The following is a 55,289-nucleotide window of genomic DNA, read 5'->3' on the forward strand; positions in this document are numbered from 1 at the left end:
GCACCATCGGCTTGGGCAATCCGCCTAGCGGGAAACGCAGATAGTCGAGCTGCGCCTGAGTCGTGGCGAAGAGAAAATAGCTCTGGTCGCGGGCGGGATCGGCGGCGCGGTGCAGTTCCGCACCATGCGCGCCTTCGACCCGCTGGACATAATGGCCGGTGGCGAGGCAGTCGGCGCCCAGATCGCGGGCGATCTGGAACAGGTCGGTGAACTTCACCCCCATATTGCACTTCACGCAGGGGATGGGCGTGCGCCCGGCCATATATTCATCGGCAAAGTCGGCAATCACCGAATCGCGAAAGGCGGTTTCATAATCAAAGACATAGTGGGCGATGCCGATGCGGTCGGCGACCGCGCGGGCGTCGCGAATATCCTGCCCGGCGCAGCAACTGCCGGTGCGGCCCACCGCCGCGCCATGATCGTAAAGCTGGAGCGTGACGCCGATGACTTCGGCGCCGGTCTTCGCGGCGAGCGCGGCGACGACGCTGCTGTCCACGCCGCCCGACATGGCGACGACGATGCGCCGCTGGGCGAGCGGGCCAGAAAGCTGGAATTGGGGGAGCTGAAACTGAGGCTGCATGGGCGGCCCTATAATGCAGCGACGGCCGCGGCGCAAAAGTTAACAAAAGGTAGCGCCGCTTTGGCCATAATCGGGACGGATCGACGCGAAACGCGGGTCGGACGAGTCACGAAAGCGTCGCCGAGTTTACCGACCCTTATTCATTACCCCCTACACAGGGGCCATGGATCTGAGTTTCCTTCGGGGTGGCGGGCTGAAGCCTGGCTCCCCCAGACCCTTCAGCCGGCCGCGCGTGCCGGCCTGGCCATTCCTGCGGGCCGCTACGGCGGCGGCGCAGGCGGCCAGTCCGACCGCGCAGGCGGTGGCGGGCGTCCTGCGGGGGCAGGGCGGAAGCGACGACTGGGTCCAGGAACTGGCGGGCATTTTCGCGCCACGTTCCGGCGGCAAGATCGAAGCCGTGCGTCTCGCGGGAAGTTTCCACCCGTTGATCGCGAGCCGTTTAGCCAGGGGGCATGAATGATGAAGGCTGTGTTTACCGTTGGGCTTTAGCCGTTCTTCAGGGCTGACGCAGATAAAGGTTTCACGGTTGAATTCGGTAACGCCAGTGCCGCACTTTGAGGGTTAGAATGATCGAGAACCAGAAAATCAAGCCGGCTCAGGTCGTCGGCCCGCTCGGGGAACCCCTTACCCTCGACAGCCTGCCGCCAGCCGACACCACCCGCTGGGTGGTGCGGCGCAAGGCGGAAGTGGTCGCTGCGGTGAATGGCGGCCTGTTGAGCGTGGACGAGGCGTGCGCGCGCTATAATCTGACGCTGGAGGAATTCGCCAGTTGGCAGCGCGCGGTCGACCGATCGGGGATGCACGGCCTGCGCGTGACCCGCATCCAATATTACAAGTCGCTTTACGAGCGGCAGCAGAAATACTGACCGGCCGCCAGGCCGCCAGCCCATGATCGAAAAGGGCCGCCGGATGCCGATCCGGCGGCCCTTTTACTTGCCCCCCGTCCGCGACCGCCGCGGGGGCGCGCAAAACGGCGCAAAGCCAAGATGGTTTCTAGCCCGGAATCATTTTTTGCACCGTGGAACGGGACGCCTTCTCTTCCGTTAAGACAGCACCCAACCCGCTGGGGGCGTGGTCAAGGAGAGTAACATGGGCATTATCTTGTGGCTTATCGTCGGCGGCGTCATTGGCTGGCTCGCCAGCATGGTGATGCGGACCGATGCGCAGCAGGGCATCCTGCTCAACATCGTGGTCGGCATCGTCGGCGCATTCATCGGCGGCCTGATCTTCAGCGGCGGCTCGATCAATGACGGCCTGACGCTGTACAGCTTCCTAGTGTCGCTGGTCGGCGCGATCATCCTGCTGGCGATCGTCAATCTGGTTCGTCGCGGGTCGATGCGGTAACGGCACATACCGCACATACAAAAGGGCCGCGCCATGGCGCGGCCCTTTTTTTGCGCCTTTTCAACGCCGCGCGGCGAAAAAGCGATAGAGCGCCAGCACCGCGATTGCGCCCAAAATAGCGGCGATGAAGCCTGCGCGCTCGCCGGGCGCATAGACACCGGCCAGCCGCCCGACGAAGCCGGCCAGCAACGCGCCGGCTATGCCCAGCAATATGGTGACGATACAGCCGCCCGGATCGCGACCGGGCATGATCAGCTTGGCCAAGGCCCCGGTCAACAGGCCGACGACGATCCACCCCAGCAAATCCATGGCGCGCTCCTCTCCAGCATGGCGTCGCCGCTGCGCCACGACCGGCGGATTCGGCAAGTCAATATGCGTGCTTCAGCATAGACGAACGGCGCGTCGCACTCCACCCTCCATCCGCCCCGCAATATCGCTTTGCCGTTCCGCTTTGAACCATGATATTGGGGGTTGAGAGCGGTGCTATATTCATATAACACAGTTGCCGAAATGGCGATGCGCCGGAGAGACGAGAGCGGCATGAACTACGAAACGCAGCTGGTGGGCGACTCGATGGTCGTCATCGACGAAGATGAGGCGCGCCGACGGCGCAAACGCCTGCTGCTGATCGGCGGCGGCGTCGCCGTGCTGCTCGTCGCCGCAGCCGCCTGGATATCTATGCGCGGCGACACGGCGGCCGCTCCCGCCGCCCCGGCAGCGCAGGCGCCGGTCGTCACCGTCATTCGGCCCGGCCAGTCGGTCGTCGCCCGCACCGTCACGGCGACCGGGTCGCTGGCCGCGAGGATCGACATGCCGGTGGGCGTCGTCGGCGAAGGCGGCATGGTTTCGCGGGTGCTGGTGCAGCCAGGCGACTGGGTGCGCGCCGGCCAGCCGCTGGCGATCATCGAACGGTCGGTCCAGGTCGAACAGGTCCGATCGCTCGCTGCGCAGGTGGAGGTGGCCCGCGCCGACGCGAAGCTCGCCCAGGCCCAGCTCGACCGCGCCAAGGCGCTGGTCGGTCGCGGTTTCATCAGCGCCGCCGACATCGACCAGCGCACCGCGACCCGCGACGCGGCGGCGGCGCGCGTCAATGTCGCCGCCGCGCAGCTTGCCGAACAGCGCGCGCGCACCGGTCGGCTGGACATTCGCGCGCCCGCGTCCGGCCTGGTCCTTACCCGCGCGGTCGAACCGGGCCAGATCGTTCAGGCGGGCGGCGCCGTCCTGTTTCGCCTGGCCAAGGATGGCGAGATGGAATTGCAGGCGCAGGTGGCCGAGGGCGACTTGGCGACGCTGCGTCCAGGTAACAGCGCCATGGTGACGCCGATCGGCCATAGCGACCAGTTCGCCGGCCGCATCTGGCAGGTGTCGCCGGTGGTCGATCCCCAGACCCGCCAGGGCATCGCGCGCATCGCCATCCCCTATAATCCGGCGATTCGGCCGGGCGGCTTCGCTTCCGCGACCATCACCAGCGGATCGGGCAGCGCGCCCCTGCTGCCCGAATCGGCGGTGCAGAGCGACGCCAAAGGCAGCTATGTCTACGTCGTCAACGCCAAGAATCAGGTGGAGCGCCGCGCCGTGACCGTGGGCCAGGTGTCCGACGCCGGGGTCGCCGTGACCAGCGGGATCGACGGCGCGGAAAGCATCGTCACCTCCGCCGGCGCATTCCTGGCGCCGGGGCAGAAGGTGAAACCGGAATTGTTGAAGACCCGTTAGGAGACAGGCGCGGCCGACACCGGCCGCGCGCGTCCCTAAATGGCAGGATGCGCGCCACCGGCGCGGCGAGCAGGTTGAATGGGACGCGATGCTGCGTCCGGCACAGGTTGGACGGACGCGCCAGCGCGTCCGGTGAAGGAAGCCCGTCATGAATTTTCGCAACATTTCCGCATGGGCCATCCGCAACCCGGTGACGCCGCTCGTGCTGTTCGCCGCGCTGATGCTGGCGGGCATCGTCAGTTTCATGCGGATGGACGTCAACAACAACCCCGACGTCAGCTTCCCCATGGTCAGCGTAACCGTGTCGCAGCCGGGGGCCGCGCCGACCGAGTTGGAAACGCAGGTCACCCAACGGGTCGAGGCGGCGGTGCGCGGCATCAGCGGCGTGGACGAAATCACCTCGTTCGCATCCGAAGGCCGGTCGCTGACTAACGTCCAGTTCCAGATCGGCACGCCGGTCGATCGCGCCGTCAACGACGTCAAGAACGCCGTCGACCAGATTCGCAGCGATCTGCCCGACGGCATTTTGGAACCGCAGGTCCAGCGCATCGACATCGATGGCGGCCCGATCGCCTATTTCAGCGCCGAAGCCACCGATATGACGCTGGAGGAACTATCCTGGTATGTCGATAACACGGTCGCCAAGCGGCTGCTGTCGATCAGCGGCATGGCCGCGGTCAATCGCGGCGGCGGCGTCAGCCGGGAAATCCGCGTCATTCTGGACCCCGCCAAGCTGCAAGCCTTCGGCATCACCGCCGCGCAGGTCAATCAGCAACTCAACCAGGTCAACCTGAACGCGGCGGGCGGCCGCACCGAAATCGCCGGCGCCGAACAGTCGATCCGCGTGCTGGGCAACGCCCGCAACGCCCGCGATCTGGGCGCGACCCAGATCGCGATCAGCGGCGCCCGCACGGTCAAGCTGGCCGACATCGCGCAAGTGCGCGACATGTATGCCGAACAGCGCAGCCTGGCCCTGATGAACGGCCGGCAGGTCACCAGCTTCAGCCTGGAAAAGGCGAAAGGTTCTTCAGACGTCACTGTCTATGACGAATCGATGAAGGTGCTGGACAAGCTGAAGGCCGAAAATCCCAAGGTCCAGTTCAAGCAGCTCTACACCAGCGTCGAATATACCAAGGAACAATATCATTCGGCCATGGCAGCGATGATCGAAGGCGCGGTGCTGGCGGTCGTCATCGTCTTCCTGTTCCTGCGCGACTGGCGCGCGACGATGATTTCGGCGCTGGCGATCCCGCTGTCGGCGATCCCGACCTTCTGGTTCATGGAGATGATGGGCTTCACGCTGAACGGCATTTCGCTGCTGGCGCTCAGCCTTGTCGCGGGCGTGCTGGTCGATGACGCCATCGTGGAGATCGAAAATATCGTGCGCCATATGCGCATGGGCAAATCCGCTTATCAGGCGTCGATCGATGCGGCGGACGAGATCGGCCTGGCCGTTCTGGCCACCACCATGGCGATCGTCGCGGTGTTCCTGCCGGTCGCCCTGATGCCCGGCATATCGGGCCAGTTCTTCATCCAGTTCGGCATGACCGTCGTCGTGTCGGTGCTGATGAGCCTGGCGGTCGCCCGCCTCATCACGCCGATGATCGCCGCTTATTTCCTCAAAGCCCATGGCGAGGAAAGCCATGGCGAAGGCTGGATGATGGACCGCTATATGAGCGTGCTGCGCTGGTCGCTCGACGAGCGCCGGGCGATCGCCCATCGCGCGCGGGGCGGCTGGCGGCGCTTCACCGCCCTGTTCCTGGACCATCGCATGTGGACCGTGGGCATCGGCGCATTGGCGTTCGTCGCCACGATCATCGCCTTCGCGACGCTGCCGATGACGTTCCAGCCGGTCACCAACACCGATTTCAGCCAGGTGAAGATCGAAACGGTGCCGGGCAGCACGTTGGCGCAGACAACCGCCATCACCCGCAAGGTCGCCGAGATGCTGGCGGCCGACACCGACGTGGTGGAGGCCGCTTTCGCCGATATCGAGCCGACCACGGCCGATATTTTCCTGACCCTCAAAAAGACGCGCCCGATCAGTTCGGTCGATTGGGAGCGCAAGATCGCGCCGCAATTCCAGACCGTCGCCGATGCGCGGGTCAATTTCCAGTCGCAATCGGGCGGCGGTTTCGGCCGCGACATCATCATGATGTTCGGCTCCGATGACCCGGAAAAGCTGGAGCAGACGGCCAATCAGCTGGTGGCGGAAATGGCGCGCATCCCCGAACTGCGCGCGCCGCGCGTGCAGGGCGACATGCAGCGGCCCGAAATCATCATCACCCCGCGTCTGGACCTGGCCGCCAGCCTGGGCGTGACCACGGCCGCGCTCAGCCAGTCGATCCGCATCGCGACGATCGGCGACATCGACCAGAACAGCGCCAAATTCTCGCTGTCCGACCGCCAGATCCCGATCCGCGTGTCGATCGCCGAGGACAGCCGCAAGGATATCGCGACGATCCAGAACATGCCGGTGCCAACCGTCAGCGGCGGATCGGTGCCGCTCAAGGTCGTAGCCGACATCCATTTCGGCGCGGGACCGACGCAGATCCGCCGGTACAACCAGATTCGCCGTATCGTCGTGGGCGCGGACCTGGCGCCCGGCATCGTCACCAGCCAGGCGACGAAAAAGATCGACGCGCTGCCGCTGATGAAGGCGATCAATGACGGGAAGATTCAGGGTCTTCAGAAGATCGAGGCGGGTAACAGCAAGTTCCAGGCGGAAATGCTGGCCAATTTCATGATCGCGGTCGCATCCGGCATCCTGCTGGTGCTGGCGGTGCTGGTGCTGCTCTATAAGCGGATCATGCCGCCCTTCGTCAATTTGGGGTCGCTGCTGCTCGCCCCGTTGGGCGGCGCTCTGGCGCTACATATCGCGGGGCAGCCCATTTCCATGCCGGTGCTGATCGGCCTGCTGATGTTGCTGGGCATCGTCGCCAAAAACTCGATCCTCGTCATCGACTTCGCGCTGGAGGAGATGGAGAAGGGCGTGCCCAAGTTCGACGCGATCGTGGATGCCGGGCACAAGCGCGCCCAGCCGATCGTCATGACTACGGTCGCAATGGTCGCGGGCATGGTGCCGACCGCGCTGGCGCTGTCGGGCGATGGCGCCTGGCGCGCGCCCATGGGCATCACCGTGATCGGCGGCCTGCTGCTGTCGACGGTGCTGACGCTGGTGATCGTGCCGGCGACTTTCAGCCTGGCGGTCGGGATCGAAAGCTGGGTCGGGCCGCGGCTGGGCCGGGGTCTGCTGACCTATAAGGCCGGCGACGACAAGGATAGGCCGGCCCATCCGCACCCCGCCGAGTGAGGCTGGCAAAAGAAGGCTTTGCCTGAACGAAACGGCGGCGTAACCGTTGGACGGCCATGACGCTGTTTCGCATCCCCCGGCCCAGAGGCGAATTCGCCCCGCACCCCGCACGGCGGATGCGGCTGGTGGCGACGGGGATGCTGGTGGCGATGGCGGTGGTGTTCATCACCGCGCGCGCCACCGTCCACCTCCACCCCGCCATCGGCTTCGTCCAGGCCTTTGCCGAGGCGGCGATGGTCGGCGGGCTGGCCGACTGGTTCGCGGTCACCGCGCTGTTCCGGCACCCGATGGGCCTGCCCATCCCGCATACCGCGATCATCCCGCGCAACAAGGACCGGATCGGCGACACGCTCGCGCTGTTCCTGCGCGACAATTTCCTGACCCCCGCCGTCGTCGCGCGGCGGATGCGCGGCATGGATGTCGCCGCCGCCGCCGGCCGCTTCCTGGCGAGTCCGTCCGAGGGCGACGGACGGCTGCGCGAAGGCGCATCGCGCCTGATCGCCGATATATTGGAGGCGCTGGACCAGGAACGGCTGGGCGGCATGGTCAAGGGCGCGATCGGCCAGCGGCTGCGCGCGATCAATATCGGCCCGCTGGCGGGGCAGGCGATCGAGGCGGCGATGCGCGACGGCCGCCACGCTCCGGTGATGGACGGCATCATCCATTGGGCGGACCGCACGCTGGAGGCGAACGAGCATCTGATCCGCCAGATGGTGCAGGAACGGGCGGGCAAGGTGCTGCGCTGGACCGGGCTGGACGAAAATCTGGCCAACGCCATCCTGTCGGGCCTGCGCAAGATGCTGGCGGACATGGCCGCTGATCCCGGCCACAGCCTGCGCCTGAAGGCGGAGGAAGGCATGGCCAAGCTGGCCTTCGACCTGCAATTCGACCTGGAGACGCAGGCCAAGGTCGCCAAGATTCGCGACGAGATCGTCGATAATCCGGCGATGCAGCGGTGGATCGAGGGGATGTGGGAACAGGCGCGCGCCGGGTTGCTGCGCGCGGTGCGCGATCCGGGCAAGGCGATGGCCGGGCGCCTAGGCGAAGCGCTACGCCAACTGGGCGGCACGTTGCAGCAGGAAGCGCGGCTGCGGCTGGTCATTAACCGCTTCGTGCGCCGCGCCGCGGTGGGCGCGACCGCCACCTATGGCGACGCGATCGTGCGGCTGGTCAGCGACACGGTGCGCGGGTGGGATGCAGGCACGGTCACCAGCCGGCTGGAAAATGCCGTAGGGCGCGACCTGCAATATATCCGCGTCAACGGCACGCTGGTCGGCGGTCTGGTCGGCCTCGCGATCCACAGCGTCGATATGCTTTTTCAGGGATAGGGCCGCACCAGCCCTCTCCTCCAAAAAGTTGCCGGGACGTGTCGGGCCAAACGACACGCCCCGGCGGAACCAGCCGCGCAGAGGAGAGAGAGGCGGCCGATCCCTGGCTGGGAAACTCAATTCTGGGGACGCCCCTCACCGCCCGGCGGCAGCGGCAGTTCTTCGGCGGTCAGCACGCCGTCGCCATTGCGGTCCTGATCGGCGAACATGGCGAGCGCGGGGGCAAGAAATTCGGCGCGGTCGATCTGGCCATCGTCATTGCTGTCTTCGGGATAGGGCATGGCGCGGCCGGGCGGCGGCGGAGAGGGCGCAGCGTCGGCGCGATCGCCGCCACGGGGGTGGTCACCGGGCGGCGGACCGCCTGCACCATCGGGGCCACCACCACCACCGGGGCCACCGCCAGAACCGCCCGGACCACCTCGCCCATTGCCAGCGCCGCCTTCTTTCCCGACCCTACCCTCCGCGGTTACGCGCGCCTGCCGCTCATGGCCCAGCATCCGCTGCATCACCTGCACCGGCACCAGCCCGTCGCCGTCCTGATCCATCAGGCCGAAGCGGCGCTCCATATAGGCGCGCATCTCGTCCCGTGTGATACCGCCGTCGCCATCGGCATCCGCCGCCCAGGGACCGTTTTCAGGGTCGGCGGACGGCTGCGCCAGAAGCGGCGCGGAAGCGAGCAGCGCGACAGCGAGTGAGACAGCAGAAAGGCAATGGCGAAAACGCATGAAGGCTCCTGAAAGCGGGATCGCCTCCCTCTCGCACCCGCGCTTTGCCGCCATATGTCGCGATGCAGCCGCAATGTTGCAGGCTCGATAAATTTTATGTTGCAACATATCATAGAATAATGTTGTATCATTTCATCGACGATCAAGGTTCGGGCAAGAAGAACCGGCGTCGGCGAGAGGATGCGACAGACGAGGAGCGAGACGATGCGACTCATGACCCTATCGGCAATGGGACGGACTATAACAAATCGGACGACGGACGCGGGCGGGTCAGCACGCTATGGCGCAGGGCCCAAATCGCCGCTGGGCCTGGGCGGCACGGTGGCGGTGCATGGACTGCTGATCGGCGCCTTCCTGCTGATTCCCAAGGAAGTGATCCAGTTCGTCACGCCAACGCCCCCGATCATCGGCTCCAACATACCAATCGATCCGCCACCCCCGCCCGAACCGACGGAAGATGTTCGGACCGACCCCAAGATTCCGACCCAGCCCCAGCCACAACGGCCCAGCGCTACCGTTCCGGTCATACCCATGCCGACCAGTGACACGATCCTGACCGGCGCGCTCGATTCGGGCGACAGCATCGATCCCGGCCCGTCGATCATCCCGCCCCCGATCGATCCGCCCCGCCCGCCGGTGCTGACCGAACCGGCGATCGATCCCCGCGCGATGGGCGCGTTCCAGCCCGACTATCCCGGCGCGATGATCCGGCAAGGGCTGGAAGGCGCGGTCACGGTGCGCGTGACGATCAGCGCCGAAGGGCGCGTCACCGCTATCGAGAAAGTCTCCGCCACGGACGAGAGCTTCTGGGCGGCGACCCAGCGCCACGCCCTGCGCAAATGGCGCTTCCGCCCCGCAACCCGCGACGGCGTGGCGGTGGTCTCAACCAAAATTCTGACGGTGCGCTTCACCCTGACGGAGCGATAGGGCGAGAGCGCTGCGGGGAAGGAAAGGGAATTTCGCGGAAAGCCATCATGGACCATTTTGCATCTGCGCCCGCCCTGTCCTATAAGGGCGACATGGCGATCTTTCCCCGTCCCGTTTCCCCTAAAAGCGCGCTTGGCGATTTCTGGGGCTATTTCAGGCAGCAGCGGCAGCATAAATGGCCGTTGCTGGGCGTGTCCGTTGCGCTGACCTATGTCATCATCTGGACGTTCGTGGTCGATGCGAACACCAATACGATGCCGACGCGCAACAAGATCATCTATGTCCAGAGCTGGGACGCGAACCGGTCCGACGCCGCGATCATCCTGCAGCAGAAGATCGATTTCGCCAAGCGCGAGGCGGCGTTGCAGAAGAATCAGGCGAAGATGCAGGGCTTCGCCGATGCCTTCGGCATCGAATGGCGCGAGGAAGAAGCCCGCAACACCGCCCGTCGCAAGGAAGCGGTGAAGCAGATCGACGCGCTGCTGGACGAGCGGCTGGCCAAGGCGGAATCAACGACGAAGACGCCGGGCGGGACGCCTGCGGGAGCCGCCCAGCCCTGAGCGACGCGCCTTCGCCCCCAGAGGCGCGATCCGCACAGGATCGACGCTATATGGCGGCCGCCATCGCCCTGTCGGGGCGCGGGCGCGGCCTTTCCACCCCCAATCCCAATGTCGGCTGCCTGATCGTCCGCGATGATCGTGTCGTCGGGCGCGGCTGGACCCAGAAAGGCGGCCGTCCCCATGCCGAGGCGCAGGCGCTGGACCAGGCGATGGACCGGGCCGCAGGCGCTTGCTGCTATGTGACGCTGGAGCCTTGTTTCCATCTGTCCCCGCGCGGGCCGCGCTGCGCCGACCTGATGGCCCGCGCCGGCATCGCACGCATGGTGATCGCCCTGCGCGATCCCGATCCGCGCACCGACGGACAGGGCGCCGCCTGGCTGCGCGATCGCGGCGTGGCGGTGGACATGGGCCTCATGGCGGACGACGCCGCGCGCGCCATGGCAGGATTCGTGCTGCGCCAGACGCTGGGGCGGCCGCATGTGACGCTGAAGCTCGGCCTCTCGCTCGACGGGCGCATCGCACTCAGCGACGGATCGAGCCGCTGGATCACCGGGCCGGATGCGCGCGCCCATGCCCATATGGAGCGGGCGCGGCACGACGCCATATTGGTGGGCGGCGGCACGTTGCGGGCGGACGCACCGTCGCTGGACGTGCGGCTGGCGGGGCTGGCGGACCGATCGCCGCGCCGGGTGCTGCTGAGCCGGGGCGACGCGCCGGCAGGCTGGACGCGGATCGGCGCGCCGGAGGAGATTGCGACGCTGGAGCGCGTCGATCATCTGCTGGTCGAAGGCGGGGCGGAAACGGCCGCCGCCTTCCTGCGCGCCGGGCTGGTCGACCGGCTGCTGCTCTATCGCGCCCCGATCGTCATCGGATCGGGACTGGCCGGGATCGGCGACATCGGCTTGTTCGACCTGGCCGATGCGCATGGCCGCTGGCGCATGATCGACAACCGTGCGCTGGGGGTCGATCGGCTGGAGGTTTACGAGGCGGTTCGGAGCGCTTAGATCAGCCCCAAACTCACCCGTTCGGGCTGAGCGAAGTCGAAGCCTATCACTGAGCGAAGCGAAATGGCCTCCCATGGTCGGCCGCACCTTCGATTTCGCTCAGGACGAACGGAAGATTGGATTGGGGCAACATGTTCACCGGCATCATCACCGACATCGGGACCATCCGCAGCCATGAACAGCGCGGCGACCTGCGCCTCGTCATCGGCAGCGCCTATGATATGGACGGCGTCGCCATCGGCGCGTCGATCGCCTGTTCGGGCGCCTGCCTGACGGTGGTGGAAAAGGGCGACGACTGGTTCGCGGTGGACCTGTCGGCCGAAACGGTCGCGCGCACCGCGCCCGGCCTGTGGCGCGAAGGCGGCCGGCTGAATCTGGAACGAGCGCTCAAGGTCGGTGACGAACTGGGCGGGCATATCGTGACCGGCCATGTCGACGGCATCGGCCATCTGGCGTCGGCGGTGCGCGAAGGCGATTCGACCCGGCTGACGATCAAGGCGCCCGCCGACCTCGCCGCCGCGCTCGCCGCCAAGGGATCGATCACGCTGGACGGCATTTCGCTGACGGTCAACAGCGTCGACGACCAGGCCGACGGCAGCGTGCATTTCGGATTGAACATCATCCCGCACACCGCCACCGCGACCACGCTGGATGCGCTGCCGGAGGGTCGGACCTTCAATCTGGAGATCGACGTGCTGGCGCGGTATCTCGACCGGATGCAAAGCCTTCGCAACCGCAGCATGTGATTATAGCTTGAATTAATCACACTACAGTGTGATATGCGACACCGTCCCGCTTGTGGGAAGGAGTCGTTCCATGTCCTCTGCCCTTATCGATACCGTCCGCAATCTCGTCACCGACGGCGGCATGTCCCGTTCCGGTCTGGCGCGCGCCGCCGGGCTGCACGCCAATTCGCTGCGCAAGCTGGGCGAAAGCGACTGGAACCCGACTGCCGACACGCTGGGCAAGCTGGAATCCTACCTGCTCAAGCGCGAGGGCGGCACCGCGCTCGCCAGCCCGGAAGAAATCATCAACGAAGCCCGCAACGGCCGCATGTTCATCCTGGTCGATGACGAGGATCGCGAAAATGAGGGGGACCTGGTGATCCCGGCGCAGATGGCGACCCCCGACGCGATCAATTTCATGGCCACCCATGGCCGCGGCCTCATCTGCCTGGCGCTGACCAAGAGCCGGACCGAGGAACTGGGCCTGGACCTGATGAGCCGCAACAACGGCACCCGGCATGAAACCGCCTTCACCGTGTCGATCGAGGCGCGCGAGGGCGTGACCACCGGGATCAGCGCGGCCGACCGCGCCCGCACCGTGTCCGTGGCGATCGACGGGTCGAAGGGCAAGGTCGATATCGTCACGCCCGGCCATGTCTTCCCGCTGATCGCCAAGGATGGCGGCGTGCTGGTGCGCACCGGCCATACCGAGGCGGCGGTGGACGTCGCGCGGCTGGCCGGCCTCAACCCGTCGGGCGTCATTTGCGAAGTGATGAAGGACGACGGCACGATGGCGCGCCTGGACGACCTCATCCCCTTCGCCCAGAAACACAAGATGAAGATCGGCACGATCCGCGACCTGATCGCCTATCGCCGCCGCCACGACCATATGATCGAGCGACGCGCCGAAACCACGTTCGACAGCCGCTGGGGCGGCGACTGGAAGGCGATCAGCTTCTACAACAAGGCGACCCAGACCGAGCAGCTGGTGCTACAGAAGGGCCATGTCGATCCCGACAAGCCGACGTTGGTGCGGATGCACCAGATGTCGCCGCTGAGCGACACGTTCGGCAAGCTGGGCGCGCGCACGGGCCTGCTGCCGCGCTGCATGGAGATTATCGGGGACGAAGGCGCCGGCATCATCGTCATCCTGCGCGGCGACGAACCCGACATGCTGACCCGGATGCTGCAATATAATGCCGGCATCGTGCCCGGCGACATGGACGAATTGCGCAATTATGGCGCGGGCGCGCAGATCCTGGCGGACCTGGGCGTGCATGACATGATCCTGCTGACCAACAGCCACCACAGCCTGATCGCGCTTGACGGCTATGACCTGGCCGTGGTTGGGCAACGGCCGATCGAGCTGTAAGGACATATCATCATGGCAAAATTCCTGATCGTCGAAGCCCGCTTTTACGACCATCTGAACGACCTGCTGATCGAAGGCGCCAAGGCCGCGCTGGACGAGGCCGGCCACAAATATGAGGTGGTGACGGTGCCGGGCGCGCTGGAAATCCCCGGCGCGATCGCGCTGGCGGCGGAAAGCGGCCGTTATGACGGCTTCATCGCCATCGGCGTGGTGATCCGCGGCGAAACCTATCATTTCGAAGTCGTATCGAATGAAAGCGCCCGCGGCCTGATGGCGCTGAGCATGGACGCGATCGCGATCGGCAACGGCATATTGACGGTCGAGAATGAAGCCCAGGCGCTGACCCGCGCCAAGCCGACCGAAAAGGACAAGGGCGGCGAGGCGGCCAAGGCGGCCATCGCCATGCTCGCCCTGCGCGATCGATTCGGCATGTGATGAAAAAAGGGGCTGCTTTTTTTGCAGCCCCTTTTCGACTGGATCAGGCGTCCGCCTTTGCCTGCGCCAGCGTCGGATAGTCGGTATAGCCCGTCTCGCCCGGCCCGTACCACGTCGCCATCTCCTGCGTCGGGTTGAGCGGCGCGCCGATGCGGAACCGTTCGACCAGATCGGGATTGGCCATTAACGGGCGGCCGAAGCTGATCGCGTCGGCCAGGCCGCTGGCCAGATCCGCCTGCGCCCGGCCGCAATCATAATCGCTGTTCAGGATCAGCGGCCCCTTGAAATGCTGACGGATCAGCGTCGACTGGCGCGGCACGTCGGTCGAACCGAAAGTGCCATCCGGTCCCGGTTCGCGCAATTCCAGCGATGCGATGCCGATCGCGTCCAGCACGTCGGCGGCATGGGCGAACAGCGGCGCGGGATCGCTGTCATCCACCCCCTGCGAATCGCCATTGGGGGACAGGCGCACCGATACCCGGTCCGCGCCGATCGCATCCACCACCGCCTGCGTCACTTCGCGCAACAGGCGAACGCGATTTTCGACGCTTCCGCCATATTGGTCGGTGCGGAAATTGGCGTTGTCGCGCAAAAACTGGTCGATCAGATAGCCATTGGCGGCGTGGATCTGCACCCCGTCGAACCCGGCTGCAATCGCATTATGCGCGGCGCGAACATAGGTATCGATCAGGCCGGGAATCTCGTCCACGCCCAGCGGCCGGGCGGTTTCGAACGGCGCCTTGCCCTCATAGGTGTGGGCGTCGCCCGCCGTCGCGGTCGCGCTGGACGATACCGGCTGTTCGCCGGTCACGGCGCTGTGCACCTGACGCCCCATATGCCACAACTGGACGATGATCCGCCCGCCAGCGTCATGGACGGCTTGCGTTACGGGCCGCCATGCGGCGACCTGCTCGTCGGACCAGATCCCCGGCGCATAGGGCCAGCCCAGCCCCTGGCGCGAAATGCCGGTCGCTTCGCTGATGATGACGCCGGCCGATGCGCGTTGCCGATAATAATCGACCATGATCGGGGTGGGCACATGGTCGCGGGTGGCCCGGCCGCGGGTCAGCGGGGCCATCAGGATGCGGTTTGGCGCGGTAATGGCGCCGATCTGGACGGGGTCGAACAGGGTCGTCATGGAATCTCCCTCAATCATAGTTGCAATTTGCAACGCGACTTGATGCGTAACGCCAGCTAGGGAGCCGGCATGTCGAGTTCAACCCCCGCTCCGTCCGGCCGGCGCTTGTGCGCCCGCGATCGTGGGCCTAGATATACGACATGAGCGAAACATCGGACCTTACCCTGGACGAAATCCGCGCGCTATTGGCCCCCGTGCTGGCGCGCCATGCCGCGTTCGACGGCTGGCGACCGCAAGCTGTGGCGATGGCCGCGGCGGAAAAGGGCGTGGATGCGGACATCGCAGCGCTCGCTTTCGCCGATGGCCCGATCGCCATGATCGACGCCTGGTTCGCCAGCATCGATGCGCGCATGGTCGCGGCGCTGCCAGCGGACGAACTGGCGGCGCTGTCGATCCGCCGGAAAATCACCGCTCTGGTCGAAGCGCGCTTGACGCTGCTGGCGCCCGATCGGGAGGCGCTGCGCCGCGCGATCGCGATTCTTGCGCTGCCGACCAATGCCGTCCGCGCCGGGAAACTGGGTTGGCGCGCGGCGGACGTCATGTGGCGCGCGGCGGGCGACACCGCCACCGACTTTGCCCATTACAGCAAACGCACCACCCTGACCGCCCTCTACGCCGCCACCCTGTTGGTGTTCGTAGATGACGAGAGCGAAGGCCATGCCGACAGCCGCGCCTTCCTGGCCCGTCGGATCGAGGATGTGATGCGTTTCGAAAAGTTCAAGGCGAAGGTCAAAGGCGCGGGCGGCGGCGAGCGGCTGAGCCTGTCGCGCTTCATCGGCCGCTTGCGCTACCCGGCGATCTGAACAGGCGGCGCGCGATTCGCTCTGGCCTTTCCCAATCGGTATTGATAGTCACTCGCAGAAATAGCCCGCGAGTATCCTCCCTTTGCGTCTCACCGACCTGCCGTTGCGCCAACCCGCCTATGTCGACCTGATCGACTGGTCCGTCCTCACCCCGTCCGAAGGGCAGCGGTTGCGGGAATTTGGCCTGTGCGAAGGCGCGAGCGTCGAAGCGCTGCACCATGGCGGGATTTTCGGCAAGGGGCCGATCGCCTGCAAGATCGGCCGCATGACCGTGGCGATGCGCCGCAACCATGCCGCCGCAGTGACGGTGCGCACCGGACCGGAAGCCATTGGGCCGGAGCAGGACGCATGAGCGCGCTGCCATTGGTCGCGCTGGTGGGCAACCCCAATGCGGGCAAGAGCGCGCTGTTCAACGCGCTGACCGGCGCGCGACAGAAGCTGGGCAATTATCCGGGCGTCACGGTGGAGCGCAAGGCGGGGCGGCTGGCCCTGTCCGACGGCCGCCCGGTCGAACTGGTCGACCTGCCCGGCACCTACAGCCTCGATCCGAACAGCCCCGACGAACAGGTTACCCGCGACGTCGTGATGGGCCAGCAAACCGGCGAAAAGCGGCCCGACGCGCTGGTGATCGTGGTCGATGCCGCCAATCTGGACAATCATCTGCGCTTCGCGCTCGAACTGCTGGCGCTTGGTCTGCCGACCATCGTCGCCTTGAACATGGTCGATCTGGCCACCCGCGACGGGCTGGAACTGGACGCGGCGATACTGTCCCGCGAACTGGGCGTGCCGGTGATATCGACGGTGGCGGTGCGCAAGCGCGGCCTGGACCATCTGCGGCAGGAACTGGAAGGGCTGCTGAACGGCGCGCCGCGGGCCTATCCCACCGGCGCCGCGCAGGATTTCGACGCGGTGCGCAGGGAAGCGGGCCGCATCGCGCGCGCCGCCATCGTGCGCGAAACGCCCTCCCGCCGGCTGACCGCCGCGGTGGATCGGGTGGCGCTGCATCCCGTCTTCGGCCTTATCCTGCTGCTCGGCCTGTTGTTCGTCATGTTCCAGGCGGTCTATGCCTGGTCCGAAGCGCCGATCGCGATGATTGAGGGGTTTGCCGAAGCGATCGCCAATGCCGTGCGCGCCGCCCTGCCCGACGGAATCGTTCGATCCTTCCTGGTCGATGGCGTTATCAACGGCGTCGGATCGGTGGTGGTGTTCCTGCCCCAGATCCTGATTCTCTTCTTCTTCATCCTGATGCTGGAGGCGACCGGCTATATGGTCCGGGCCGCCTTCCTGATGGACGGGCTGATGGCCAAGGTCGGCCTTTCAGGCCGCGCCTTCATCCCGCTCCTGTCCTCTTTCGCCTGCGCCATTCCCGGCATCATGGCGACGCGCACCATCGCTGACCCCCGCGATCGGCTGACCACGATCCTGATCGCGCCGCTGATGACCTGCTCGGCGCGGCTGCCGGTCTATGCCGTCATCATCGGCGCATTCATTCCGGCGCGCGACGTGTTGCCGGGCGTGGGCCTTCAGGGCTTCGTCCTTTTCTGCCTCTATCTGGCCGGCATCGTCGGCGCGATGCTGGTCGCGATGCTGCTGCGGCTGACCGTCACCAAGGGCGCAAGCGGCGGCTTCCTGATGGAAATGCCCAAATATCAGTGGCCCCGGCCGCAGGATATATTGCTCGGCCTGTGGCAGCGCGCGGTCATCTTCCTCAAGCGCGCGGGCACGATCATCTTCACCTCGACCGTGATCCTGTGGCTGCTCCTGAGCTTCCCGCGCGTGCCCGACGGCGATCCCACCAGCCAGGTCGATCATTCGATCGCCGGCCGGATCGCCAGCGGCCTCAACGTCATACTGGAGCCGATCGGCTTCAACCGCGACATCTCGCTGGCGCTGATCCCGGCGATGGCGGCGCGCGAAGTGGCCGTATCGGCGCTCGCCACCGTCTATTCGATCGACGCGGGCGATGATGAGGCGCTGCTGGAACGGAGCCTGGGCGACCGGCTCAAGGACCAGTGGCCGCTGCCCACCGCGCTTGCCTTCCTCGCCTGGTTCATCTTCGCGCCCCAGTGCATATCCACTATCGCCGTGACCCGGCGCGAGACGAACGGCTGGAAATGGCCGTTGTTCATGGTCGGATATCTGTTTGCGCTGGCCTATGTCGCGGCGGGCATCACCTACTGGACCGCCACCGCAGCGGGTCTATAAGAGCGGCTTTAGAGTTTCGGAGGAATCATGGCAGGGTCTGTCAACAAGGTCATTCTGGTGGGCAATCTGGGCGCCGACCCGGAGGTCAAGAGCTTCCAGAATGGCGGCAAGATTTGCAATCTGCGCATCGCGACGTCCGAAAGCTGGAAAGACCGGATGACCGGGGAGAAAAAAGAGCGCACCGAATGGCATAATGTCGTCATCAACGGCGAAGGCCTGGTCGGTGTGGCCGAGCGCTTCCTGCGCAAGGGCAGCAAAATCTATGTTGAGGGCCAGTTGCGTACCCGCAAATGGCAGGACCAGTCGGGCAATGACCGCTACACGACCGAAGTCGCGCTGTCGGGGCCGGGCGCGGTGCTGACCATGCTGGACGGCGCGCCGGGCGGCGGCCAGGGCGGCGGTGGCCGTTCGCAGCAAGGCGTGAGCGACTGGGGCGCATCGTCGGGCGGCTATGATGATTTCGGCGGTGGTTCTTCGGGCGGCGGCGGCTTTGGCGGCGGACGTTCGCAGGGTGGCGGCGCGTCGGGCGGCGGCCGTGCGGGCAGCCCCAATTTCGACAATGATTTGGACGATGAAGTGCCGTTCTGAACGCTTTGCGTCACGGATATGAAAAAGGGCGGCTTCCCATGGGGAGCCGCCCTTTTTCATTCGTTCCGTCGCGCTTTACCTGGCCAGTTCCGCCGTCGCGAAGGCGCGGATATGCGCGCCCAGATCCTCGCGCTCCAGCGCCAGCGCCAGATTGGCCTCGATATAGCCCGCCTTCGACCCGCAGTCGAAGCGGCGGCCGTCGAAGGTCACGCCGTGGAAGGGCTGGCTGCCGATCAGCGACGCCATCGCATCGGTCAGCTGGATTTCGCCGCCCGCGCCCTTTTCTTGGCGCTCCAGGATCTTCATGACTTCGGGCTGGAGGATGTACCGGCCCGGCAGGATCAGGTTGCTGGGCGCGGTGCCGAGCTTTGGCTTTTCGACCAGTCCCTTCACCTCCGTCAGCGCGCCGTCGCGCGCGCCCGGATCGATCACGCCATAGCTGGGCGTCTGATCCATCGGAATTTCGAGCGCGCAGACCAGATTGCCGCCGACCTTCTCATAGGCGTCGACCATCTGCTTCATGCACCCCTGTCCCGGCGCGCCCTTCATAAATTCATCGGGCAGCAGGATGGCGAAGGGTTCGTCGCCGATGATGTCGCGCGCCACCCATATGGCGTGGCCCAGACCCAGCGATTCCTGCTGGCGCAGGAACACCGCATTGCCCGGATCGAGCCGCGTCCCTTCCAGCGCCGACAGATCCTTGCCGCGCTCGCGCTGCAACGTCTCACATTCGAAGGCGATGTCGAAATAATCCTCGATCGCGCCCTTGCCGCGACCGGTCACGAAGATGAACTGCTCGATCCCCGCTTCGCGCGCCTCGTCCACCGCATATTGGATCAGCGGGCGATCGACCACCGGCAACAATTCCTTTGGCACCGCCTTGGTGGCGGGCAGGAAGCGCGTGCCAAGGCCGGCGACAGGAAAAACGGCTTTACGAATCGGCTTGGTCAAGTTGGAATCCCCTTCACGCGGACGCGATCGGGCCTTGGATTGCCGCCCGTGCAAAAAAGGTCAAGCGTCGCGCGCGCGTTAGCATATTCTAGCGTCGGCGGAACGGCCGAAGACGCAAAAAACTAAGATGGAAGGGGCCGCGACCGATCAAGGCCGACCGGTCACCGCCCTATACGGCGAGAAGACGGCTGGCGACACCTTCCAGCGCCGCGATTTCGCCATCGAGATGGTCTAACGCGACGTGCTGGATATTGTTGCGGCTGTCGCGACAGGTGAAACCGCCTGATTCGGGCTGATGAAAACCCTGGATGATGAGCGCGCGGAAGCGATCGATCCGCTGCATGTCGCGCTCGATCGCGGAAATCTCGGTCAGCGCGCTGGCGTTGCGCCGGTCGCGCATCGCCACCATCGTGCGCAATTCGGTCATCAGCTTGGCCATGCTTGGCCGGGTTCGGGCGCCCACGGTGCGCACGTCACCCATGGCGTCGCGCAACAGCCCGATCTTCGCCTCCAGACTCTGCTCCAACATCGTCCAGGCGCACACCAGCCGCCCGACCGCGCAGAGCAGCGCCGCATCTTCCGGCGCATAATCCGACACCGCCCGCACATTCACGTCAGAAACCAATTGCACGCCCACGCCCCAATATCTCCTCTTGGCCCAAGGCTTCAGGCTTTGAGCGGGAAAAGGCCAGAGCGGGGCGCTTGGCTCCCCGCAGCGGCGGCACGGGCCGTCGGCAGCCGTGCAAAATCGGCGGCGAGCCGAGACGGGTCAGCAGGATCAAGGATTTAGAACCAACTCAGAAATCGATCGCGATGCCCTTCCGTTCCCAATCGCCATAACGGACCGGACTCATCGCCTCGTCATGGGGCGTGGGCTGGTCCAGCGGATCGGGCTGCGGCACCGGCGGGCTTTTGGAGAGGTGCGCGGGCGGCTTCACATGTGCGGGGCGCTTGCCGTTGAAGGTTCCCATGGTGGCGGCCTTTCGATTGCGAAGGGGCGACATCACCCCCATATTCAGGACTGACAGGCTATCTGGGCCGACAAGGAGGCAAGTGCAAGTGAATGGCATGAAGACGACCATGCTGCTGGCGACGCTGACCGCGCTGTTCATGGCGCTGGGCTATACGCTGGGCGGCGGCGGCGGGGCGGTGATCGCGCTGCTGGCGGCGGCGGGCATGAATCTCTTCACCTTCTGGAACGCCGACAAGATCGTGCTGCGGATGCATGACGCGCGCGAGGTCGATGCGCAAAGCGCCCCCGATTTCTACAATCTGGTGCGTGACCTGGCGCAGCGGGCGCAACTTCCCATGCCGCGCGTCTATATCATCGACCAGGACGCGCCCAACGCCTTCGCAACCGGGCGCAACCCGCAAAACGCCGCCGTCGCCGCCACCAGCGGCCTGCTGGCGACGTTGAGCCGCGACGAGGTGGCGGGCGTTATGGCGCATGAACTGGGCCATGTGCAGAATCGCGACACCCTCATCATGACGATGGTCGCGACGATCGCGGGCGCGATATCGATGCTGGCCAATTTCGGCCTGTTCTTCCGCGGCGGCGACCGGGAAAGCGGCCATGCCAATATGATCGCCACTCTGATGGCGGTGGTCGTCGCTCCCTTCGCCGCGATGATCGTGCAGATGGCGATCAGCCGCACCCGCGAATATGGCGCCGACCGGGCCGGAGCGGAAATCAGTGGCGATCCCCATGCCCTCGCCTCCGCCCTCGCCAAGATTGCCGGGCAGGCGCAGCGCATCCCCAATCCGGTGGCGGAGCGCAATCCGGCCGCGGCGCAGCTTTATATCGTGCCGACCCATGTCAGCGAACTCTTCTCCACCCACCCCGCCACGGAAAAGCGCATCGCCGCCTTGCAGGATATGGCGGCGCAGATGGGCGCGCCCGCAATGACGTCGGCGGCCCGCGCCTCAGCCCTCTCCCCGGCCGCGCCACCCCCGCGCCGCCGCAGCGCGCTCGACCCGCACGGCCGCTGATGGTGGACGAGATTGTCGGTGAAGCGGCCGGCTTCCTGTTTCGGCAGGTCGGCGGCCTTGCCGTGGAACTGACCGTCAATCATATCTTTTCCCGCCACACCGCCCGCTTCTTTCATGGCGTGGGGCGACGGTTTATTGCGGTCGCGACATTCGGCGCCAAACGCATCCCATCCTCCCTGCGGGTGGTGCCCAAGGGCGCCCGCCCCAAGCCACGCCGGTCGGACTGGCTGGCGCTATGGGTCGGCATAGTGTCCTGGATCGCGCTGTTCCTGGGGCTGGGCTTTGGCGTCTCCCATTTTCTTTAAGGGCGAAAGCGCGTAGGGGCCGCCCATGTCCCCCCGTCCCGCAATCCGCCCCGAAGATGTTCCCGGCCTTCCCGCCCGTCGCGCGGCGCTCAAACTGCTCGATGCGGTGCTGCGCCGGGGCGATCCGCTGGAACTGGCGCTGCATGGCGCGGCGCAGGGGTTGCCGCCCGCCGACCGCGCGCTGGTCCATGCGATCGCCGCCGAAACCCTGCGCCACCTGCCCGATCTCGACGCGCTGATCGACGGCGCGACCAGGCAGGTTTTGCCGCCGGATGCGAAGGCGCGGATGGTGCTGCGCATCGCGCTCGTCCAGACGCTGGTGCTCGACACCCCGGCCCATGCCGCCATCGCCACGGCGCTGCCGCTGGTCGATGGCGGGCCGCGCAAGCTGGTCCATGGCGTGTTCGGCACGGTGACGCGCGGCGATCCCGCCCTGCCCTCGCCCCCCACCCTGCCCGCGCAGGTCGCCGAACGCTGGAGCGCTCAATGGGGCGAGGCGATGCCGCAGGCCGCCGCCCATGCCTATGCGATCCGGCCGCCGGTCGACATCAGCCTGCGCGATCCGGCCGAGACAGCGAAGTGGACAGCTGAACTGGATGGCGCGTCGTTCGCGCCCGGCCATGTCCGCCTGTCCGAAAGCGCGGCCATACCCGCCTTGCCCGGCTTTGCGGACGGCGCCTGGTGGGTGCAGGATATCGCCGCTTCCTGCGCCGCGCGGCTGCTGGGGCCGGGCGAAGGCGGCCATGTGCTGGACCTGTGCGCCGCGCCGGGCGGCAAGACGATGCAACTGGCCGCGGCCGGCTGGCGCGTCACCGCGATCGACCAGTCGAGCAAGCGGCTGGAGCGGCTGACGGAGAATCTGGCCCGCACCGGCCTGACCGCCGAGGTTACGACCGCCGATCTGCGGACATGGGAGCCGGACGCACCGGTGGACGCGATCCTGCTCGACGCGCCCTGCACCGCGACCGGCATTTATCGCCGCCACCCCGATGTGCTGCACCGCATCGGCCCGCGCCAGATCGCAGAGTTGGCGGAATTGCAAAGCGCCCTGTTGGCCCGCGCCGCCAACTGGCTGAAGCCCGGCGGCCGCATCATCTACGCCACCTGCTCCCTGGAACGGGCCGAGGGCGAAGAACAGGTCGAACGCTTCCTGGCCGCCCACCCCGACTTCGCGCTGCTACCGATCGAAGCTGGCGAAACACCCGAAGGCATCGCCTCCACGACACAGGGCTGGCTGCGGACATTGCCCGACACGCTGGCGGCGCAGGGCGGCGCGGACGGATTTTTCATCGCCAGGCTTGCCAAGAGGGCGAACTAAGCCTTAACCTTGATCAGCTTAGAGAGGGTTTCCCCGCGTAAAAGGTGCCCCGTGCGTCCGATCGAGCCTCTTCCTCTGAATCATAGTTGGCCGCTCTACGACCTGCGGGAACATCTTGCCCCGGTGCTGCTCGATTCCAGCATCGCCCGCAACGATGCGGCGCTGGCGGAACGGGGGCTGGGGCTGTGGCATTGCAACCTGGCCGACAATGCACTCAACTGGACCGCCGGCGTCTATGACATATTCGGGCTGGAGCGGGACAGCCCGGTATCGCGGCCGCTGTCCGTGTCGCTTTACACCCCGGAATCGCGCGACGCGATGGAGCGACTGCGCGCCTACGCTATCCGCCACAAGCGCGGCTTCACGCTGGACGTCGATATCAACCAGATCGACGGCGCGGGCCAATGCGCGATGCGGCTGATCGCCGCGCCGGTGCTGGACGATGACGGGGCCGTGGTCGGGCTGCATGGCGTCAAGCAGTTGCTGCCCCGCGGCGCGCCCGCGTCGCAGCGGCTGGACCCCACGATTTTCGTGATGCTCTGATCCGCGCGGACGAAGATCGCGACACGCCTGCAAATGTCCGTTGCCCTCGCCTCCGGCGGCGATTAAGGCGAACGGTTAATGACCCGTTCCATTCTCATCTCGCCCTCCATCCTCTCCGCCGACTTCGCCCGCCTGGGCGAGGAGGTGCGCGCCATTGACGAAGCGGGCTGCGACTGGGTGCATATCGACGTCATGGACGGCCATTTCGTGCCGAACATCACCATCGGCCCGAATGTGGTGAAGGCGCTGCGCCCGCACACGCAGAAAACCTTCGACGTCCATCTGATGATTTCTCCGGTCGATCAGTATCTGGAGGCGTTTGCCGCCGCCGGGTCCGACATCATCACCGTCCATCCCGAAGCCGGGCCGCACATCCACCGTACCGTCCAGCATATCAAGTCGCTGGGCGTGAAGGCGGGCGTGGTGCTGAACCCCGGCACGCCTGCCAAGATGCTCGACTATCTGATCGATGATGTCGATCTGATCCTGGTGATGAGCGTCAACCCCGGTTTCGGCGGGCAGAGCTTCATCGAAAACCAGCTGCGCAAGATCGAAGCGATCCGCAAGATGATCGACAAAACGGGCCGGGACATTCACCTCCAGGTCGACGGCGGCATCGATTTCACCACCGCGCCCAAGGCGATCGACGCGGGCGCGGACGTTCTGGTGGCCGGCACCGCCACCTTCCGTGGCGGCCCCTCCGCCTATGCCGACAATATCAGGAAGCTGCGGGGCGGGTGAACGACTATCGGCGCATCGCCAGCCGCTCCACCCCCGACGCTGCACCGGAAACCGGCGACGATGGCATAGAGCAAGGCAAGCGTCTCATCCGCGTCGCGGATGACAAGGGGCTGTCATTGGCCCAGAAGATCGCCAATCAATTCTATCTGCTCAGCTGGAAGACGCCGATCCACGGCCGCAAGCTGCGCGGCAAATATCCGCTGAAGCTGCTGGCGGTGCCCGACGACGCCATCCCCGGCGACGGCCGGGCGGGCGCGGCGATGCGGGCGGGTTATTTCCTGTTCCGCGGCCACAAGCTGCCGGTCGATGCGCTCGATTTCGCCAAATTGTCGGTCGGCCCGGCCTTTGCCGACTATCTCCACGGCTTCCGCTGGCTGCGCGACCTGGCCAGCAGCGCGACCCGCGAACAGGGTGCGCCGATCGCCGAAAGCATCATGCGCAAATGGCTGGCGGCCCATCATGAAACGCCCAGCGAACCGGCCTGGCGCGCGGACAATGCCGGCTGGCGGCTGCTCTTCTGGACTGCCCATGCGCCGCTGATCCTCTCGTCCAGCGACCTCGTCTACCGCTCGCTGGTGCTGAACTGCATCGCCCGCACCGCGCGCCACCTCGACCGCAGCGCCGACAAGGCGCCGATGGGCCTGCCCCGGCTGGTCGCCTGGTGCGGCATCGTCGCCGCCGCGCTGCTGATCCCCGGCGGGGCGGCGCGCAAGCTGTTCGGCGAAGCAGGCCTGAAGCGCGCGATCGACAGCGGCTTCCACCCTGACGGCGGCATCGTGTCGCGCTCCCCGCTGGCGCAACTGGAAGCGGTGATGCTGCTGTCCATGCTGCGCGCCGTCTATGACGTGCGCCGCGAAGCCCCGCCCGCCTGCCTGACCGAAGGATTGAACCGCGCGGTCCCGGCGCTGCTGGGCCTCGCCCATGGCGATGGTGGCCTGGGCAACTGGCAGGGTTCCGGCGCGATCGACCCCGACCTGGTGTCCTCCGTGGTCGCGGCGAGCCAGGTGCGCGCCCGACCGCTGCGCCAGGCGCGCGACTGGGGCTATCAACGGATCGCAGCGGGATCGACCGTGCTGCAGATCGACGCCGCCCCGCCCCCGGTCGCGCGCCTCGCCGAGGCGGGCTGCGCCTCAACCGGCGCGATCGAGATCAGTGACGGGCCGCTGCGGCTGGTGGTCAATTGCGGCGGCGCGGCGCTGGAGGGGGCGTGGATTCCCCGCGACCTGGCGCAGGGGCTGCGCACCACCGCCGCGCACAGCACGCTGATCCTCAATGACAATAATTCGACCGCGCTGCTGCCCGACGGGACGCTGGGCAAGGGCGTGACAGAGGTCGAGCTGAACCGGCAGGAGCTGGACAATGGCAGCCGGCTGGACCTGTCGCATGACGGCTATGTCCGGCGGCTGGGCTATGTCCACCGCCGCCTGCTGATGATGAGCGGCGACGGCAAGGAAATCCGGGGCGAGGATATGCTGACCCCCGCCGAACGCCGCCGCAAGCGCGGCAAACAGCCGGTGCAGTTGCGCTTCCACCTCGCGCCGGGGGTCGAGCCGACGCTGACCGCAGACAATATGGGGGCGCTGCTGCGCATCGACCAGGGCGCGCTGTGGCAATATCGCACCGGCGCAGGCGTGTTGAGCGTCGAGGACAGCCTGTGGGTCGACGGCGACGGCCGCCCCCATCCGACCAAGCAGCTGGTCGTGACCAGCGAAGCGCTGCCGGGCGGATCGAGCATCGGCTGGCTGTTCAAGCGGGTGGGGTGACGACCCGCGGCTGATCCTGGGCTATAGGCGCACGGACGCTTTGGCCCTCACCCCAATCTCTACGCAACAGCCTTTCGCCGCGCTGTCGCTTGCGGGCTGTATTTTTCCGACGTCGGGCCTTATGGACCGGCGCAAAGCCGTCTCGTAAACCAGAAAGCGCCTTCCTCATGACCGACTACCCCATCAAACGCGCCCTCTTGTCCGTGTCCGACAAGGCCGGGCTGATCGAACTGGGCACGGCGCTGGGCAAACATGGCGTTGAACTGGTGTCGACCGGCGGCACCGCCAAGGCGCTGCGCGAAGCAGGACTTGAGGTGATGGATATTTCCGACCTTACCGGCTTCCCCGAAATGATGGACGGCCGCGTCAAGACGCTGCACCCCAAGGTCCATGGCGGCCTGCTCGCCGTCCGCAACAACCCCGAACATGTCGCGTCGATGGACGAACATGAAATCGGCGCGATCGATCTGGTGGTCGTCAACCTCTACCCCTTCGCCGCCACGGTCGCCAAAGGGGCGGAACGCGAGGAGATCATCGAAAATATCGATATCGGCGGCCCGTCGATGGTCCGTTCCGCGGCCAAGAATCACGAGAGCGTGGCGATCGTCACCGATCCCGCCGACTATGCCCGGTTGATCGCCGAAATGGCGGAGAAGGGTGGCGCGACCAGCTACGATTTCCGCCGGATGCTCGCGGCCAAGGCCTACGCCGCCACCGCCGCCTATGATTCGATGATCGCCAGCTGGTTCGCCTTCGCCGATCAGGGCATGATGTTCCCCGATACGCTGGCCGTAGCCAGCACGCTGTCCACCACGCTGCGCTACGGCGAAAACCCGCACCAGTCCGCCGCGCTCTATCTGCCCACCGGGCCGTCCGCCAAGGGCATCGCCCAGGCGCAACAGATCCAGGGCAAGGAACTCAGCTACAATAATTATAACGATGCCGACGCCGCGCTGGAGCTGGTCAGCGAGTTTCGCGATGGCCCGCCGACCGTGGTGATCGTCAAGCACGCCAACCCCTGCGGCGTGGCGACCGGCGACACCCTGATCGAAGCCTATGAAGCCGCGCTCGCCTGCGACAGCGTGTCGGCGTTCGGCGGCATCATCGCCGTCAACCGCCCGCTTGACGGCCCGACCGCCGAAGCGATCAGCGGCATCTTCACCGAAGTCGTCGCCGCGCCCGATGCTGATGACGCGGCCAAGGCGATCTTCGCGAAGAAGAAGAATCTGCGCCTGCTGCTGACCGGCGACCTGCCCGATCCCGCGCGGACCGGCCTCCAGATCAAGAGCATCGCCGGCGGCCTGCTGGTGCAAAGTCGCGACAATGGCCAGGTTGACCGCGACGCGCTGAAGGTCGTGACCAGGCGCGCCCCGACCGATCAGGAACTTAAGGACTGCCTGTTCGCCTGGACCGTCGCCAAGCATGTGAAATCGAACGCCATCGTCTATGCCAAGGACGGCAGCACCGCGGGCGTGGGCGCGGGCCAGATGAACCGCCTCGAATCCGCCCGCATCGCCGCGTGGAAGGCGAAGGACGCCGCCGAAAAGGCCGGCTGGGCCGCACCACGCACGATCGGTTCGGCGGTCGCCTCCGACGCCTTCTTCCCCTTCGCCGACGGCTTGCTGGCGGCGGTGGAGGCCGGCGCGACGGCGGTCATCCAGCCGGGCGGATCGATCCGCGACGATGAGGTCATCGCCGCGGCGGACGAAGCGGGCCTGGCGATGGTCTTCACAGGGATGCGCCACTTCCGGCACTAAAAGCAGGTCAGCGTCGATCCCTTATGATCAACGATTTGGGAAATGCAGCGACGAAAAGCCTGATGCGGGTGCGAACAAAATCTCTTCGCACCCGCAAAATCGCGGAAAACCGCCACTTTTTATCAACTGGCCTCTTTTCAACAACCCCCTGTGCGCTTATTTAGAGCGGGACCCTGTTTCCACGTCAGACGCGGGGCAGACAATCCGAACAATGTTCGACAGGAGATACAGGATGACCAAGAAAACCTGGGTGGCCATGGCCGCCGTTATGGCCCTTGCGCTGCCCGGCGTGGCGAGCGCCGGCAGCAATGACATGGATGTGATCGTGGACGGCCGCGCCGGCACTGAAACACGTACGCTCGCCGTGTCCGTCGCCGATCTCAACCTGGCCAGCGCCAATGGTATGCGCCGCGCCGATTCGCGCGTGACGCGCGCCGCCAAGCAGGTGTGCGGCTATGTCAACGGCTCCATCCTGCCCGTGACGGAGGATTATCGCGCCTGCTTCGGCAGCGCGATCGACGGCGCACGCAGCGACCTGAGCACGCTGGCCCAGCGCCAGAGCTGAGAAGATTCCGCTTTCCCCGCACGAAGGGGAACTGCAGGGGGCCGTTCCATGCCCATGGAGCGGCCCTTTGTCATGCGCGCCATCTGACCCGCCTTGTCATCCTTACCGCGCATTAACCACTCCTTAGAAGATTTCCTTCACTCCGGCAGGGACGAACGATCTTCCGGGGGAATTGCCTGCCATGCCGCGTACCGATCAAAGCGTAGATGTTGCCATCATAGGCGCCGGCCCTGCGGGCCTGACCGCTGCCTATCTGCTGACGAAGCAGGGCCTGCGCGTGACGGTGGTCGAGAAAGACCCGGTCTATGTCGGCGGCATCAGCCGCACGGTGGAACTGGACGGCTTCCGGTTCGACATTGGCGGGCACCGCTTCTTTTCCAAGTCGCAGCAGGTCGTGGACCTGTGGAATGAAATCCTGCCTGACGACTTCATCCAGCGGCCGCGCATGAGCCGCATCTATTATGAAGGCAAATTCTACAGCTATCCGCTGCGCGCGTTCGAAGCATTGTGGAATCTGGGCATCTGGCGCTCGACCCTCTGCATGGCGAGCTTCGCCAAGGCCCGGCTGTTCCCGAACCGCAACGTGCGTTCGTTTCAGGACTGGACCGTCAACGCCTTCGGCCACAAGCTGTTCTCCATCTTCTTCAAGACCTATACCGAAAAAGTGTGGGGGATGCCCTGCGACGAAATGTCGGCCGACTGGGCGGCGCAGCGGATCAAGGGCCTGTCGCTCTGGGGCGCGGTGGTCGACGGGCTGAAACGCTCGCTCGGCCTCAACAAGCGGCCCAATGACGGCATGGCGACCAAGACATTGCTGGAGACGTTCCGCTATCCGCGCCTTGGCCCCGGCATGATGTGGGAAGCCGCGCGCGACCGGGTGGTGGAAGGCGGCAACCAAGTGCTGATGGCGCATAGCTTCAAGCGGCTGGAGGAAGACCAGGCGAACGGCGCATGGCGCCTTGTGGCGCAGGGGCCGGAGGGCGATGTCGTCATCTATGCCGCCCATGTGATCTCGTCCGCGCCGATGCGCGAACTGGCCGGGCGTATCCACCCGTTGCCGGACACGCTGCCCCAGGCGATGGACCTGAAATATCGCGACTTCCTGACCGTGGCGCTGATGGTGAAGGGGGAGGATATCTTCCCCGATAACTGGATCTATATCCACGACAGCAAGGTGCAGGTCGGCCGCATCCAGAATTTCCGCAGTTGGTCGCCCGAAATGGTGTCCGATCCTTCGCTCGCCTGCGTGGGTCTGGAATATTTCTGTTTCGAGGGCGATGGCCTGTGGTCCGCGTCCGACGCCGACCTGATCGCGCTCGCCACCCGCGAAATGGCGCAACTGGGCCTCTGCAACCCCGACGATGTCGTGGGCGGCGCGGTGGTGCGGCAGGAAAAGGCCTATCCGGTCTATGACGACGACTATGCCGCCAATGTGCTGGCGATGCGCAGCGAACTGGAATCGCGCTATCCCACTCTGCACATGGTCGGGCGCAACGGCATGCACCGCTATAACAACCAGGATCATGCGATGATGACGGCGATGCTGACCGTCCGCAACATCGTGGCGGGCGCCCGCGTCCATGACGTGTGGAGCGTGAACGAGGACGCCGAATATCATGAGGCCGGCGAGGAGGGCCAGATCGATGGTGCTGATGCCGATACGCAGGCCGCGCTGGCCAGCGTCCGCGCCGTACCCTCACGATTGAAGGCCGCCTAACCGCCATGGCGGAGCGGATCGGCGCGCTGGTCGCACGGTTGATGTTCGCCCGCTATCTGCTGGCGAGCGTCGCCGCGCTGGCAAGCGACTTCGCCGCCTTCCTGATATTGGACCATGGCGGCGCGGCGCCGATGATCGCCGCGCTGGGCGGTTATCTGGTCGGACTGGTGGTCCATTGGGTCATCAGCATCCGTTTCGTCTTCGACTTGGCGCGGGGTCCGACGCACGGCCAGCGCATCGGATTCGTGGTCAGCGCGGCTGTAGGCATGGGCATCACCATGGCGCTGGTCGGCGCGCTCAGCGCCCTAGGCCTGCCGCCAGCGCTGGCGAAGCTGCTGTCGGTCCCGGCCAGTTTCCTGACCGTCTATGCGATCCGCAAATATGGCATATTCGCGCGCGCCTGACGCCCCGCGCACCGCGCTCTGGGCGCTACTCGCCTGGCTGCTGTGCAGCATGGCGATGCTCTGGCTGTTCCGGGGCGATTTCTCCACGCTCGCCTTTCGCGATCCCGACGATGCGATGCGCCTGGCGCAGGTGCGCGACTGGATCGGCGGGCAGGGTTTCTGGGACGTCAGCCAGCATCGGGTGAACCCGCCACTTGGCGGGCCGATGCATTGGTCGCGGATCGTCGATATGCCGATCGCGGGCGTGATCCTGCCGCTGACGCCGATGATAGGCGCGGCGGGCGCGGAACTGATCGCCTGCGCGCTCGTGCCGCTGCTGCTGCTCGGCGGGCTGACCGCTGCGCTGTTCGTAGCGGCGCGGCGCGTGGCGGGCAGCGGCATCGCCCTGCTCGCCGTCGCGCTGCTGCTGACCAGTCCCAGCATCCTGGTGCAGTTCACCCCGCTGCGGATCGATCATCATGGCTGGCAGATCGCCATGGCGACGCTGGCTCTGTGCGGCGCGCTCGACACGCGGTCAGCGCGCGGCGGGATCGTCGCGGGGCTGGCGCTGGCGCTCTGGCTCCAGATTTCGAGCGAGGCGCTGCCCTATGTCGCGCTCTTCGCCGCCGCCTTCGCCCTGCGCCACTGGATGGCGCGGGAGCAGGCGGCGCGCTTCCTCAGCTTTGCGGTCGTGCTGGGCGGGGCCGCGCTCTTGTTCCTCGCTTGGCTGCGCGGACCGCAGGCGTTGTTCGACAGCCGGTGCGACGCCCTGTCTTTCGTTTATCTCTGGCCGCTGGTCGCGCTGGCGTTGACGACGGCGATCGCGGCGCGCCTGATCGGAACGGCGACCGCGGGCCATCGCCTGGCCGTCGCCGCGATCGGCGGTGGAACTGCGCTGGCGACCTTTCTCGTCACCGGCGGGCCGTGCCTGTCCGGCGACCCCTTCGCGGCGCTTGGTCCGATCGCCTACAAGCTCTGGTATCTGCATGTGATGGAAGGGCGACCGATCTGGGAACAGAGCCTGTCGCTGCAAGGGGTGATCCTGCTACCCGCGCTGCTCGGCCTCTATGCCAGCCTGATGGCAGCGCGTGGCGCTTCGGGCGAAGCGCGGATGCGCTGGCTGATGCTGGCGCTGCTGCTCGCCGGGGCGACCATGGTGGCGCTGTTGGTGATGCGGGCGCTGTCGGTCGCTCATGTCTTCGCGCTGCCGGGCATTGCCTGGCTGGTCGCGCGGCTGTTCGCCAGGGCGCAGGCGTCGCGCGCCGCGCTGGTGCGCGTGACCGGATCGGTCGCGCTGGTGCTGCTGACCCCGGCTGGCCTGTGCGCCGCCTGGGTGGCGGTGACGGCCCAGCCCGAACCGGCCAAGGCGGCGAGCGCCAATTGCCGGGCCGCAAGCGTGCTGGCCCCATTGAAGGCGCTCCCGCCCGCGACCCTGTTCGCCCCGCTCGACCTTGGCCCCGACATTCTCGTCCAGACGCGCCATGGCGTTATCGGCACCGCGCATCACCGCAATGCGGCAGGCATTACCGCGGTGATCGAGGGGTTTGTCAACGCGCCGGACAAGGCCCGCGCCGTCATCGCGCAGACCAGCGCCACCTATGTCGTGGCCTGCGACGGGCTGACCGAATATCGGCTCTACGGGCAGGAGAATATGCAAGGCCTCGCCGCCCTGCTGGCCAAGCGATCGCCGCCTGACTGGCTGGAGCCGGTCCCGACCAAAGCCCCGCTCCGCATCTGGCGGATCAGGCGAGACTGAACTTCATCGCCACGCCGTTCATGCAATAGCGCTTGCCGGTCGGCTTTGGCCCATCGTCGAACACATGACCCAGATGACCGCCGCACCGCGCGCAATGGACTTCCGTGCGGGCATAGCCCAGCAGGCCGTCGCGGCTGGTGCCGACCGCCCTGGGCAGCGGCGCATAAAAGCTGGGCCAGCCGGTGCCGCTGTCGAACTTGGTCCTGGAACTGAACAATTTCTGATCGCAGCCAGCGCAGGCGAACACGCCCGCGCGATGTTCATCGTTGAGCGGACTGCTGCCGGGATATTCGGTCGCCTGCTGGCGCAGCACCTTATAGGCCCAAGGGCTGAGCCGCTTCTTCCATTCCGCATCGCTCAATGCGAAGGGGTAGGCCGCCTGCGCTTCTTCGGGCATGAACTGCCACAAAGCCAAAGCCACCGCGCCGCTCGTGAGGCCACCCAGGAAATGCCGTCTGTTCATGGCGCCGGGTCTAGCCATCTCAGCCTGTCGCAGGCCTGAACAGCCGTTTCCACCAGCGCCCGCCCGACTGCATCACATGGCGGCGGAACAGCAGCACGCCGACGCGGATGATGAGCGCGACGAACGCGCCCTGCCAGACCAGCGCCACCAGATGCGGCCAGATCGCCCCGTCCTGCGCCGCACGGGCGATCATGGCGAAGGGCGAACTGAACGGGAAGATGCAGGCCGCAAGTTCCGCCGGCGATCCCATATGATCGACCGCATAGCTGGCGAAGAAGAAGATCAGCATTTGCCCCATGGTGACCGGCATGTTGAGCGTTTGCACCTCGCGCACCGTCGCCGCCTGCGCGCCGATCCCCAGGAACAGAGAGCCGAGCAGCGTATAGGCCATGGCGAAATAGAGCACCGCCAGCATCAGGAACAGCGGCCATCCCACCGCCGGCGTCGGCAGCGCCCCGCCGCCATCATGCAGGGCGACGAAGATCGCGAAGGCCGTCCCGCCCCAAAAGGCGATGCCCACGAAACTCATCGCCAGCATCGCCATCAACTTGCCCAGGAAAATCGCGTCGATCGGCACGGCGGCGGCTAGAATCTCGATGATCTTGTTGGTTTTTTCCTCGACCAGGTTGGACAGGATCATGCCCGCCAGCAAGATGGTGAGAAAGAACATCACCACCTGCGCCACCCGTCCGATCAAAAGCTGCGCCTGCGCCTGCGCGCCCAGGCTGGTGGTCGCTTCCTGTCGCTCCACCGTCACGAATTGCAAGGTCCGTTCGGCCAGCGCCGCGGTGGACAGCAGGCTGATATCGCCCTGCAATGTGTCCAGATCGTTCGCCTTGCCGGTCAGGGTCGGACGGAGAAGCGTGCCAGACATGATCGCCACCACCTCCGAATCCGGGCGCGCCAATTGTATCCGTGGGCTGGGCGTAGACGCCACGGGGCGCAGCCGGGGCAGCGCTTGGTCGCCCATCCGCTTCGTCAGCCGATCATGCGCCCGCTCCAGCGCCGCGCTGTCGCGCGCGGACATCGCGACGCCCACGACCGGGCGCAGGTCGGTGCTGGAAATCCGGTCGCCAAGGCCGCCGAAAGCGAAACCGATCAGGATCGGCAGCAATGGCCCCAGCAGAAAGAGGATGAAGGTGCGCGACAGCACGACCGCGGTGAAATCCCGCCGGGCGATAACCAGCGCGGCGCGGAGCAATTCCATCATGCGTCCTCCTCCGGCGCCGGCGCATCCTGCATTTGTTTGGCCGCAGCCGCCCCGGCGATCGCGACGAAGGCGTCATGCAGTCCGGGCCGCTCGATCGACAGGCTCTCAATCCCCGCCTGCCCGTCCAGCAAAGCACGCAGCAGCGGCTCTATGCCTTCATCGGGCAGCGCGAAATGCCATGCGCCATCCTCCGCCACCGTATCGGCCGGCAGGGCGCGCCGCCAGCCGCCGTCGCTGACGCGCGTGCGCAGCCGCACCTGAGATCGCAACTGGTCGCGCGCCTGCCCCGGCGTCCCTTCGAACCGGATGCGGCCGCCCGCGACGATGGCGATCCGCTCGCACAACCTGTCGGCATGGGCGATGACATGGGTGGAAAAAAGGATGGTGACGCCCTGGCGCGCCTGCTCCCGGATCAGCGCCTCCAGCTTTTCCTGGTTGATCGCGTCCAGCCCGGAAAAGGGCTCGTCCAGCACGATCAGCCGGGGTTCGTGGATGATCGTGCCGAACAATTGCACGGTCTGGGCCATGCCCTTGGACAATTGCCGGATCGGCTTGTCGGCCGACGCGCCCATGCCATGCCCCTCCAGCAACGCCCGCGCCCGCACCCGCCCTTCTTTGAGCGGCAGGCCGCGCAGCGCGCCCATGAAGGCGATCGCCTCAAACGCTTTCATCGACGGATAGAGGCCGCGCTCTTCGGGCAGATAACCCACCTGCCGCGCCATGCGCAGCGGCTGCCCCTCGCCCAGCAGCGTGCGATGCCCCTCATCCGGGTCGATAATGCCCAGCAGGGTGCGCAACAACGTGGTCTTGCCTGCGCCGTTGGGACCAAGCACCCCATAGATGGCGCCCGCAGGCACGGCGATGTCGATCCCGTCGACCGCCCGAAAGCTGCCGAATGTCTTGACAAGCCCATGGCCTTCGACGGCATAGGAAGCCGCCGGGACGGGCGCGGAAGCAGCCGGTGAAACGGGGGATGGAGCCGGAGTGTCGCCGATCATCCCGCCCTGATAGTCTGGACCCATGTCTGTGGAAACCGAAACCTTGGAACAGCGGCTGAAGGAAGAGGCCGCCAGGCTTGGCTTTGCCGCCTGCCGCGTCGCGCCCGCCGACGCTGCGCCGCTTGCCGGGGCGCGACTGCGCCAATGGCTGGACGCGGGCCATCATGGCGACATGCTGTGGATGGAGGAACGGGCGCAGCAGCGCGGATCGCCCAAGGGGCTGTGGCCCCAGGTGCGCAGCGTCATCATGCTGGGGATGAGCTATGCGCCGGGGCGCGATCCGCTTGCGCTGGCCGATGTGCCGGACCGGGCGCGCTTTTCGGTCTATGCCCAGGGCAAGGATTATCATGACGTCGTCAAGAAGGCGCTCAAAGCCCTGGCCCGCTGGCTGGTGGAGCAGCAGCCCAGCAGCCTCAAGGTGTTCGTGGATACAGCGCCCGTGATGGAAAAGCCGCTGGCGCAGGGCGCGGGGCTGGGCTGGCAGGGCAAGCACAGCAACCTCGTCAGCCGCGACCATGGCAGCTGGCTGTTCCTGGGGGCGATCTATACCGAATTGGCGCTGACGCCCGACGACGGCGAAACCGATCATTGCGGCCGCTGCACCGCCTGCCTGAACGCCTGCCCGACCGACGCCTTCCCCTCGCCCTATATGGTCGATGCGCGCCGCTGCATCTCCTATCTGACGATCGAACATAAGGGGCCGATCCCGGATGATTTGCGCGCCGGGATCGGCAACCGCGTCTATGGCTGCGACGATTGCCTGGCGGTGTGTCCGTGGAACAAATTCGCCGACGCGGCCGCTGCGAACCGGGCGTTTGTGGGCCGCGCGGAACTGGCCGCGCCCGAAATCGCCGACCTGCTGGCGCTGGACGATGCGAGTTTCCGCGAGATTTTCTCCGGCTCGCCCATCAAGCGCATCGGACGCAACCGCCTGGTCCGCAACGCCGCGATCGCGGCGGGCAACAGCGGCGACGCGCGCCTGCTGGCGCCGCTGGAGGCGCTGGTGCGCGATGACGACCCGGTGGTGGCGGAAGCGGCGACCTGGGCGATTGGGCGATTGTCGGGCGGAGATGAATCAGTCGGCTGATGACGAGAGGGGCGTGACCGCCAGCGACCACGAGCGGACATTCTCTCCCCTGCCTTTCACGGGAGGGGCTGATGTCTTGCTTCCACGCATATGGTCATGAGAAACAGGCCATCATCTCTTCCCCCTGCGCGTCATCCTTGGCTTCGCGCGAAAAATCCGAATCGTGCGGAGCCGCGGAGAATCCGGTGAAGTAAAGCGCAAACATCGCCTCGCCCACCGGTTGGCCAGCACCGCTGCCGCCTCTCCTATTCCCCTTCCAATGTAGGATTTATTCTGATCTATCCTTGGCAATGGACCCGCACGCCCTTCCCCTGCCGGTCGCTCCAGCGCCGCCGCCAGCCTGTGACCCACATGGGGCGTTCCCGTTGCATGGGCGTGACCCGGCAGGCGCATCGCAGTGTCGTCGGCGATACTTGGCCGGTTCGTTTCGGGCACTATTGCCGCGAAAAAGCGCAGAAACGCGCTTCCAACGATGGTGTGAACTTTGGAGCTGTGACCCTGTCGGTCGCTTCAACGTGCCCGAATCGCCCGGCAGGACAGGCTCAGGCGGCGATCGCTTCCAGCGCTTTCCCTACCGCGGCAATCCCCTCCGGCGCGGCGGCGAAGCCCATATGGGTGCAGTCCACCTCGATCGCCCGGTCGCGCTCGCCCGCGCGGCCTCTGGCACATGCGGGCAGGATCACGCCGTCACGCGGCGACCACAGCGCCACGGTCGGCACCGGCGGCTTGGCTTCGCGGGTGCAGGGGAAGGGCGGCCGGTCGACCGGGAAGCCCGACACCAGTTGGTACAGCCGCCAGGCATGATTGGCGCGCGGATCGCCGGAAAAGGGCGTGCCCATCGTCACCACGCCGCCAACCTTGTGCGCCGCGAACTTGGCATATTCGCGCGCATACAGCCCGCCCAGGCTCCATCCTACCAGCGTTACCGGCGCGCCGCTCTCCCGCCGGATCGCGTCGACCCGCCGGTCGATCTGCTCCAGACTATCGGGCTTCGGCCCGAAATTGCGGCCCATGCCCCATCCATGGGCGACATAGCCGGCCGCGCCCAGCACCGCGCGCAGCGGCTCCATCCGCTGTTCGGACGCCAGCAGGCCGGGGATCAGCAGCACATGCCGTCCATCGCCCCGCATCCCCTGCGCCAGCATCGCGCTCTGCGCGCGGGTGCGCGCCAGGTCGAACGGCACCGACGCATTGCCCAGCAGATGGGAAAGCGACGGCCGCTCCGCCGCACGCGGCCCTCCGACGATACGGTCTTTCCAGCTATGGACTTTCCAGAAACTGGCGATGGCATCGGCGTAAGGCGGCACGAACAGATGGTCCTCTTTCGAAATCGAAAGATGACATTCCCATGACATGATAGTCCGCGTCCATGCCGTTTATCGATACCGACAAACGGTTCGTCGTTTGTGACAGAGGTTTAAGGCGCGAGCGGCGACATTTGGGTCACGGTCGCGCCTTGTGCGCCGCGCAACTGGCGCGGTTCCAGGATCGCGGCCGTCTCGATCAGGTCCAGCGCGCGCCGCGCCTCCAGATAGCGGCGGGCATATTGCATCCACCGGTCCGCCGCCGCCTTGCCCGGCATCCGCTCCACTTCGCCCAGCGCCGCGCTCACCCGGCCGCCGTCGATATAGCGCAGCGCCCGGTCCATCGCCGCCTGCGGCCGGGGCGATGGGGTCGATGCCTTGCGGATCGTGACGAGTTCACGCGCCTCATGTTCCAGCGCATCCCACCAGCCGGATGCGGCCGGCGGCGTGACCACCCGGTCCGCCACTTCGCCCAGTCCGCCGCGCAGGTCAGCGAGCGTGATCGGATCGCGCGCCGCATTGATGACGGCGGCGACGGCGCGCGGCTGCGCCTGGCCGAAGCGCAGCCGCAACTGCCCCTCGACATAGCCGAGCGGCGTCCCGCTATCGAGCGCGCGCCGGGCGGCGAAGGCGACCAGCAGCCCTTCGGCGCGCGCCGCATTGCCCGACGCGGCCTGCGCCTCCACGGTGATGCGATTGAGCCGCTCCTCCAACTGGATGACGCGGGTATCGAGCATCTGCGCCGCATCGGCGGTCAGCGGTCGGACGGTCGCGCGCGCGCCGGTCCCGGTGATCAGTCCCTGCGGTTGGGTCGGGACGGTCGGCTGCGGTTGCGGATCGCCCCAGCGGCGCTGGATTTGCGGCCAGGCCCAGACGGTAAGCGCGACGCCCAGCGCAAAGGCAAGCAGGATCAGGATCAGGAGCGGCAGGATCGTGCGTCGGCGCGGCGGCATCACGGTCGCGTCGCCAACCCCATCCTCGTCGCTCATGCCGGCCCTTTCGTCTGTCATTACGTCCGTCATTCGCACAATCGCGCGGCGAGGGCCAGCATCTCGTCATCGACCGGCCGGGCAGCGGCCTGCCCGCTCGCCCAGCCCGCACCGCACGCCGCGAGCGCCGCCGGGCTGATCGCGACGATATGCAACGCTGCGCGCCCATCCGGCAGAATCCGCGCCGCCAGCCTTTCGCCCGCGCGGGGGGAATGGACCAACAGCACCGATCCGGGCGCCGCATCGGCGACCAGCGCCGGGTCCGGCGGCAGGGCGATCATGCTGTAAACCGCGACCCGCGTCACGTCGATCGCCGCCGCCATCGGCGCGACGGTGGTCCCGCCCAGATGGAGCAACCGCCGATGACCGTCCGCCGCCGCCCGCGACGCGATCGCGCTACCGTCGCCCGCGCCCGCCACGACATCGGCAAAGCCTGCGTCGCGCAGCGCCTGCGCGGTCGCTTCCCCCACGGCATAGGTCGGCAGTCCCCGATAGGCGGTCAGCCCCGGTCCGGCCAGGCGCACGCCATGGGCGCTGGTCAGCAGCAGGGCGTCAAATTGGCTGGCTGGCGGCGGCGTCCACGCGAACGGCCGGGGCGCGAACAGCGGATGCACCCGCACGTCCAGGCCCAGCGCCGCCGCCTTGGCCGCCGTCCTGCCCGCCGCCGGTTCGGGGCGCAGGATGAGAACGCGGTTCACGCCTCGAACAGCGCTCGCAGCGCCGGGCTGGCCCGTTCCAGCAGCGCATGGCCGACCGCCTGCGCCGCCGCGCCGTCGCCACGCGCCAGCCGTGCCTCTTCACGTATCGTTTCCTGCCCGTCGGGGCTGATGATCTCCGCGATCAGGCGCAGGCTTTCGCCCTCGACCCGCGCCAGCGCGGCGATCGGCGAATGGCAGGTGCCGCCCAATCCCTTGAGCACCCCGCGTTCGGCCATCACCGCGTCGCAGGTGTCGCGGTCGTTGATCGCCCGCAGCGCGCTCATCATCGCGGCATTGTCGCCCAGCGTCTCGATCCCCACCGCGCCCTGCGATGGCGCGGGCAGCATGACGTCGATGGCGATGGTCGCGCCAACGTCCTGCTGGTTCAGCCGGTCCAGCCCCGCCGCCGCCAGCAGCGTGGCATGGACCTCCCCCGCCGCCAGCTTGGCCAGCCGGGTCGCGACATTGCCGCGGAACAGGGTGATGGTCGCGTCCGGGCGCAGCCGCTTGACCTGCGCGGCGCGGCGCGGCGAGCTGGTGCCGACGATCGGGTTGGCGGGGAGCGCGGCGAAATCATCGGCGCCCACCAGCCGGTCGCGCACGTCCGCGCGCGGCAGCATCGCGGCGATATGGAATGCGTCCGGCCGCAGCGTCTCCACATCCTTCATGCTGTGCACCGCAAAATCGATCTCGCCCTCGACCAGAGCCCGGTCCAGTTCCTTGGTCCATAGCGCCTTGCCGCCGATATCGGCCAGCGCCCGATCCTGTATCCGGTCGCCGCTGGTCTGGACGGTGACGATCGTCACCGCCTCGTCGGGCCAGCCATGGACGGCGCACAGCGCGCGGGCGGTCATATGGGCCTGGGCCAGCGCCAGGGGCGATCCTCTGGTGCCGAGGCGCAACGGTCGATCGGGCAAAAACATATGCAGCTTGCTCTAATGACCACGGGCATTAGATGGAAGCGGCAATGACCATCATTCTTGGCCTGGAATCGAGCTGCGATGAAACCGCGGCGGCGCTGGTGAGCGCCGACGGCCGGATTCTCGCGCATCGCCTCGCCACGCAGGAGGAAGCGCACCGCCCCTATGGCGGCGTGGTGCCGGAAATCGCCGCCCGCGCCCATGTCGAGGCGCTCAGCCCGCTGATCGCCGCGGCGCTCGCCGACGCGAAGCTGACGCTGGCGAACGTGGACGTCATCGCCGCCACCGCCGGGCCGGGCCTGATCGGCGGGGTCATGGTCGGCCTCGTCACGGGCAAGGCGCTGGCCCATGCGGCGGGCAAGCCGCTGATCGCGGTCAATCATCTTGAAGGCCATGCCCTCTCGCCGCGCCTTGCCGATCCGACGCTACAATTCCCCTATCTGCTGCTGCTGGTGTCGGGCGGCCATTGCCAATTGCTTCATGTGAAGGGGCCGGGCGCCTATGTCCGCCTCGCCACCACCATCGACGATGCGGCCGGCGAAGCCTTCGACAAGACCGCCAAGCTGCTGGGGCTGGGCTATCCTGGCGGCCCTCAGGTGGAGAAGGCGGCCGAGCTGGGTGATCCCAAGGCCGTTCCCCTGCCGCGCCCGTTAATCCACACCGACGAACCGCATTTTTCCTTCGCGGGCCTCAAGAGCGCGGTGATGCGCGCAGTCCAGTCGGGCCAATATTCGACCAAGGATATCGCTGCGAGCTTTCAGCAGGCGGTGATCGATTGTCTGATCGACCGCACCCGTCGCGCGCTGGGGCGAAGCGAGGGCGTCACCGCGCTGGTCGTGGCGGGCGGGGTCGCCGCCAATAGCTCGGTCCGCGCCGCGCTCGAAGCGCTCGCCGCAGCCCACGACCTGCCCTTCGTCGCGCCGCCGCTGTGGCTGTGCACCGACAATGCGGCGATGATCGCCTGGGCCGGGGCGGAGCGCTATGCGGTCGGCCTGATCGACGATCTCACCTTCCCCGCCCGGCCGCGCTGGCCGCTCGACCCGGCGGCCGAAAAGGCGCGTGGCGCAGGAGTGAAAGCATGAAGGCAGGAGTCATCGGTGCGGGCGCCTGGGGCACGGCGCTGGCGCAATTGCTGGCCAGCGACGGCCAGCCGGTCGCGCTCTGGGCACTGGAGCCGGATGTAATCGACGCGATCAATGGGCGGCAGGAGAACCCGCTCTATCTCGCCAATATTCCGCTTTCAGCGTCGATCCGGGCGACGGGCGCCATGACCGACCTCGCGACCTGCGACCTGTTGCTGGTCGTCAGCCCCGCCCAGCATCTGCGCAGCGTTGTGGCGCAAGCACCCCCTGGCGTGCCGCTCGTCCTGTGCTCCAAGGGGATCGAGGCGGGCACCAGTCTGTTGATGTCGGAGGTCGCGCAGCAGGCGCAGCCGACCTCGCCCATCGCGGTCCTGTCCGGCCCGACCTTCGCCCATGAAGTGGCGAAGGGCTTGCCGACCGCCATCACGCTGGCCTGCGAAGACCGGGCACTGGGCCAGCGCCTCGCCGCCCGCATCGCCCGCCCGTCCTTCCGCCCCTATTTGTCCGACGATGTCATCGGCGCGGAGATTGGCGGCGCGGTCAAGAATGTGCTCGCCATTGCGTGCGGCGTCGCGGAGGGCGCGGGTCTTGGCCTCAACGCCCGCGCCGCGCTCATCAGCCGCGGTTTCGCCGAAATGACTCGCTTCGGCCTGGCGCGCGGCGCGCGCCCCGAAACACTGGGCGGCCTGTCGGGGCTGGGCGATCTTGTCCTCACCTGCTCCTCCACCAATTCGCGCAACTTCTCGCTGGGCAAGGGGCTGGGCGAAGGAGCCAGCGCCGCCGCCCTGCTCGCCAACCGCCGCACCGTGGCGGAAGGGGCCTTCACCGCGCCGGTGCTGCGCGATGCCGCGCGCGCGGCGGGCGTGGAAATGCCGGTGGTGGAGGCGGTATGCGCGCTGCTCGCCGATGTCGCGCCGCTCGGCGCCGTGATCGACGCGCTGCTCGCGCGGCCGCTGCGGCCCGAATAAGCCGTCGCGCTCGCGCCCTATTGCCCGTACAACAGAAATAGAAACATGATGACGCAGGGGGTTCAGGGTTCGTTGGCGACGCCGGTATCGGGGACACAGGCATCCGCATCCAAGGATCAGGATGACATCGCCGCCCTGGCCAAGGGCGGGCGCACCAATATATTCGGCTTTCTGCTGCGGCTCGCCGCGCGGCTGCCCTTCCTGTTCATCGCGGGGCGGTGGTACGGGGCGGATGCGCTCGGCCGGTTCGCCTATGCCGTGCTGGTTGTCGAATTCGTGGCGCAACTGGCCACGCTGGGGTTGAAACGCGGCCTGGCCGGCGCGCTCAGCCAGACCGAACGGCCCCATGCCCATGTCGTGACCGACGCCATGGTCGTCACCTTGTTCGCCGCGCTGGTCGGCGCTGGCCTGCTGGTCGCCTTTCCCCAGGCGATGTTCCCCAATAGCGGCATTAACGGCCTCGACCGGTTGCTGGCGCTGGTCGTGATCGCCGTGGCGGGATCGGACGTGGCGCTGGCGGCCTGCGCCTATCGCTTCGACGTTGGCGCCACCGTGCGCGCGCGCTCGATCATCGAACCCTGGGCAATCAGCATCGGCGCTTTCGCCTTCGCCTTCTATTCGACCCGCGACGGCCTGATCCTCTCCTATGCCCTGTCGATGATCGCGGCGCTGGTCGCTTCGCTGATCCCGATGGCGCGCCATTATGGCCTGCCGCGGGGGTGGCGGCCCGATGGCGGGCGGCTCTGGCGGCTCGCCCGCCGCAACCTGCCGCTTGCAGCGGCCGACGGCGTCGAATGGGGGTCGCGCCGGCTCGACATGGCGATATTGGGCCTGTTCGTCAGCCCGGCGGTGATCGGCATCTATTATGTCGCCCAGCAGGTCGCGTCCTTGCCGCAGAAGCTCAAGACCAGCTTCGACCCCATTCTTGGCCCGGTCATCACCCGCAACCTGGCAGAAAACAACCTGGCCGGCATCGCCCGTCAGGTCAGCCAGGTCGGGTTCTGGATTATCGCGGCGCAGGCGGGCATCGCGCTCGCGCTCGGCATCCCCGGCGAAGCGGTGATGGGGCTTGTCGGCCCGCATTTCGTCGGCGGCACCGGCGCGCTCGCCTTCCTGCTGCTCGCCGAAGTGGTGGCGGCCACGGCGGTCGTCAGCGAATCGGCGCTGGTCTATATCGCCCGGCACCGCAACCTGATGATCTCGCTCGTCATGATCGGCTTGCAGGCGGCTTTCAGCTTCGCGCTGATCCTGTTGGCCCGCAGGATGGCCCTGCCGGTGATGTGGGTGGCCGCCGCGCCCGCGCTCGCGCTCTGCCTGGCGCTGGCGGTGGGGGCTTTCGTCAAAGCGCGGCTGCTCGCCCGGCTGCTCGATGCGCCGATCAATGCCTGGCGCTGGCCGCTGCTGAGCGCCGCGGGCGTCGCCTGCATCGTCGGCGCGGGCTTCGTCGCTCTGCCGCCGCGCCTCGAATGGGTCGAACTGGCGGTCGGCGTTTGGGCGATATTGGGCGCCTATGGCCTCGTCATATGGCGCTGGGGCTTCGGGTCCGACGACCGCGCACTGTTCCGCAAGCAAAAGGCCGAGTGACCCGATAGACAGGCCCGCCTCTCCAATGAGAAGCGGGCCTTGTCCATGTCAGGCGAACAGCGCGTCGCGGATCACGCCCAGATCGGCTTCCGGGCGCGCGCCCCAGTGGGAGATCACTTCGGCCGCCGCGGCCGCGCCCAGCGCCAGCGCATCTTCGACGCTGCGGCCGTCGATATGGGCCGCCAGGAAACCGGCGGCGAACAGGTCGCCCGCCCCGGTGGTGTCAACGATCTGCGCGACCGTCGCGGCCGGCGCTTCGTGGCGCACGCCATCGACCATCGCGACGGCGCCCTTTTCGCTGCGAGTCGACACCAGCACCGGCACCTTGTCGGCGAAGCGGGACAGCGCTTTGTCGAAATCGTCGATCTGGGCGAGCGACTGAATCTCGCCCTCGTTGGAGAAGAGGATGTCGATCATCCCCTGATCGATCAGGTCGATGAAATCGCCGCGATGCCGGTCGATCACGAAATTGTCCGACAGCGTGAAGGCGACCTTGCGCCCTGCGCCGCGCGCCGCGTCGATCGCCGCCCGCATCGCCGCGCGCGGCTGCTCCGGATCCCACAGATAGCCTTCCAGATACAGGATTTTGGCCGACCGGATGAGGTCGAAATCCACTGCCGCTTCCGGCAGGAATTGCGACGCGCCCAAGAAGGTGTTCATCGTCCGCTGAGCGTCCGGGGTCACCAGAATCAGGCAGCGCGCGGTCGGCACTTGCCCATGCATGACCGGCGTGTCGAAGCGGATGCCCAGAGCATGAATGTCATGGGCGAAGACCGCGCCCAACTGATCGTCGTTCACCTGGCCGATGAAGCCGCATTTTTTCCCCAGCGCGGCAAGGCCCGCCAACGTGTTGGCGGCCGATCCGCCGCTAATTTCCTTCGCCTGCGGCATGTCGGCGTAGAGCGTCTCCGCCATGGCGGCGTCGATCAACTGCATCCCGCCCTTGGTCAGCGCATGTTGCGCCAGGAAGACGTCTTCGCTGCGCGCGAGCACGTCGACGATGGCGTTGCCGATGGCGACAATGTCGAGCGTGGCGGCCGGGATTTCCTGGGGCGTGGAGGATGCGGTCACGCAATATCCTTATGCAAAAAGGGGATGGGGAAGAAATTGCGCTGTCTCTACCGGCCAGTTCGCCCCCATGCAACCTGCGCCCGCGTGCAAGCGCAGTCCGTGCAACCGCGCCGATTGACCTTGCGCCCGTGCGGGCGGATAGACAGGACCATGGTCCTGACCGCCGCCCTGCGCGCCTTTCCTTCCCTCTTCCATGGCGCGGCGCTGCGCCTGCTGTTCAAGACGCTGGTGCTGACGCTGCTGATCTTCGCAGGATCGGCCGGGGCGCTATGGGCCGGGTTTCATGCGCTGCGGCTGCATTTCGGCTGCGGCGGCGGCGGCATCGCCGAAGCGACCGCCACGGCGCTGCTGATGGTGGGCGCGGGCTGGCTGCTGTTCCGCGCGGTGGCGATGGCGGTGATGGGCCTGTTCGCCGACGACATTATCGAAGCGGTGGAGCGGGATAGTTACCCCCAGGCGGCGCTCGCTGCCCGGCCGGTGGGCTGGGCGCGCAGCCTGCGCTTCGCGTTCGCCTCGCTGGCGCGCACGCTGGGCTGGAACCTTCTGGCGCTGCCCGCCTATATCCTGTTGCTGGTGACAGGAGTGGGGACGATCGGGCTGTTCCTGATGGTCAACGCCTATCTGCTGGGTCGCGACATGGCCGACATGGTGGAACCGCGTCATCCCGCCCTCCAGCCGCTGTCGCGCGGCAGCCGGTGGCTTTTGGGGCTCGTTTCGGCGCTTGCGTTCCTGATCCCGCTGGTCAACCTGCTTGCGCCGATCTGGAGCGCGGCTATGGCCGTGCATATGTTGCTTGGGCGAAAGACATCCGCATGAATTTCCGACCTTTTATGACGGCATTGTGCCTGCCGCTGGCCGCCTGCGGTGGCGGCGTCGTGCCCAGGGGCAATTATGCCCCGCCGCCGGCCGGCCCGCCGGCCAGCGCCTTCATGAAGCAGGGGCCGCTAATGGGGTCGGACGCGCGCGCGCTGACGCAGATGTTCGGCCAGCCCCGGCTCGACATTCGCGAAACCACGGTGCGCAAACTGCAGTTCGCCAATGGCCGCTGCATACTCGACGCCTATCTCTATGCGCCCGCACGGGGCAAGGAACCGGTGGTCACCCATGTTGATGCGCGCAGCCCGGTGGGCGCAGATGTCGATCCGGCGGCGTGCGCAAGCGCGCTGCAGGGGAAATAGCGAGCCACACAGGGTCACAGGCGCGAAGTTCACACCGTCGATGGGCTTTTCCGGGCAATAGCGGCGGCAAAGCCCTGGCCATATAGCGGCAGAGTAAGGGACGGGTCACACCGACGCGCCTGTAGGGTCACGGCGAAGCGCTCGCCGCGCGACGCCGCCGCCGGAGGGAAGAGGAGGGAGGCGCCAAGCCTCTCATCGGGACGTTTGCAAGAGCGAGGTAAGCGAGAGGCTGATGCGGGACAGCGCGCTTGCGGCATCTCCCCTCTCATCATGCCTGGCTTGACCCGGCATTTCGCCATTTTTCCGAAGCGCCCCAAGCGCAGCGGTATCTCTACCTAAGCCTGTCCTGAGCCAATCGACGTAGCCGGGATGACGAAAAATGTCATCCCGCCCCCCCCTCAGGATCGCAGGCGCGCCAAGGCCTCTTCCCGGCCGATCAGCGGGAGAAACTGGCCCATGTCGGGACCGTGATCCAGCCCGGTCAGCGCGCGGCGGAGGGGGAGGAAGAGGGTCTTGCCCTTGCGGCCGGTCGCATCCTTCAGCGCCCCCGTCAGCGTGCGCCAGATGTCGGCGTCGAAGGCGGCGTTCGACAGGATGCCGTGAGCGGCGGCGAGGAAATCATGGTCTTCCTCCGCTGGCGCGGGCGCGTCTATCGGACCGGTGACGATGCGCCACCAGTCGGCCGCGTCGGCAACCGTTTCCAGATTGGGGCGGATGGCGGTCCAGGCGGCTTCGTCCATGCCCTGGGGCAGGCGATCGGCGACAGCCTCAAAGGGAAGGAGATGGACGATTTTCTGGTTGAGGGTCGCCAGTTCGGCTTCATCGAAGCGCGCGGGGGCGCGGCCGAAATGGGCGAAGTCGAAACTGTCGATCAACGGCTGGATATCCGCGAAGGGTTCGATGGGCTGCGAACTGCCGAGGCGAGCGAGCAGCGAGGCCACGCTCATGGCTTCGAGGCCGATCTCGCGGAAATGGGCGACGCCGAGCGAACCGAGGCGCTTGGACAGCTTGCCTTCGCTGCCGGTCAGCAGCGCTTCATGGGCGAAGGCGGGGAGTGGCGCGCCCAAGGCAGTGAACATCTGAATCTGGGTCGCGGTGTTGGAGACATGATCCTCGCCGCGCAGGACATGGGTGACGCCCATGGCGACGTCGTCGATCACCGAGGGGAGCATGTAGAGCCAGGAGCCGTCGGCGCGGCGGATCACCGGATCCGACAGCAATTTCGGGTCGAAGCGCTGGTCGCCGCGGATGAGGTCGGTCCAGACGATCGGCTGCTCATGGTCCAGCTTGAAGCGCCAATGGGGGGGGCGGCCTTCGGCTTCATAAGCGGCGATCTGATCGGGGGTCAGCGACAGGGCGGCGCGGTCATAGACCGGCGGCAGGCCGCGGCCGAGCAGGATCTTGCGGCGCAGGTCGAGTTCCTGGGCGGTTTCATAGGCGGGATAGACATGGCCCGATGCTTTCAGCGCTTCGAACCGGGATTCGTAGAGGGCGAAACGGTCCGACTGTTTTTCCTCACCGTCCCAATGGAGGCCGAGCCAATGGAGGTCCGCCTTGATGCCGTCCGCATATTCGGGGCGCGAGCGTTCGAGATCGGTATCATCGAGGCGCAGCAGGAATTGCCCGCCGCTCTTGCGCGCCCACAGCCAATTGTGGAGCGCGGCGCGGATATTGCCGACATGGAGATGGCCGGTCGGCGACGGGGCGAAGCGGGTGATGACGGTCATGATTGGTCCTAAACCCGTTCGGTTCGCGCGTAGCACAGTCACTTCGCGTCGCTCAGCCCGAACGGCCTTTTGCATTGGTTAGATCGTGCGAAAGCCGTTGGTGATCGGGTAGCGGCGGTCGCGGCCGAAATTGCGGATGCCCAGTTTGACGCCGGGGGGCGATTGGCGGCGCTTATATTCGGCGATGTAGAGGAGGCGCTCGATCCGGGCGACGGTGTCCTTCTCGAAACCGCGCTCGACCAGTTGATCGACCGACAATTCCTCCTCGACGAGTCCGTAGAGGATCGGATCAAGAATCTCATAGGGCGGCAGGCTGTCGTCATCGCGCTGATTGTCGCGCAGTTCGGCGCTGGGCGGCTTGGTGATGACCCGTTCGGGCATCACCGGACCTTCCGGCCCGATGCCAAGACCGAGCGACGGGACATTTTCGTTGCGCCAGCGGCACAGGTCGAAAACGGTCGTCTTATAGGCGTCCTTCAGCACCGAATAGCCGCCCGCCATGTCGCCATAGATGGTGGCATAGCCGACCGACATCTCGCTCTTGTTGCCGGTGGTCAGCAGCATATGGCCATATTTGTTGGACAGGGCCATCAAGGTCACGCCGCGAATGCGCGACTGGATATTCTCTTCGGTCAGGTCGCGCTGGCGACCCTCGAAGACGGGCGCCAGCATCGTGTCGAAGGCGGCGACGGCGGGTTCGATGGGAATGGTGTCGTAGCGGACGCCCAGCAGGCGGGCGCATTCCACCGCATCGTCCAGACTGTCCTGGCTGGTGAAGCGCGAGGGCATCATCACGCACCAGACCCGGTCGGGACCGAGCGCATCGACCGCGACGGCGGCGGACAAGGCGGAATCGATGCCCCCCGAAAGCCCCAGCACCACGCCGGGGAAGCGGTTGCGGTTCACATAGTCGCGCAGGCCAAGGACCATGGCGTTGTAGATGTCGGCCGGGCGCGGATCGAGGTCATGCTGCTCGCCGGGCAGGCAGACCCACTGGCCGTCCCATTTCTCCCATTGCGTCAGCACCAGCGCCTCTTCCCAATCGGGCAGTTGCTGGGCGATGCCAAGGTCTCCGTTCATGACGAAGGACGCGCCGTCGAACACCAGTTCGTCCTGTCCGCCGACGCGGTTGAGATAGACGAGCGGCAGGCCGGTTTCGCGGACGCGGGTGCCGGCGACGGCGTTCAGGCGGCGATCGTCCTTGTCCACCTCATAGGGACTGCCATTGGGGCTGATGAGGATTTCCGCGCCTTCGCTGCGCAGATGCGCGGTGACGAAGGGGAACCAGATATCCTCGCAGATCGGCACGCCGATCTTGACGCCCTTGAAATCGATCGGCGCGGGCAGCGGTCCGGGGGCGAACAGGCGCTTTTCATCGAAGGTGCCGTAATTGGGCAGTTCGCGCTTTTGCCGGATCGCGGTGACAGCGCCGTTTTCCAGCAGGGCGACGACGTTGAAGAGGACGCCCTGCGCCGCAACGACGGTGCCGACCAGCATCGCCGGGCCGCCATCGGCGGTTTCCTGCGCCAGCCGGTCGAGCTGATAATTGGCCTGGGTGACCAAGGCGGGCTTCAAGACCAGATCTTCGGGCGGATAGCCGATCAGTTGCAGTTCGGGATAGACGATAAGGTCGGCGCCCGTCGCCCGCGCGCGCCATTCCAGCATGGCGTCGGCATTGGCCGCAAGGTCGCCCACGGACTGGGTCATCTGCGCGAGCGCGATCACGAGTTTGTCGGTCATGTCCGCGCCCTAGTCCATTTTTGGGGCTGGCGCAAAAGCGCCTTTCCACATTGGACATGCCCGGCTAAAGGGACCGCGTTTCGCGCATCGTCATCCATTCGTCACGCCAATCAGCCTGGGGTTTTTCGCCATGAAACTCATGACCGGCAATTCCAATAAGCCGCTCGCGGCCGCTATCGCCGACTATATCGAAATCCCCCTGACCGACGTCAGCGTCCGTCGTTTCGCCGACGAAGAAGTTTTCGTGGAAATTCATGAGAATGTCCGCGGCGAAGACGTGTTCGTGATCCAATCGACGGCCTATCCGACCAACGACAATCTGATGGAATTGCTGATCATGATCGATGCGCTGAAACGCGCTTCGGCCAAGCGAATCACCGCCGTCGTCCCCTATTTCGGCTATGCCCGGCAGGACCGCAAGCCCGGCCCGCGCACGCCGATCAGCGCCAAGCTGGTCGCCAACCTCATCACCACCGCCGGCGCCGACCGCGTCTTGTCGGTCGACCTGCACGCCGGGCAGATTCAGGGCTTTTTCGACATTCCGACTGATAACCTATTCGGCGCGCCGGTGATGTCGGCCGACATCCAGGCGCGCTTCGGCGACAAGAATATCATGGTCGTGTCCCCCGACGTGGGCGGCGTGGTGCGCGCCCGCGCGCTGGCCAAGCGGCTCGACAACGCCCCGCTCGCCATCGTCGACAAGCGCCGCGAGCGCGCCGGCGAATCCGAAGTGATGAACATCATCGGCGATGTGTCAGGCCGTTTCTGCATCCTGATCGACGATATCGTCGATTCGGCTGGCACGCTGTGCAACGCCGCCGCGGCTTTGAAAGCGCAGGGCGCAGAGGGCGTGATCGCCTATGTCAGCCATGGCGTGCTGTCGGGCGGCGCAGTCGCACGCGTCGATGCGTCGGAACTGCTGGAACTGGTCATCACCGATTCGATCCAGGGCACCGAGGCGGTGAACACGTCCCGGCGCATACGCCACTTGCCCATCGCCCCGCTGCTGGGCGAGGCGATCAAGCGGATCGCGGACGAGAGTTCGGTTTCCAGCCTGTTCGACTGAAAGGAGAATGGGCTGGCGAACGATCCGGGGGATCGTTCGACCGAAACTCCGTCGGTGTCCAGCCTGTTCGAACGAGGATGGTCAGGCCGCCGGGAGCATCACCAGCGGCACCGTCAGGATCATGACCAGCGCGATGACGATGCGCTGGCCGCGCGAAATGCCCAGCGGCTTTTCGCGCCAGAGCATCGGGCAGGCGAGCAGCGCAAAGCCGATCGCCAGATTGGACAACGCCACCGAGCCGCCGACCGGCATATCCTGCCGCAAGGCGAGGCCCCCAAACAGGCCGACGAAACTCAGGAACCAGCCGATCAGCGCCATGCGCCCCCCTTTGACGATGAAGGATAGAACGGTCGGGTTGCCGAAGGCTTAATCGGAGATGGGCGCCCAGGGATCGTAGCTGCCGAAGCTCCAGACATTGCCCTCCGGGTCGAGCGCGGTGTAGCCGCGGCCGGGATAGCCGTCATTGGCCTGCGGTTCCTGCACCACCACCGCGCCTTCGTTGCGGGCGTGGAGGCAATGGCCGTCAGGATCGGGCACGACGATATAGACGCAGGCGGTGATGCCGCCCAGGTCGCGCGCCGTGGACCAGGTATAGAGCGATTCGCCCTCCATATCCCTGACGCTGCCTAACATCACCATGCCGCCGCCGAGCACCAGCTGGGCGTGGTGGATAATGGTCGGGTCGGCATCGTCGGGATAGACGGCGTGGCGCGCAAAACCGAAGGCGGCGCACAGGAAATCGATGGCGGCGGGGGCGTTGGCATAGCGCAGGCATGGAATGACGGGCGAACCGGGCATTTTCCTCTCCTTCTCTTGCGCCGTTCAGTCTAGCGCAACGGCGACGCAACCGCTAGGCGAAGGGCATGACAACCCGCGACGACCTGGCCCTTGCCAACCGCCTTGCCGACGCCGCTGCGGCTGCGATCCGCCCCTTTTTCCGCGCCCGTTACGACATGGAGTTTAAAGCGGACAAATCGCCGGTGACGGAGGCCGACCGCGCCGCCGAGGCCGCGATCCGCGCGATCCTGGAAAAGGAACGGCCGGGTGACGGCATCATCGGCGAGGAATATGGATCGGTCCGCGAAGATGCCGAGCGGGTATGGATCCTCGATCCGATCGACGGGACGCGCAGCTTCATTGCGGGGCGGCCGATATTCGGCACGCTGATCGCGCTGACGCAGGATGGATGGCCGACCATCGGCATCATCGACCAGCCGATCGCGCGCGAGCGCTGGGCCGGGATGAGCGGGCAGCCCACGACATTCAACGGCAAGCCGGTGCGCACCCGCGCGTGCAAGGCGCTGGAGGGCGCAGGCATCGCCACCACCAGCCCGCATCTGTTCGGCGAGGGCGACGTCCCCGCCTATATGGCGCTGGTCGCCGCCGTATCGGGCGGGTCGCCGCGCCAGGGGCCAGTCTATGGCGGGGACTGCTATAATTACGGCCTGCTGGCGTCGGGCTTCCTGGATATCGTCATCGAATCGGGCCTGCAAAGCTATGACTTCGCCGCTTTGGTGCCGGTGGTCGAGGGCGCGGGCGGGCTGATGTGCGACTGGAATGGCGAGCCGTTGACGGCGGACAGCGAAGGCCATGTGCTGGCGATGGGCGATCCGGCGCGGCTGGAGGATGTCCTGGAGGCGCTGGGCAGCGCGCCGCACGCCCATCATCACCCGGATCACTGATCGCGCAGCGTCAATCCTTCACCGGGCCGCCAATCGACCAGATATGGCCGAACGGATCGACCAACTGGCCGTAGCGCGCGCCCCAATATTGATTATCGAGGGGAAAGCGGATGCTGGCCCCGGCATTGACCGCGCGGCGCCACCATAGGTCGGCATCATCGACCTCCAGATGGAGGGTGACGGCGGCGGGCGGCGGCATCGGTTCGCCATTGGCCATCTCATGAAAATGGTCGTTCAGCATTAAGGCACCGTCGTTGATGCTGAGATGGGCATGCATGAGCCGTTGGCCGTCGTCGGCCAGATGCCGGCTCTGTTCAGTGGCGCCGAAGGCTTTGACGTAGAAGGCGATCGCTTCGCCCGCACGGCCATCGGCGATGGTGAGATGCGGGGTGACCCCCGGCATGACGAATGGCGTGTCGCTCATGGCCCACTCCTCCTTCGAGTCGTTACGGGCACAGGATAGACGCTGTGGGGTGCGATCAGAAGATGCCTAGGAATTTCTTGTCCTGGCGCTTTTGCTCGCCTTTGCTGCCTCTGCCCTTCTCATCCTTGGCCGTGGTGCCGCGGCCGACATCGTCGCGGGGCGCACCGCGCTTGGTGCGCTGCGCCTGGGCGCTTGCCCCCGCCAGGATGGGACCGCAGGCCGCGCCCTTCGCATCGCCCGAATCGACGAAGGCCAGCAGCGACGCGATCGGCGTGCCGACCACGCCCAGCGCCAGCGCCGCGCCGCCACGGGTCAGCAGTTCGGGGCTGACGACATTGATGCCAGGCCGCGCGAAATAGCCGTTGATGCCGATCGGCGACTGGCCGGAAAAGAGGCTGATCTTCTTGCCATCGGCGCGGAAGGCGAGGTCGAGGCTCTCATTCCTGAACGAGAAGCCGCCGCGGCCGATCATCACATTCTTCTTCGTGTCGATCAGGATCGGGTCGGCGGCCGCCACGCCGTTGCGGACGGTGAAGGCGATCAGGCCGCAGTTGATCTCCACCGGCTGTTTCAATTTGCCGGAGAACATCTTGGTGACGAAGGTGCCGACATCGAGTTCGGACAGTTGGACATTGCGCGCCCACATCGACCCGGCGGGCAGGATGACGGCGATGCGGCCATTGGCGGTCGCGAGCGAATCATGGAGCGTGTCGCCCAGTCCGGTCATCTGCACGCGGCCCTTAATCGTGCCGGTCGTGCCCGATTGTTCGACACCCCAGCGGGCGAGCAACGTGCCCATCGGGGTGGGGGCCATGCGGATGTCGTAGCTGGTCTTCACCGGCGCGCCGCGGGCGTTGATCTCTATGTCGGATGCGACATGGCCGCCGGACATGTCGAAGCTGAGCGGCGACAGGGTCAGCAGACTGCGGTCGAGTTTCAGGGTCAGGGCGATGGCGGAGATGGGGACATGCTGCGCCCGGACGCGCTTGACGCTATAGCTGACATTCGCGTCGAAATTGCGGATCGCCTCCACCCGCAACGGCGCGTCGGGCAGCAGGCGCGGCGTGCCCTGCACGGTTTCGATCGCGCCGGCAGCGCCCTGCTTCTCGATCTTGTCGGGATCATAGCCGAAAAAGGGCGCGGCATCGACGATGTCGAGCGTCTGGGTCGCCAGGTCCGCCTTAAGCAGCAGCCGATTATTGGGCAGCGACGCGGTGAAACTGCCTGCCAGGTCGCTGGCGCCAAAACGACCCTTCAAATGGGTGAAGCGCCATTCTTCGCCCACCTTGGTCAGGGCCGAGGTGAAACGATAGGGCCGCGTATCAGGGATGGCCGCGCCCAGAAAATCGAACAACAGGCTGAGATTGGGACCGCGCGTGACAAGGCGCAGGTCGCTGCCTTCCAATTCGATTGCGCCACGCAGCGTGCCGGCGACATCCACGATCGTCGCGCCGGCCTGCGCGCGCATTTGCAGGCTGTTCTTGCCGCGCGACACCGTGGCGTTGGGGGAAAGGAGGCTGCCCTTGAGCGTGAAGGGCTTGTCCCTCATGCGGCCGGTGCCCGACAGGCGCACGTCGCTGGCGAAGCGGGTGTCGCGCGCCCGGACCGTCTCGAATCCGATATCGGCGTTCAATTGCATCCGCGGATCGCGGTAGCGCAGGGTGGTTCCCGCCAGCTTCGCCTGGGTTATCAGCGGGAAGACCATGGGTTTGCCCTCCACATTTGGATCACCCAGCGTCCATGTATTATGCCGGTGATCGCGCGACCATTCCAGATCGACCGCGCCGTTGCGCAATTCCAGCCAGGGCAGGCGGACCTTGTCGGCAAACAGCAAGCTGAGCGGCGCGATGCGCGCGTCGATCAGGTCGGCGCGGAACAAGGCGGGCTGGCTGGCCCAGGGCAGGTTGCCGATACGCGCTTTTTCCGCCAGGAATTTGATGCTGATCGGGGCGAAATAGAGCTGGAAATCGCCCTCGACCCGGACTTCGCGTTGCAGGCGTTTACCCACTATCTGTTCAAAGGAGCCTTTGAGGAAGCGGCCCTTGGTGATGAACAGGATCAGCCAGATCGCGAAAAGGAAGCCGATGATGGCCAGGAGGAAGCGGACCGGCCATGGCAGCCGGCGCCACCGTTCGCGCAGCGCGGTCGCGTGCGCGCGATAGCCCGCGCGCGGCGCGGCGGCCGCATGTTCCGTGATATGCACATCGCTATCGACCATGGCGGCCTCAACGCCCCGGCGGGGCAAATGGCTCCAGGCGGTCGGTTACGCGAATCGCTTGCCTTTGCGCGCATGTGGCCCTATGCGCGCCGTTCGCGATATTCAGTGAGACCGCCCGGCTAACTAGGGCTGCCGGGGCTGTCTGTAATCGTCGCGCCAGATAAGGAGACGAAAATGCCCAAGATGAAGACCAAGAGCGGTGTGAAGAAGCGCTTCAAGTTCACCGCGACCGGCAAGGTCAAGCACGGCGTCGCTGGCAAGCGTCACCGCCTGATCAGCCACAATGCCAAATATATTCGCCAGAACCGCGGTACGTCCGTCCTGTCGGATTC

General features: G+C 66.4%; 57 protein-coding genes (2 of these 57 cut by a window edge). 36 read left to right on the forward strand and 21 right to left on the reverse strand.

Features of this window, described 5'->3' with window-relative positions; all coding sequences use genetic code 11:
* Positions 1 to 580: the 5' portion of a tRNA 2-thiouridine(34) synthase MnmA gene (gene mnmA / locus sphantq_RS09300; protein WP_129925568.1), read on the reverse strand. The gene continues 542 nt to the left of window position 1, outside the view; the window shows 580 of its 1,122 coding nt (coding positions 1-580); its start codon is at positions 578 to 580; its stop codon lies off the left edge, out of view.
* 232 nt (positions 581 to 812) lie between these two features.
* On the opposite strand from mnmA, the gene sphantq_RS09305 reads away from it, so the two are divergent.
* The 3 genes from sphantq_RS09305 to sphantq_RS09315 all read left to right on the forward strand — a co-directional run bounded on the left by sphantq_RS09305 (position 813) and on the right by sphantq_RS09315 (position 1,924).
* Positions 813 to 1,040: a hypothetical protein gene (locus sphantq_RS09305; RefSeq protein WP_244884437.1), complete on the forward strand. Its 228-nt coding sequence runs from the start codon at positions 813 to 815 to the stop codon at positions 1,038 to 1,040.
* Between the two features lie 106 nt (positions 1,041 to 1,146).
* Positions 1,147 to 1,446 carry a CtrA inhibitor SciP gene (gene sciP, locus sphantq_RS09310; protein WP_066606838.1) on the forward strand — a complete coding sequence of 100 codons (300 nt, stop codon included), beginning with the start codon at positions 1,147 to 1,149 and terminating at the stop codon, positions 1,444 to 1,446.
* Between the two features lie 223 nt (positions 1,447 to 1,669).
* Positions 1,670 to 1,924: a GlsB/YeaQ/YmgE family stress response membrane protein gene (locus sphantq_RS09315; RefSeq protein WP_066607499.1), complete on the forward strand. Its 255-nt coding sequence runs from the start codon at positions 1,670 to 1,672 to the stop codon at positions 1,922 to 1,924.
* 60 nt (positions 1,925 to 1,984) lie between these two features.
* Here sphantq_RS09315 and sphantq_RS09320 read toward each other — a convergent pair whose 3' ends face one another.
* Entirely contained in the window at positions 1,985 to 2,233 is a 249-nt protein-coding gene (locus tag sphantq_RS09320) for a GlsB/YeaQ/YmgE family stress response membrane protein (RefSeq protein ID WP_066606842.1), read from the reverse strand.
* 231 nt (positions 2,234 to 2,464) lie between these two features.
* Here sphantq_RS09320 and sphantq_RS09325 point away from each other — a divergent pair, with 231 nt between their 5' ends.
* The 3 genes from sphantq_RS09325 (at position 2,465) to sphantq_RS09335 (ending at position 8,278) form a co-directional block, all read left to right on the forward strand.
* Complete coding sequence (locus tag sphantq_RS09325; protein WP_066606847.1) at positions 2,465 to 3,637, forward strand: efflux RND transporter periplasmic adaptor subunit; 1,173 nt, start codon at positions 2,465 to 2,467, stop codon at positions 3,635 to 3,637.
* Positions 3,638 to 3,785: 148 nt separating this feature from the next.
* Complete coding sequence (locus sphantq_RS09330; RefSeq protein ID WP_066606850.1) at positions 3,786 to 6,950, forward strand: efflux RND transporter permease subunit; 3,165 nt, start codon at positions 3,786 to 3,788, stop codon at positions 6,948 to 6,950.
* Positions 6,951 to 7,006: 56 nt separating this feature from the next.
* Positions 7,007 to 8,278: a DUF445 domain-containing protein gene (locus tag sphantq_RS09335; protein ID WP_272800145.1), complete on the forward strand. Its 1,272-nt coding sequence runs from the start codon at positions 7,007 to 7,009 to the stop codon at positions 8,276 to 8,278.
* 116 nt (positions 8,279 to 8,394) lie between these two features.
* On the opposite strand, the gene sphantq_RS09340 is transcribed toward sphantq_RS09335, so the two are convergent.
* Entirely contained in the window at positions 8,395 to 9,003 is a 609-nt protein-coding gene (locus sphantq_RS09340; protein WP_272800146.1) for a hypothetical protein, read from the reverse strand.
* Between the two features lie 204 nt (positions 9,004 to 9,207).
* Between sphantq_RS09340 and sphantq_RS09345 the strand changes: the two genes are divergently transcribed.
* From sphantq_RS09345 to ribH, 6 genes are all read left to right on the forward strand, one after another.
* On the forward strand, positions 9,208 to 9,930 hold the full coding sequence (locus sphantq_RS09345; protein WP_129925563.1) for an energy transducer TonB: 723 nt from the start codon (positions 9,208 to 9,210) through the stop codon (positions 9,928 to 9,930).
* A gap of 47 nt (positions 9,931 to 9,977) precedes the next feature.
* Positions 9,978 to 10,490, forward strand: a complete 513-nt coding sequence (locus sphantq_RS09350) for a hypothetical protein (RefSeq protein WP_066606864.1) — start codon at positions 9,978 to 9,980, stop codon at positions 10,488 to 10,490.
* Positions 10,487 to 11,494, forward strand: a complete 1,008-nt coding sequence (gene ribD, locus sphantq_RS09355) for a bifunctional diaminohydroxyphosphoribosylaminopyrimidine deaminase/5-amino-6-(5-phosphoribosylamino)uracil reductase RibD (RefSeq protein WP_272800213.1) — start codon at positions 10,487 to 10,489, stop codon at positions 11,492 to 11,494. The genes sphantq_RS09350 and ribD overlap by 4 nt, the downstream gene beginning before the upstream one ends.
* 131 nt (positions 11,495 to 11,625) lie before the next feature.
* Entirely contained in the window at positions 11,626 to 12,240 is a 615-nt protein-coding gene (locus tag sphantq_RS09360; protein WP_272800147.1) for a riboflavin synthase, read from the forward strand.
* Between the two features lie 70 nt (positions 12,241 to 12,310).
* Entirely contained in the window at positions 12,311 to 13,591 is a 1,281-nt protein-coding gene (gene ribB / locus sphantq_RS09365; RefSeq protein WP_129925561.1) for a 3,4-dihydroxy-2-butanone-4-phosphate synthase, read from the forward strand.
* A gap of 12 nt (positions 13,592 to 13,603) precedes the next feature.
* Positions 13,604 to 14,026 carry a 6,7-dimethyl-8-ribityllumazine synthase gene (ribH, locus tag sphantq_RS09370; RefSeq protein ID WP_066606879.1) on the forward strand — a complete coding sequence of 141 codons (423 nt, stop codon included), beginning with the start codon at positions 13,604 to 13,606 and terminating at the stop codon, positions 14,024 to 14,026.
* 43 nt (positions 14,027 to 14,069) lie between these two features.
* Here ribH and sphantq_RS09375 read toward each other — a convergent pair whose 3' ends face one another.
* Positions 14,070 to 15,164: an alkene reductase gene (locus sphantq_RS09375; protein ID WP_272800148.1), complete on the reverse strand. Its 1,095-nt coding sequence runs from the start codon at positions 15,162 to 15,164 to the stop codon at positions 14,070 to 14,072.
* A gap of 140 nt (positions 15,165 to 15,304) precedes the next feature.
* On the opposite strand from sphantq_RS09375, the gene sphantq_RS09380 reads away from it, so the two are divergent.
* From sphantq_RS09380 to ssb, 4 genes are all read left to right on the forward strand, one after another.
* Positions 15,305 to 15,967: a COQ9 family protein gene (locus sphantq_RS09380; protein WP_066606884.1), complete on the forward strand. Its 663-nt coding sequence runs from the start codon at positions 15,305 to 15,307 to the stop codon at positions 15,965 to 15,967.
* 82 nt (positions 15,968 to 16,049) lie between these two features.
* Positions 16,050 to 16,319, forward strand: a complete 270-nt coding sequence (locus sphantq_RS09385; RefSeq protein WP_129925559.1) for a FeoA family protein — start codon at positions 16,050 to 16,052, stop codon at positions 16,317 to 16,319.
* Positions 16,316 to 18,172 carry a ferrous iron transporter B gene (gene feoB, locus sphantq_RS09390; protein ID WP_066606889.1) on the forward strand — a complete coding sequence of 619 codons (1,857 nt, stop codon included), beginning with the start codon at positions 16,316 to 16,318 and terminating at the stop codon, positions 18,170 to 18,172. The genes sphantq_RS09385 and feoB overlap by 4 nt, the downstream gene beginning before the upstream one ends.
* A gap of 27 nt (positions 18,173 to 18,199) precedes the next feature.
* A complete protein-coding gene (gene ssb / locus sphantq_RS09395) occupies positions 18,200 to 18,760 on the forward strand; it encodes a single-stranded DNA-binding protein (protein ID WP_272800149.1) in 561 nt (186 codons plus the stop codon).
* 75 nt (positions 18,761 to 18,835) lie between these two features.
* Here the strand turns inward: ssb and sphantq_RS09400 are convergent, their stop codons facing one another.
* The 3 genes from sphantq_RS09400 to sphantq_RS09410 all read right to left on the reverse strand — a co-directional run bounded on the left by sphantq_RS09400 (position 18,836) and on the right by sphantq_RS09410 (position 20,682).
* Positions 18,836 to 19,711, reverse strand: coding sequence for a UTP--glucose-1-phosphate uridylyltransferase (locus tag sphantq_RS09400; protein ID WP_272800150.1), 876 nt, complete (start codon positions 19,709 to 19,711; stop codon positions 18,836 to 18,838).
* Between the two features lie 169 nt (positions 19,712 to 19,880).
* The gene (locus tag sphantq_RS09405; RefSeq protein ID WP_066607502.1) at positions 19,881 to 20,309 is read right to left on the reverse strand and encodes a hypothetical protein; all 429 of its coding nucleotides are present in this window, start codon (positions 20,307 to 20,309) and stop codon (positions 19,881 to 19,883) included.
* A 199-nt stretch (positions 20,310 to 20,508) separates the two neighbouring features.
* On the reverse strand, positions 20,509 to 20,682 hold the full coding sequence (locus sphantq_RS09410; protein WP_082679177.1) for a DUF1674 domain-containing protein: 174 nt from the start codon (positions 20,680 to 20,682) through the stop codon (positions 20,509 to 20,511).
* A gap of 88 nt (positions 20,683 to 20,770) precedes the next feature.
* Between sphantq_RS09410 and htpX the strand changes: the two genes are divergently transcribed.
* From htpX to sphantq_RS09465, 11 genes are all read left to right on the forward strand, one after another.
* Positions 20,771 to 21,700 carry a zinc metalloprotease HtpX gene (gene htpX, locus sphantq_RS09415; protein WP_272800151.1) on the forward strand — a complete coding sequence of 310 codons (930 nt, stop codon included), beginning with the start codon at positions 20,771 to 20,773 and terminating at the stop codon, positions 21,698 to 21,700.
* Positions 21,700 to 22,005: a hypothetical protein gene (locus sphantq_RS09420; protein ID WP_066606905.1), complete on the forward strand. Its 306-nt coding sequence runs from the start codon at positions 21,700 to 21,702 to the stop codon at positions 22,003 to 22,005. Before htpX ends, sphantq_RS09420 begins: the two co-directional genes overlap by 1 nt.
* Positions 22,006 to 22,030: 25 nt before the next feature.
* Positions 22,031 to 23,323 (forward strand): RsmB/NOP family class I SAM-dependent RNA methyltransferase, encoded by a 1,293-nt coding sequence (locus sphantq_RS09425; protein ID WP_272800152.1) that lies wholly within the window; start codon positions 22,031 to 22,033, stop codon positions 23,321 to 23,323.
* A gap of 51 nt (positions 23,324 to 23,374) precedes the next feature.
* Positions 23,375 to 23,866, forward strand: coding sequence for a diguanylate cyclase (locus sphantq_RS09430; RefSeq protein WP_066606917.1), 492 nt, complete (start codon positions 23,375 to 23,377; stop codon positions 23,864 to 23,866).
* Positions 23,867 to 23,944: 78 nt separating this feature from the next.
* On the forward strand, positions 23,945 to 24,607 hold the full coding sequence (gene rpe, locus sphantq_RS09435) for a ribulose-phosphate 3-epimerase (protein ID WP_066606923.1): 663 nt from the start codon (positions 23,945 to 23,947) through the stop codon (positions 24,605 to 24,607).
* Complete coding sequence (locus tag sphantq_RS09440) at positions 24,604 to 26,370, forward strand: heparinase II/III family protein (protein ID WP_272800153.1); 1,767 nt, start codon at positions 24,604 to 24,606, stop codon at positions 26,368 to 26,370. Before rpe ends, sphantq_RS09440 begins: the two co-directional genes overlap by 4 nt.
* 167 nt (positions 26,371 to 26,537) lie before the next feature.
* On the forward strand, positions 26,538 to 28,127 hold the full coding sequence (purH, locus tag sphantq_RS09445; RefSeq protein ID WP_129925554.1) for a bifunctional phosphoribosylaminoimidazolecarboxamide formyltransferase/IMP cyclohydrolase: 1,590 nt from the start codon (positions 26,538 to 26,540) through the stop codon (positions 28,125 to 28,127).
* A gap of 232 nt (positions 28,128 to 28,359) precedes the next feature.
* The gene (locus sphantq_RS09450; protein ID WP_066606931.1) at positions 28,360 to 28,692 is read left to right on the forward strand and encodes a UrcA family protein; all 333 of its coding nucleotides are present in this window, start codon (positions 28,360 to 28,362) and stop codon (positions 28,690 to 28,692) included.
* A 181-nt stretch (positions 28,693 to 28,873) separates the two neighbouring features.
* On the forward strand, positions 28,874 to 30,409 hold the full coding sequence (locus sphantq_RS09455; RefSeq protein ID WP_272798354.1) for an NAD(P)/FAD-dependent oxidoreductase: 1,536 nt from the start codon (positions 28,874 to 28,876) through the stop codon (positions 30,407 to 30,409).
* A 5-nt stretch (positions 30,410 to 30,414) separates the two neighbouring features.
* Entirely contained in the window at positions 30,415 to 30,813 is a 399-nt protein-coding gene (locus sphantq_RS09460; protein ID WP_129925552.1) for a GtrA family protein, read from the forward strand.
* The gene (locus sphantq_RS09465; RefSeq protein ID WP_272798355.1) at positions 30,791 to 32,548 is read left to right on the forward strand and encodes a hypothetical protein; all 1,758 of its coding nucleotides are present in this window, start codon (positions 30,791 to 30,793) and stop codon (positions 32,546 to 32,548) included. Before sphantq_RS09460 ends, sphantq_RS09465 begins: the two co-directional genes overlap by 23 nt.
* On the opposite strand, the gene msrB is transcribed toward sphantq_RS09465, so the two are convergent.
* Genes msrB through sphantq_RS09480 form a run of 3 tightly spaced genes read right to left on the reverse strand, consistent with a single transcriptional unit; the run spans position 32,535 to position 35,219 of the window.
* Complete coding sequence (gene msrB, locus sphantq_RS09470) at positions 32,535 to 33,011, reverse strand: peptide-methionine (R)-S-oxide reductase MsrB (protein WP_066606950.1); 477 nt, start codon at positions 33,009 to 33,011, stop codon at positions 32,535 to 32,537. The genes sphantq_RS09465 and msrB overlap by 14 nt on opposite strands.
* A 19-nt stretch (positions 33,012 to 33,030) precedes the next feature.
* Positions 33,031 to 34,221, reverse strand: a complete 1,191-nt coding sequence (locus sphantq_RS09475) for an ABC transporter permease (protein WP_066606952.1) — start codon at positions 34,219 to 34,221, stop codon at positions 33,031 to 33,033.
* Entirely contained in the window at positions 34,218 to 35,219 is a 1,002-nt protein-coding gene (locus sphantq_RS09480) for an ABC transporter ATP-binding protein (RefSeq protein WP_066607508.1), read from the reverse strand. Before sphantq_RS09480 ends, sphantq_RS09475 begins: the two co-directional genes overlap by 4 nt.
* A gap of 22 nt (positions 35,220 to 35,241) precedes the next feature.
* Here sphantq_RS09480 and queG point away from each other — a divergent pair, with 22 nt between their 5' ends.
* Positions 35,242 to 36,306: a tRNA epoxyqueuosine(34) reductase QueG gene (gene queG, locus sphantq_RS09485; protein ID WP_066606954.1), complete on the forward strand. Its 1,065-nt coding sequence runs from the start codon at positions 35,242 to 35,244 to the stop codon at positions 36,304 to 36,306.
* A 542-nt stretch (positions 36,307 to 36,848) separates the two neighbouring features.
* Here queG and sphantq_RS09490 read toward each other — a convergent pair.
* From sphantq_RS09490 to hemC, 4 genes are all read right to left on the reverse strand, one after another.
* Positions 36,849 to 37,613, reverse strand: a complete 765-nt coding sequence (locus sphantq_RS09490) for an esterase/lipase family protein (RefSeq protein WP_129925595.1) — start codon at positions 37,611 to 37,613, stop codon at positions 36,849 to 36,851.
* 110 nt (positions 37,614 to 37,723) lie between these two features.
* On the reverse strand, positions 37,724 to 38,620 hold the full coding sequence (locus sphantq_RS09495) for a hypothetical protein (RefSeq protein WP_272798356.1): 897 nt from the start codon (positions 38,618 to 38,620) through the stop codon (positions 37,724 to 37,726).
* A gap of 8 nt (positions 38,621 to 38,628) precedes the next feature.
* Positions 38,629 to 39,297 (reverse strand): uroporphyrinogen-III synthase, encoded by a 669-nt coding sequence (locus sphantq_RS09500; protein ID WP_272798357.1) that lies wholly within the window; start codon positions 39,295 to 39,297, stop codon positions 38,629 to 38,631.
* Complete coding sequence (gene hemC / locus sphantq_RS09505; RefSeq protein ID WP_272798358.1) at positions 39,294 to 40,220, reverse strand: hydroxymethylbilane synthase; 927 nt, start codon at positions 40,218 to 40,220, stop codon at positions 39,294 to 39,296. Before hemC ends, sphantq_RS09500 begins: the two co-directional genes overlap by 4 nt.
* A gap of 44 nt (positions 40,221 to 40,264) precedes the next feature.
* Here hemC and tsaD point away from each other — a divergent pair, with 44 nt between their 5' ends.
* Genes tsaD through sphantq_RS09520 form a run of 3 tightly spaced genes read left to right on the forward strand, consistent with a single transcriptional unit; the run spans position 40,265 to position 43,851 of the window.
* Positions 40,265 to 41,299 carry a tRNA (adenosine(37)-N6)-threonylcarbamoyltransferase complex transferase subunit TsaD gene (gene tsaD / locus sphantq_RS09510; RefSeq protein ID WP_272798359.1) on the forward strand — a complete coding sequence of 345 codons (1,035 nt, stop codon included), beginning with the start codon at positions 40,265 to 40,267 and terminating at the stop codon, positions 41,297 to 41,299.
* Positions 41,296 to 42,267, forward strand: a complete 972-nt coding sequence (locus sphantq_RS09515) for an NAD(P)H-dependent glycerol-3-phosphate dehydrogenase (RefSeq protein WP_272798360.1) — start codon at positions 41,296 to 41,298, stop codon at positions 42,265 to 42,267. The genes tsaD and sphantq_RS09515 overlap by 4 nt, the downstream gene beginning before the upstream one ends.
* 45 nt (positions 42,268 to 42,312) lie before the next feature.
* On the forward strand, positions 42,313 to 43,851 hold the full coding sequence (locus tag sphantq_RS09520; protein WP_242495920.1) for a lipopolysaccharide biosynthesis protein: 1,539 nt from the start codon (positions 42,313 to 42,315) through the stop codon (positions 43,849 to 43,851).
* Positions 43,852 to 43,899: 48 nt separating this feature from the next.
* On the opposite strand, the gene sphantq_RS09525 is transcribed toward sphantq_RS09520, so the two are convergent.
* On the reverse strand, positions 43,900 to 44,895 hold the full coding sequence (locus sphantq_RS09525; RefSeq protein ID WP_443021556.1) for an adenosine kinase: 996 nt from the start codon (positions 44,893 to 44,895) through the stop codon (positions 43,900 to 43,902).
* A gap of 177 nt (positions 44,896 to 45,072) precedes the next feature.
* Between sphantq_RS09525 and sphantq_RS09530 the strand changes: the two genes are divergently transcribed.
* Positions 45,073 to 45,738: an EI24 domain-containing protein gene (locus tag sphantq_RS09530; RefSeq protein WP_272798362.1), complete on the forward strand. Its 666-nt coding sequence runs from the start codon at positions 45,073 to 45,075 to the stop codon at positions 45,736 to 45,738.
* Entirely contained in the window at positions 45,735 to 46,100 is a 366-nt protein-coding gene (locus tag sphantq_RS09535) for a hypothetical protein (RefSeq protein ID WP_066606965.1), read from the forward strand. The genes sphantq_RS09530 and sphantq_RS09535 overlap by 4 nt, the downstream gene beginning before the upstream one ends.
* A 398-nt stretch (positions 46,101 to 46,498) precedes the next feature.
* Here sphantq_RS09535 and gltX read toward each other — a convergent pair whose 3' ends face one another.
* Positions 46,499 to 47,827: a glutamate--tRNA ligase gene (gene gltX / locus sphantq_RS09540; protein WP_272798363.1), complete on the reverse strand. Its 1,329-nt coding sequence runs from the start codon at positions 47,825 to 47,827 to the stop codon at positions 46,499 to 46,501.
* Between the two features lie 78 nt (positions 47,828 to 47,905).
* A complete protein-coding gene (locus tag sphantq_RS09545; RefSeq protein ID WP_066606969.1) occupies positions 47,906 to 49,567 on the reverse strand; it encodes an NAD+ synthase in 1,662 nt (553 codons plus the stop codon).
* A 130-nt stretch (positions 49,568 to 49,697) separates the two neighbouring features.
* Here sphantq_RS09545 and sphantq_RS09550 point away from each other — a divergent pair, with 130 nt between their 5' ends.
* Positions 49,698 to 50,633: a ribose-phosphate pyrophosphokinase gene (locus sphantq_RS09550; RefSeq protein ID WP_129925542.1), complete on the forward strand. Its 936-nt coding sequence runs from the start codon at positions 49,698 to 49,700 to the stop codon at positions 50,631 to 50,633.
* A gap of 81 nt (positions 50,634 to 50,714) precedes the next feature.
* On the opposite strand, the gene sphantq_RS09555 is transcribed toward sphantq_RS09550, so the two are convergent.
* Together sphantq_RS09555 and sphantq_RS09560 are read right to left on the reverse strand one after the other, a co-directional pair.
* On the reverse strand, positions 50,715 to 50,951 hold the full coding sequence (locus sphantq_RS09555; protein ID WP_066606974.1) for a hypothetical protein: 237 nt from the start codon (positions 50,949 to 50,951) through the stop codon (positions 50,715 to 50,717).
* Positions 50,952 to 50,999: 48 nt separating this feature from the next.
* Complete coding sequence (locus sphantq_RS09560; protein WP_066606976.1) at positions 51,000 to 51,431, reverse strand: VOC family protein; 432 nt, start codon at positions 51,429 to 51,431, stop codon at positions 51,000 to 51,002.
* Positions 51,432 to 51,496: 65 nt separating this feature from the next.
* Here sphantq_RS09560 and hisN point away from each other — a divergent pair, with 65 nt between their 5' ends.
* Positions 51,497 to 52,315, forward strand: coding sequence for a histidinol-phosphatase (gene hisN / locus sphantq_RS09565; RefSeq protein ID WP_272798364.1), 819 nt, complete (start codon positions 51,497 to 51,499; stop codon positions 52,313 to 52,315).
* Between the two features lie 10 nt (positions 52,316 to 52,325).
* Here hisN and sphantq_RS09570 read toward each other — a convergent pair whose 3' ends face one another.
* Positions 52,326 to 52,739, reverse strand: coding sequence for a VOC family protein (locus tag sphantq_RS09570; RefSeq protein WP_272798365.1), 414 nt, complete (start codon positions 52,737 to 52,739; stop codon positions 52,326 to 52,328).
* A 55-nt stretch (positions 52,740 to 52,794) separates the two neighbouring features.
* On the reverse strand, positions 52,795 to 54,957 hold the full coding sequence (locus sphantq_RS09575; protein WP_272798366.1) for an AsmA family protein: 2,163 nt from the start codon (positions 54,955 to 54,957) through the stop codon (positions 52,795 to 52,797).
* A gap of 174 nt (positions 54,958 to 55,131) precedes the next feature.
* On the opposite strand from sphantq_RS09575, the gene rpmI reads away from it, so the two are divergent.
* A protein-coding gene (rpmI, locus tag sphantq_RS09580) for a 50S ribosomal protein L35 (RefSeq protein WP_056690492.1) crosses the window boundary here: on the forward strand, positions 55,132 to 55,289 show its 5' portion. It continues 46 nt past the right edge of the window; only the first 158 of its 204 coding nucleotides appear in the window; its start codon is at positions 55,132 to 55,134; the stop codon falls past the right edge of the window.

Source organism: Sphingobium sp. AntQ-1 (assembly GCF_028538045.1).
Lineage (GTDB): Bacteria > Pseudomonadota > Alphaproteobacteria > Sphingomonadales > Sphingomonadaceae > Sphingobium > Sphingobium cupriresistens.

What these genes read in the sequence shown, in the direction of transcription:
- sciP (WP_066606838.1), top strand. Translation starts at nt 1,147, where the DNA reads ATGATCGAGAACCAGAAAATCAAGCCGGCTCAGGTCGTCGGCCCGCTC.
- sphantq_RS09315 (WP_066607499.1), top strand. Translation starts at nt 1,670, where the DNA reads ATGGGCATTATCTTGTGGCTTATCGTCGGCGGCGTCATTGGCTGGCTC.
- sphantq_RS09320 (WP_066606842.1), bottom strand. Translation starts at nt 2,233, where the DNA reads ATGGATTTGCTGGGGTGGATCGTCGTCGGCCTGTTGACCGGGGCCTTG.
- sphantq_RS09325 (WP_066606847.1), top strand. Translation starts at nt 2,465, where the DNA reads ATGAACTACGAAACGCAGCTGGTGGGCGACTCGATGGTCGTCATCGAC.
- sphantq_RS09330 (WP_066606850.1), top strand. Translation starts at nt 3,786, where the DNA reads ATGAATTTTCGCAACATTTCCGCATGGGCCATCCGCAACCCGGTGACG.
- sphantq_RS09335 (WP_272800145.1), top strand. Translation starts at nt 7,007, where the DNA reads ATGACGCTGTTTCGCATCCCCCGGCCCAGAGGCGAATTCGCCCCGCAC.
- sphantq_RS09340 (WP_272800146.1), bottom strand. Translation starts at nt 9,003, where the DNA reads ATGCGTTTTCGCCATTGCCTTTCTGCTGTCTCACTCGCTGTCGCGCTG.
- sphantq_RS09345 (WP_129925563.1), top strand. Translation starts at nt 9,208, where the DNA reads ATGCGACTCATGACCCTATCGGCAATGGGACGGACTATAACAAATCGG.
- sphantq_RS09350 (WP_066606864.1), top strand. Translation starts at nt 9,978, where the DNA reads ATGGACCATTTTGCATCTGCGCCCGCCCTGTCCTATAAGGGCGACATG.
- sphantq_RS09360 (WP_272800147.1), top strand. Translation starts at nt 11,626, where the DNA reads ATGTTCACCGGCATCATCACCGACATCGGGACCATCCGCAGCCATGAA.
- ribB (WP_129925561.1), top strand. Translation starts at nt 12,311, where the DNA reads ATGTCCTCTGCCCTTATCGATACCGTCCGCAATCTCGTCACCGACGGC.
- ribH (WP_066606879.1), top strand. Translation starts at nt 13,604, where the DNA reads ATGGCAAAATTCCTGATCGTCGAAGCCCGCTTTTACGACCATCTGAAC.
- sphantq_RS09375 (WP_272800148.1), bottom strand. Translation starts at nt 15,164, where the DNA reads ATGACGACCCTGTTCGACCCCGTCCAGATCGGCGCCATTACCGCGCCA.
- sphantq_RS09380 (WP_066606884.1), top strand. Translation starts at nt 15,305, where the DNA reads ATGAGCGAAACATCGGACCTTACCCTGGACGAAATCCGCGCGCTATTG.
- feoB (WP_066606889.1), top strand. Translation starts at nt 16,316, where the DNA reads ATGAGCGCGCTGCCATTGGTCGCGCTGGTGGGCAACCCCAATGCGGGC.
- ssb (WP_272800149.1), top strand. Translation starts at nt 18,200, where the DNA reads ATGGCAGGGTCTGTCAACAAGGTCATTCTGGTGGGCAATCTGGGCGCC.
- sphantq_RS09410 (WP_082679177.1), bottom strand. Translation starts at nt 20,682, where the DNA reads ATGGGAACCTTCAACGGCAAGCGCCCCGCACATGTGAAGCCGCCCGCG.
- sphantq_RS09420 (WP_066606905.1), top strand. Translation starts at nt 21,700, where the DNA reads ATGGTGGACGAGATTGTCGGTGAAGCGGCCGGCTTCCTGTTTCGGCAG.
- sphantq_RS09425 (WP_272800152.1), top strand. Translation starts at nt 22,031, where the DNA reads ATGTCCCCCCGTCCCGCAATCCGCCCCGAAGATGTTCCCGGCCTTCCC.
- rpe (WP_066606923.1), top strand. Translation starts at nt 23,945, where the DNA reads ATGACCCGTTCCATTCTCATCTCGCCCTCCATCCTCTCCGCCGACTTC.
- purH (WP_129925554.1), top strand. Translation starts at nt 26,538, where the DNA reads ATGACCGACTACCCCATCAAACGCGCCCTCTTGTCCGTGTCCGACAAG.
- sphantq_RS09450 (WP_066606931.1), top strand. Translation starts at nt 28,360, where the DNA reads ATGACCAAGAAAACCTGGGTGGCCATGGCCGCCGTTATGGCCCTTGCG.
- sphantq_RS09455 (WP_272798354.1), top strand. Translation starts at nt 28,874, where the DNA reads ATGCCGCGTACCGATCAAAGCGTAGATGTTGCCATCATAGGCGCCGGC.
- sphantq_RS09460 (WP_129925552.1), top strand. Translation starts at nt 30,415, where the DNA reads ATGGCGGAGCGGATCGGCGCGCTGGTCGCACGGTTGATGTTCGCCCGC.
- sphantq_RS09465 (WP_272798355.1), top strand. Translation starts at nt 30,791, where the DNA reads ATGGCATATTCGCGCGCGCCTGACGCCCCGCGCACCGCGCTCTGGGCG.
- msrB (WP_066606950.1), bottom strand. Translation starts at nt 33,011, where the DNA reads ATGAACAGACGGCATTTCCTGGGTGGCCTCACGAGCGGCGCGGTGGCT.
- sphantq_RS09475 (WP_066606952.1), bottom strand. Translation starts at nt 34,221, where the DNA reads ATGATGGAATTGCTCCGCGCCGCGCTGGTTATCGCCCGGCGGGATTTC.
- sphantq_RS09480 (WP_066607508.1), bottom strand. Translation starts at nt 35,219, where the DNA reads ATGATCGGCGACACTCCGGCTCCATCCCCCGTTTCACCGGCTGCTTCC.
- queG (WP_066606954.1), top strand. Translation starts at nt 35,242, where the DNA reads ATGTCTGTGGAAACCGAAACCTTGGAACAGCGGCTGAAGGAAGAGGCC.
- sphantq_RS09495 (WP_272798356.1), bottom strand. Translation starts at nt 38,620, where the DNA reads ATGACAGACGAAAGGGCCGGCATGAGCGACGAGGATGGGGTTGGCGAC.
- hemC (WP_272798358.1), bottom strand. Translation starts at nt 40,220, where the DNA reads ATGTTTTTGCCCGATCGACCGTTGCGCCTCGGCACCAGAGGATCGCCC.
- tsaD (WP_272798359.1), top strand. Translation starts at nt 40,265, where the DNA reads ATGACCATCATTCTTGGCCTGGAATCGAGCTGCGATGAAACCGCGGCG.
- sphantq_RS09515 (WP_272798360.1), top strand. Translation starts at nt 41,296, where the DNA reads ATGAAGGCAGGAGTCATCGGTGCGGGCGCCTGGGGCACGGCGCTGGCG.
- sphantq_RS09520 (WP_242495920.1), top strand. Translation starts at nt 42,313, where the DNA reads ATGATGACGCAGGGGGTTCAGGGTTCGTTGGCGACGCCGGTATCGGGG.
- sphantq_RS09530 (WP_272798362.1), top strand. Translation starts at nt 45,073, where the DNA reads ATGGTCCTGACCGCCGCCCTGCGCGCCTTTCCTTCCCTCTTCCATGGC.
- sphantq_RS09535 (WP_066606965.1), top strand. Translation starts at nt 45,735, where the DNA reads ATGAATTTCCGACCTTTTATGACGGCATTGTGCCTGCCGCTGGCCGCC.
- gltX (WP_272798363.1), bottom strand. Translation starts at nt 47,827, where the DNA reads ATGACCGTCATCACCCGCTTCGCCCCGTCGCCGACCGGCCATCTCCAT.
- sphantq_RS09545 (WP_066606969.1), bottom strand. Translation starts at nt 49,567, where the DNA reads ATGACCGACAAACTCGTGATCGCGCTCGCGCAGATGACCCAGTCCGTG.
- sphantq_RS09550 (WP_129925542.1), top strand. Translation starts at nt 49,698, where the DNA reads ATGAAACTCATGACCGGCAATTCCAATAAGCCGCTCGCGGCCGCTATC.
- sphantq_RS09555 (WP_066606974.1), bottom strand. Translation starts at nt 50,951, where the DNA reads ATGGCGCTGATCGGCTGGTTCCTGAGTTTCGTCGGCCTGTTTGGGGGC.
- sphantq_RS09560 (WP_066606976.1), bottom strand. Translation starts at nt 51,431, where the DNA reads ATGCCCGGTTCGCCCGTCATTCCATGCCTGCGCTATGCCAACGCCCCC.
- hisN (WP_272798364.1), top strand. Translation starts at nt 51,497, where the DNA reads ATGACAACCCGCGACGACCTGGCCCTTGCCAACCGCCTTGCCGACGCC.
- sphantq_RS09570 (WP_272798365.1), bottom strand. Translation starts at nt 52,739, where the DNA reads ATGAGCGACACGCCATTCGTCATGCCGGGGGTCACCCCGCATCTCACC.
- sphantq_RS09575 (WP_272798366.1), bottom strand. Translation starts at nt 54,957, where the DNA reads ATGGTCGATAGCGATGTGCATATCACGGAACATGCGGCCGCCGCGCCG.